Source organism: Pseudomonas sp. F9001 (assembly GCF_013385435.1).
Taxonomy (GTDB): domain Bacteria; phylum Pseudomonadota; class Gammaproteobacteria; order Pseudomonadales; family Pseudomonadaceae; genus Aquipseudomonas.
On the sequence record NZ_JACAPX010000005.1, the window covers coordinates 112877 to 170547 of the forward strand.

A 57671-nucleotide genomic window follows, 5' to 3' on the forward strand; every position below is an offset into this window, starting at 1 on the left:
GTCCCCATTGACCCTCGCCGAAGCCATCGCCTGGCCCGACCTGCCCGACACCTGCTTCGTCAGCGGTCGCTCCGCTACCAGTCAGGATGTGGACACCGGTTGTGCGGCGTTTCTGATCAATGTGAAGGGCAAGGCGGCAGGCACGCCAATCAAGCTGGATATCCCGCAGTACGCCATGCATGTCGACGAAGGCACCGGCAAGGAAACACCGGTGATCCTCATCCAGGCGGAAGAGAATGGCGATGTTAAAGCGGTAGGTTACAAGGAGCTTGGCACCGGCCAGTTGGGCGCGGCGCTGCTCAGGGAAGTTCGGCTTCTGGGTACGAAGAAGCCGATTTAAGCCATCGGAAAACGGTCAGCGAACCCAACCGCCGCCCTGCCAGTGATAGCCGTCGTTACGCTGCTCCCAATGCGGGTGAACATAACGATAACCTGGCCGTACCGGCTCCCAGTGGCCGTGAACCGCCACATAGCGCCCGCCTTCCCAACGCCAGTAGCCACGCGACCACAGGTAACCTGGCCGCCCTTCGGGCTCGACCTCGATGACCTGCACCGGCGGCGGTTGCGGCGCGACGACTTCTACATATTCACGCTGCACCGGTCGTCGATCATGCACGACCCGCTCCTCTACACACCCGGAAGCCGCGACGACCAAAGCCGCCAATGCCGCATAACGTAACAACATACAGAATCCTCGGGCGTAACCGCCCAGCGTTTATACCGGTAAAAAAAATGCCCCCTTGTTCCAGCCGCGCTCCTGCTTGGCCATAAGACTTTTTAACAGGTGCCAACTGTCAGCTTGCTGAACCCACGGGCAGACAGCAGGTAAAGAAAAACTGACCTTTTCAAGAGGCACAGACTGCGACCGGCTGTTTCAGTCGCACCAGAATCAGCCCGGCCACCACCACGGCGATCCCTGCATACGTCGACGCATGAATCTCATCGCCAAACATCAGTGCCGCCCACACCAGTGTCACGGGAGGCTCCAGGTACACCAATGTCGCCACATGGGTAGCCGTCATTACGCGCAACAACATCCACAGGCTCAGGTAAGCCACGAAGGTAGAGAACACCGTCAGCCAAACGATGGAAATCAATACGTCGGGGGTCCGCGGAATGCTCAGCGTATCGGTGTACAGCACCGCTGCAGCAAAGCCGATCAAGGTCAGCAACGACTGGATAAACAATGCCAGGCTCAGGTCGCCGGAGTCAGTGCGGGCCGCCCGCCGTTCGTACAGCGTGGCCACGGTCAGACCGAGTGCCGACACCAGGGGCAATGCATACATGACCCACCCGACTTCGGCCCCGCTGTTGCGGTATTGCCCGAAGATGACGATCGACACGCCGGCAAAACCGATCATCAACCCCAGCCACTGCCAGCCGCCGCTGCGTTCGGCGTGGCTACCCGATGACAGCGCCGCCGTCATCAACGGCTGCAGGGCCGCGATGATCGCCGCAATCCCCGGCGGCAAACCGTTCTGGATCGCCACGTAGACACAGGTCAAATAGAGAAACTGCGAGAGGAAACCCACCACCGCGTGATGGCGGATCTGTGCCCAGGAAACCTTCAGCAGCCGCACGTTCAAAAACAGCGCCAGGCACAACGACACCAGCAAGAAACGCCAGAACAGCACGTTGAACACGCCATCACTCCGGGTCGCCAGTTTCGCGCCGATAAACCCCGAACTCCACGACAGCACGAACACCGCCTGTAACAGCAACCGCCCCACGGTTGATCGCTTCATTGAGCCTCCGGTTCGCTTGATTGACCAAAAGGCTAAGTGCCGCGCATGATTCTGTATATTTGAATAATCTGCACCACTAATCCTTAAAAGTGGAATCATGGGCAAACAACTGAATATTGACCTGTTGCGCACTTTCCACGCGGTGGCGCGCTTCCAGCGATTCAACGAAGCGGCCAATCATGTGCACCGCAGTGCCTCGACGGTGACCACGCAGATCCAGAAGCTCGAAGACCAGGTCGGCCAACGCCTGTTCAGCCGCAGCAACCAGGGGGTTGAACTGACGATGTACGGCAAGAAACTCCTGGGCGAAACCACCGAATTCCTCAAGAGCCACGACCGCTTGCTGGCCTCCCTCACGCCGCAACGCATGCAGGGCAAGATTCGCCTGGGTTTGCCTGATTCCTACGCGCCAGACTTCATGCAGGAGTTCCTGCCCCGCCTGGTCGCCGACAACCCACTGCTGGAACTGGAGGTAGAGGCGCGCTCCAGTGGCGAACTGCTCACGCTGTTCGCCAGCAGGCAGTTGGACCTGGCCCTGATTGTCAGCGCCCAGCCGTTGGAACAAGGCGAGCGCCTGGGAGAAATCCAGCCGCTGTGGGTGGCCGCCGAACACTTCAGCTGCCCACCGCAGGCGCCACTGCCGATTGCCGTGCAACTGACAGGTTGCCCTTATCGCGCTGCAGCGATTCGAGCGCTGAAGGAGCACGGCACTTACTATCGGGTGCTGCTGGAAAGCGCGAGTTCGCCCGCTGTTGAAGCGTGTATCCGCAGTGGCATGGCGGTGGGGTTGGTGGAAGAAAGCCGCATGGGTAAGGGATTGACGCGCCAGATTGCTGGAGCTGAACTGCCGCCGCTGCCGCTGCATCACCTGTACCTGCTTGGCGACAGCAGCAACCTGTTGGCACTGCATCTGTATGAGCAGGTCAAGGCCGGCTTCAGCGTCTAGGGTGGTCCGAAACGCAACAGCACCGCATCGACAAATCGCCGCAGCTTGGCGGTGCGCTGGCGATTCGCGGTGTAGAGCAAATGCATCTGCCGACTTGGCGCCTCATAGTCCGGCAGCACTCGCACCAACTCACCGCTCTTGAGCGCCGAGCGCAAGAAATCCTCAGGCCCCAGCACAACCCCGAAACCATCCCGCGCGGCCGACATCAAGGCCCGGCTTTCATTCACGTGCAGGCGGCTGGCGACCTGGGCCTTGTGCAGGACGGCGCCTTGGTAGAACGACCATTCGCGATCAGCCGGACGTGACCAGTAGGCGTATCCCAGGCACTCGTGGTGTTCAAGGTCAGCGGGCGTCAGCGGCGTGCCGCGCTCGGCCAGGTATTTGGGTGCCGCACAGACCACCAGGCGGTAGGGCTGCAGCGGCCGGGCGGTGAGGCTGCTGTTCGCCAGCGGGCCGATACGGAACGCCACTTCGTAGCCCTCCTCCACCAGGTCGACAAACCGGTCGGTCAGGTGCAGGTCGATTTCCACCTCGGGGTTGTCGCGTAAAAATTCGGTCACCAGTGGCATCAGGCTGTAGGAGCCAAAAGTCACCGGGGCGCTGATCTTGAGCTTGCCCCGTGGTGTGTCATTCATGATCTGGGCGAGGGAGTCTGCGGCCTCTGCCTCTGTCAGGATATGTTTGCAGCGCTCGTAATACGCGCTTCCCAACTCCGTCAGGCTTTGCCGGCGTGTGGTGCGGTTGAGCAGGCGTGCGCCCAGCCGCCGCTCCAGCGCCGCCACATGCTTGGCTACCATCTGCGGCGACATTTCCAGGCGTTCCGCAGCACGGGCGTAGGACCCCTGCTCGGCAGCCATCACAAAGGCACTCATGCTTGAAAGGCGGTCCATCATTCACCACTCCCAGTAACAACACCAAGACCAGAACGGCCATTTATCCTCATCCAGTAGCCAATCATCATAACGTCTCTCTCAACTCAGGAGCACCGACATGAAAATTGGCATTATCGGAGCAGGCTTTATCGGACGCGCCGTTGCGCAGTTGGCGTTGGCGGCCGGCCATGAAGTGATGTTGAGCAACTCCCGCGGCCCGCAGTCGATGAGCAGCGTGCTGAGTGGCATTCGTGGGGTTCAAGTGGGTACTGCGCAAGACGCCGCGCAATTTGGCGAACTGGTCCTGCTGGCGATTCCGTTCGAACATTACCGCAGCGTGCCGGCGCAGTGGCTGGAGGGCAAAACCGTGATGGATGCCAACAACTACTACCCGAACCGCGACGGCCATATTCCCGTGCTCGACCGCTTTGAAACCACCACCAGTCGGTTGGTGGCCGAGCACCTGTCGCAATCAAATGTGGTGAAAGTGTTCAACGCTATCCTGGCGCCGGACCTGACCCAGGATGCTCGCAGCCGCGGCGCACCCGACCGGCGCGCGCTCCCGGTCGCGGCGGATGACCCGGCAGCCAAGGCGCAAGTCATCGCCCTGCTGGACGAGATCGGCTTCGACGCAGTAGATGCCGGTGGGCTGGATGAGAGCTGGCGGTTTGAACGCGCCAAGCCGGCCTACTGCATACCTCTGGATAAAGAGGGACTGAAGGCAGCGTTGGCAGCTGCAGAGCGGCAGGTCGAAGTACCCGCTCATTGGTGACACCTGCAAAAAAGCCCGCTGACCGTCACCGGTTCAGCGGGCTTTTTACGTTGCGCAGGCCCTGAATCAGGACAGCACCAACGTCTTACAGCGCGAGGTCAGAAGCTGGCTTGCTCGGCTCAGCCGCAGGCTTTGCAGCCTCGGTGGCTTTTGGAGCAGTCAGCTGCGGAATCGCAGGTGGAGGCGTCAGCTGCAGAATGTTGGCGGTGTAGGCCCATTCTTTAGCCACAGCTTCCGGGCTGTCGTTCAGCTTGGTGCCGTAGCTAGGCACGATCTGGTGCAGCTTTTCCTGCCAGGCCGGGGAAGCAACCTGTTCCTTGAACACTTTCTGCAGCACGGTCAGCATGATCGGAGCCGCGGTGGACGCGCCTGGCGATGCACCCAACAGGCCGGCGATGGTGTTGTCGGCGGAGCTGACCACTTCGGTACCGAGTTTCAGGACGCCGCCCTGCTCTTCGTCACGCTTGATGATCTGCACACGCTGACCGGCTTGCCACAGGCGCCAGTCTTCTTTCTTGGCGTTCGGGAAGTACTCTTGCAGCGCCTTGAAGCGGTCGTCATCCGACAGCATCAGTTGGCCGGCGAGGTACTCGACCAGTGGGTATTCGCGGATACCGACTTTGGTCATTGGCCAGATGTTGTGGGTGGTGGTGCTGGTCAGCAGGTCCAGGTACGAGCCTTCTTTCAGGAACTTGGTCGAGAAGGTGGCGAATGGGCCAAACAGGATCACGCGCTTGCCATCCAGCACGCGGGTGTCCAGGTGCGGAACCGACATCGGCGGTGCGCCAACGGAAGCTTTACCGTAGGCCTTGGCCAGGTGCTGCTCGGCAATCGTTGGGTTATCGGTGACCAGGAACGAACCACCAACAGGGAAACCCGCGTATTCCTTGGCTTCAGGAATGCCCGACTTCTGCAGCAGGTGCAGTGCACCGCCGCCCGCGCCGATGAACACGAACTTGGCGTCGGTTTCAGTCTTGGTGCCGTCTTTCAGGTTCTTGTAGCTGACACGCCAGGTGCCATCGGCGTTCTTGGTGATGTCCTGCACTTCGCTCGACAGTTTCAGGTCGAACTTCGGCGTAGTTTGCAGGTGAGCGACGAACTGGCGCGTGATCTCGCCGAAGTTCACGTCCGTACCGATCGGGGTCCAGGTGGCCGCGATTTTCTGGTTCGGGTCACGCCCTTCCATCATCAGCGGAACCCATTTGGCGATTTGCGCCGGGTCCTCGGAGTACTGCATGCCGGCGAACAGCGGGCTCGCCTGCAGCGCTTCGTAACGCTTCTTCAGGAACTTGATGTTGTCATCGCCCCACACGAAGCTCATGTGCGGAGTGGAGTTGATGAACGAACGCGGGTTCTTCAGGACGCCCTGCTGAACCTGCCAGGACCAGAACTGACGGGAGATCTGGAACGCTTCGTTGATCTCGACCGCTTTCGGGATCTCAACGTTGCCGTTCTTGTCTTCCGGGGTGTAGTTCAGCTCAGCCAAAGCCGAGTGACCGGTACCGGCGTTGTTCCAGCCGTTGGAGCTTTCTTCGGCCACGCCATCGAGGCGCTCGACCATCTCCATCGACCAGTCCGGTTGCAGCTCATTGAGCCACACACCCAGGGTTGCACTCATGATGCCGCCGCCGATCAGCAGCACATCGACTTTCTTTGCCTCTTCCGCGTGAACGGAAGTGATCCCCATCGACAAAGCCAGCCCCAGCAGGGCAGTGTTTACTTTTTTAAACATCAGTAGCACCTATGATAAAACGCCATCCGCCCCACTGCCCCTGATCATGGGCAACCCTCAATCACGCTGCGCCAGGCAACGCACCGCGGGGTGTGCACATTCATTCGGGGACCGCAGGGTGGGCACACAAGGCCGACGTATCGACCTCACTTTTATGTCCCTTCTGCGCTGACTTCTTATCATTATTGGCTTCAGCTACCTGGGCGCCAGCTAACCACCGGGACGTATACGGGTGTACGTACTCGATAGAGGCTAGACCAAGATGGCGCGCAGAATATCACGCTCGGCGCCTTATATGGACTCAGCGGTCGGGCGGCCATCAGTTCGCCAGTTTTTAAGATTCGTCTCATGTGCCTCTAAAACACAGCATTGCACTATGGATTGGCTTACCTGACGGGTAGGCAGACAACCTTCCTTCTCTTAAAAGAGGCACTGCAATGCTGAACAAACTGAGCCAACTCACCCTCGCCTGCGGCGCTTGCTGGTTGCTGGCCGGCACCGCTCAGGCGGCGGACGGGCAGATCGAATTCACCGGTTCCGTCACCGATAACGCCTGCACCATCACCACCGGCGACGTGAACAAGTCGGTGACTCTGGACCCGGTGCGCATCGCTGACTTCGCGCCCACCGTGGGTTCGGTGCTCACCGATAAAGCCAAGCCGTTTTCCATCAGCCTGGACAACTGCAGCACCGCGACCCGTAAAAACGTCGCGATCACCTTCAGCGGCCAGCAAGACGCCAGCGACCCGACATTACTGGGCCTGACCGGTGAAAACCAGGTGCGCGGCATCGCGATCCAGATCACCGACTCCCGTAACGGCAACAAACTGCCACTGAACACGCCGACCGCCGATTACGACCTGCGTGCACAGTCCAATACCTTCGACTTTACCGCTGCCTACGTGCGCACCGTCGCCGACACCACCACCGGTGAAGGCGACGACGCGGTGACCACCTCCGGCATCAGCACCGGTCAGGTGCACGCGCTGGCCAGCTTCGACGTTACCTACAAGTAATTGCTCGTCAACACCGTGGGCCAGGCGTTCGCGCGCCGGCCCGCGGGCTTCCGGAGGTCCCCCTGTCATGCGTTTGAAAGTCTATCTTCTGCTCGCCCTGCTGCCGTTCTGGCACAGCGCCGCCAACGCCGCCGTCACCGTCGGCGCCACGCGACTGATCTACGACGGCGCTTCCAACGAAGCCAACCTGAGCGTCAGCAACCGCGACGACACCTCGCCTTACCTCGTGCAGTCCTGGGTCAGCCACTTCGGCAGTGGCAACGAGGAAAGCGTCGATAACTTTATCGTCACGCCGCCGCTGTTCCGGCTGGATGCCGACAAGGAAAACATCCTGCGCATCATTTTTACCGGTGGCCCAGAAGTGCCCCAGGACCGCGAAAGCCTGTTCCTGATGAACGTCAAGGCAATCCCGGCCATGAGCGACGATCAAAAAGGCAAGAACGTGCTGCAGATCGCGCTCAAGACCACGATCAAACTGTTCTACCGCCCGGCCGGCCTCAAAGGTTCGCTCAAGGACGCGGTGGCGCAAGTGAACTGGAAGGCCCAAGCGGGTGCATTGGCCGTCAATAACGCCTCCAAGCTGCACGTGGTGGTCAGCGAACTGAAGCTCAACGGCCTGCCGATCACCCAGGCGCCGGATGTGCTGCGCCCAGGCGAAGCGCGTGAGCTGCCGATCCAGGCAAAGGCCGGCGATGAAGTGCAACTGAGCTACATCGATGATTACGGCAGCATCGTGACCGCCCCCGTCATCCGCATTCACTGATACCCACGCGACAACCCCGGAACGCCTTTTCAGGAACGACCATGCTCCGTTCATTCCCAGTCATGCGCCGTTGCGCGGTGAAGGCTTTCGGCTGCCCGCTCGTGGCCGCCGCCTTGCACCTGGCCCCCGCACACGCCGGCTACGAGTTCGATGCGTCGTTTCTCGAAATCGGCGGCGGGCAGAGTTCGGCCGCTGTGAAACAACAGGTCAGCGCCATGAGCGACGGCCAGTTGCCGGGGATTTACCGGGTGGATATCCAGCTCAACCAGCGCTCGATCGAACAGCGTGATGTGCGTTTCATCCGCGCCACCGGCCCCCAGGAACGCTCGAGCACCGGCCTGTTCCCCTGCCTGGATGTCGAGTTCTTCCGCGCCCAGGGCGTGGCCGACACGGCCCTGCAAAACCGCACCGACGCCGACCCCACCTGCATTGCGTTCGATCAGGGCCTGGCCGGCGTGAGCTACGACTACGACTTCAACCGCCAGATCCTGTCGATTGAAATCCCACAGGCCTACCTGGGCAGCATCCCTTTTGAAGTGCGCCGTCGGCAATGGAGTAACGGCGAACAGGTGGCCTTCACCAACTACAGCTTCACCGGCAGCACCGTGGAGTCCGATACCGGCCGCCGCCAGGACCAGTTCGGCAGCCTGAGGAGCGGCGTGAATGCCGGGGCCTGGCGCCTGCGCAATTTTTCGACCTGGCAAAAAGGCAGCACCACGCCCGGGCGCTGGGAGTCGCTGGAAACCTACGCCCAGCGCGACATGGGCAATATGATGGCGATCGCCACCCTGGGCGATTCCACCACCGAAGGCGACCTGTTTGACGCGATCCCCTATCGCGGGCTGGGCATCGCCTCTGATCTGGACATGCTGCCCGACCAGGCCCGCGAATTCGCCCCTGTGATTCGCGGCATTGCCAATGGCCGCTCGCGGGTGATCATCCGCCAGCGCGGCTATGTGATCCATGAGCAATGGGTGCCGTCGGGGCCGTTCGCCTTGACCGACCTGTACCCCACCGCCAGCAATGGCGACATCGAAGTCACCGTGGAAGGCCCGGACGGCCAGCGCCAGGTCTACACCCAGTCGTTCTCGTCGGTGCCCTACATGCTGCGCGAAGGCCAGCAAAGCTATTCGGTATTCGCCGGCCAATACCGCCCGGCGCAATCGTCCTTTGTGCAGCAAACCCCAACATTTATCCAGGCCTCCCTACGACGCGGTTTGAGCGGCAGCACCACGCTGTTTGGCGGCAGCCTGCTGAGTAATCAATACAACGCCGGCCTGCTGGGTTTTGCCCACGACTTTGCCGGCTTTGGCGCGATCTCGGTGGACGTGACCCACGCCCGCAGCGACGCCGTGGGCCGGGAGAAAACCACGTCCAGCGGCCAGTCGTTTCGCTTTCGCTATTCCAAGTCCCTGGCGGCCACCGACACCAACTTCAGCCTGATCGGCTACCGCTACTCCACCGGCGGCTACTACTCGTTCAACGAAGCGCTGAACAGCCGCAGCACCGAGCAAACCCTGGACACGTACCGCAGCGGCCACATGAAAAGCAACTTCACCGCCAACGTGTCGCAGCAATTGGGCGGCTACGGCGGGGTCTATGCCAACGTGTCGAAAACCGCCTACTGGGACAAGAGCAAGGCCGACACCTCGATCCAATTGGGATACAGCGCGAGCGTCGGGGACATTTCCTACTCCCTTGGGCTGGGCCTGAACAAAGGCGCCAACAGCGACGACCGCAGCCTGTCCCTGAGCATCAGCATGCCCCTGGGCGGCACGCGCAGCCAGCGCGTTACGGCCAACATGAACCAGAGTGCGCGGGGCTCGGCATCACGCACCGCGACCCTGAGCGGCAACGCGTTCGAGGAAGATACGCTGGCCTACAGCGCGGGTGTGTCGCAGCAAGTCAGCGGCGCGCAACGCCAGACCGGCGGCACCTTCGCCGCGCAATACGACGCGCCCAACGCGATTGTGCGCGGTGCCTATAACGAGACCACCGGCAGCCGCCAACTGGACATGGGCGTCGAAGGTTCGGTGGTGGCGTATGGCAGCAACCTGATGTTCAGCCAGCCATTGGGCGAAACCAATGTGATCGTCGCCACACCGGGCGCCGCCGACGTGGGCATCAGCAACAAGCGCGGTGTGCGCACCAACAGCAATGGCTACACCGTGGTGCCGCAGGCCCTGCCCTATCGCAAAAACCGCGTGTCGCTGGACACCCAGTCGATGCCGTCTGACGTCGACATCGCCGAGCCGGTGCAGGAAGTCACGCCAAACCGCGGCGCGTTTGTACTGGCCGACTTCGACACCCGGCGCGGCCAACGCATCCTGTTTCGCATCAGCGACCCCCTTGGCGAAGCAGCGCCGTTTGCCGCCCGCGCCGAATTGTTTGCCCCGGATGGCCGCGCCCTCGGCAACACCCTGGTGGCCGACAAAGGCCGCGCGTTCCTGACCGGCGTGCCGCCCGAGGCGCGGTTGTTGGTCAGCGTCGACGGCCAGCCGTGGTGCAGCCGTGAATTGAAGCTGGACGAAACATCGCCTGCCGACGGCGGCATCACCCAAATGAATATTCAATGTGAGCGCGCGGCCGGTGGGTCGGGTGCCAAGGATTCCTGACATGATCGTTAAAGCAACACATAAGGTGCGTGGACGGCTAATGCTTGCGCTGTTGTGCGCAGTATTGAGCTGCCTTTCACAACAGGCGCAAGCGTTGGTCGAAGGGAATCTCAACTGCACAGTGCCAGGCGTTCCGAGCGGCGGCTACACGTTTACACCGGGCCAGGCGATCAGGATCGTCTTCGAGGGCACGTGCACCGTTCGCCGCGCATTCCCCTATTCAGCCGGTTTAAATACGCGAATCAACTACATGAGCGGCCCGAATCAAGCCCCGTTGAGATGGTCCGACCCGTATAACAACATCTATTTATACGATCTGAATATCGGCCAATACAGCCGCAATTGCCTGGGAGGCTACTGCCGGCCTCTACCCCTTAATACTGTGGTGCCTTACCGCTACATTCTGGTGGGCACAGCACCCCAAACTGCAGGCACACGTTGGATAGGGGTGTTGCTGGGCGTTACCTCGGAAAACTGGCTGGGTTATGGCGAGTGGTTTCTTAACACAGGGTTTTCATACACCGTAGTCCCGCCTGCCTGCAGCCTGAGTTCACCCGGCAGCGTCAACCTGCGCTTCGGCTCTATCAGCAACAGCGACATCAATAACCAGATGCAGTCGACCACAGTGTCAATTAAATGCTCGGCGCAGATGCGAGCCAACGTCTACCTGCTTCCAAACCAGACGGTAGTCAGCCCTACTACCGGTGTGACGCGCACCTCGCTGGCAGGTTTGAACATGCAGGTGCTGTGGACCGACACCCTGAACCCGGTGAACTTCACTACCCCGCGCTTTATGCAGTTACGCGTGGGCAGCAATGACGTAAACCTGAGCTTCAAGCCACAACTGGCGGCCGGGCAATCACCGACGGGTGCGTTTCAGAGCCAATACACGCTGAACATCGACTATCAATGAGGGCCTTGCCATGAAAACTCCACTGCTCGCCCTGATACTGCTCAGCAGCACCGCTCACGCTGCCGACGTGGTGAATATCACCGTCAGCGGCACCCTCACCCGCCCACCGTGCGTATTGAGTACCGGCACAACCCTGACCGCCGCATTTGGCGACGTGCGTACTGATCAGGTGGCGACCACCGGCACTGTGGAAGTGCCGGTGCGCTTGAAGTGCTCGTCGGGTTCTTCGCTAAATGTCAGCTTCACGTCCAATAACGGCACCTACACCTCCACCGTGGCCAAGACCACGGCGGATAACCTCGGTGTGTCGTTGCTGTGGGCGGACAACACGGCGGCAAACCTCAATGGCACCGTCAAGAAATACACCAACCTCAGCGGCGACGTGGATATCAGCCTCAAGGCGCAACTGGTCGAACGCGGCACGCTGGCGCCGGGCGCGTTCACCTCGTCGATGGTCATGACCCTCAATTACCTATGAAAGCGCTCGCCTGGATGCTGCTGGCCGTAGCCAGCACCGCCCTTGCGCAAGCGGCGGAAGAAGCGCAGATCGACGTCAGCGGCAAGCTGACCGCACCGCCGTGCACCGCAAGGTTTCCGAGTACGCAACAGGTGGACCTGGGCAAGGTCAACCTCAACCAGTTGGCCGACGGCAGCACCGTCGCCACCGATGTGCCGCTGGTCTTCGACTGTCAGGCGGGCGCTCAGGTCGAGCTGAGTTTGTCGGCGGGCATGGCCCGGGCCCTCACCGTCAGCCCGGTGCTGCTCACCAATCTCCCATCCCTGGGGTTGCAGGTGCAATTGCGTGACAAGACCGACAAGCCGGGGATCGGCCTGGGCCAAACCGGCACCTGGCCGGTAGAAGACGAACCGTTGGCGCTGACCCTGCGCGTCAAGCCCGTGTCCCTGGGCGAGCTGCCCGAGGCGGGTAGCTACAAAGCCACCCTGTTGATGCAGATGACGTACCGCTGATTACTGAAACTGCCGGGCTTCGATGCAATAGGTCAGCAGCGCCTGGTCACTGTCCACCTCCAGCTTGCGCATGGCCGAAATCTTCTGCGCGCTGACGGTCTTGTTGCTGCGGCTCAACTGCCGCGCGATATCGCTCACGCTCATGCCCGTCACGAATAAACGCAGCACTTCCATCTCCCGTGGCGACAGGCTCTGGAAGCGCGCCTGCACCTGGGTCACATTGGCCAAGACCGAAGTCGCGGCGGGCTCCGGTGCGCGGTAACTGCGCTGGGCACTGATCGCGCCGAGGGCCTTTTCGATCTCGCCGTGCAGGTGGTTCTTCTGGATCACCCCGGCCACACCCAATTCCTGCAAGCGGGTGAGAATCAGGCTGTTGGAAATCATGGTCAGCACCAGCACCTGGGTCGCGGGAAAGTGACGCAGGATGTACTCGATCAGCTTCAACCCATCGCCATAGGTGTCGTCACCCGGCATGTTGAAATCGGTGATCAGGACTTGCGGCCGGTGCTTGCGCAACTGCTCGATCAGTTGACTGGAACTGACCGCCTCGCCCACCAGGCTGTAGCGTGAATCACGCTGCACAATTTCGCGCACGCCCACCAGTACGATCGGGTGGTCATCGGCGATCACAACGTTCATTTCTCGCATTCTTTATCTTCCTTGTAATGGGCTTTCATCAAGTTTGCGACTCTGCCAGCAAGCACTGCGCAACCGCTGTAAGCCGTGCGCACACGCCTCGAATCTGCGTGGTGGCGTATGTATCCAGCGGTGCGTCGTACAGGGTGTTCTCCCATGCCTGACAAGCGCTGGACAGTTCCCCGGCACGCACACTGGCCAGCGCGCCGTTGAGGCTGTGCAAACGCTCACGTACGAGGGTGGCATCGCCGGCCGTCAGGCCTTGTTCGATCTGCTGCACATCCACCAGCAACGTGTCGGCCATCAGTTGGCGCATGGCCGGGGAAAGCTCGATCCAGCCTTCGCGGTCCCGGACCACCTGCACCACCGGCAAGGCCGTGGCCCGCCGGCAGTGCGCCATTAACGCCTGGCGCAGCATGCTCAGGCTCAGCGGTTTGACCACCCACGCGTTCATGCCCACCGCCAGGCAACGCTCGCCCTCCTCGCGCAGGGCATTGGCGGTGACGCCGATGATCGGCACCTGGACGCCTTGTTCACGCAACGCGCGGGCCAGGTCGTAGCCGTTGAGGCGCGGCATATTGATGTCGGTGATCACCAGGTCGAACGGCTGCGAACCCCAGATTTGCAGCGCATGCTCGCCGTCACGCGCTACGGTGGGGTGGGCGCCAAGGGCCTCGAGCTGTTCTTGCAGCACGGCCTGGCTGACCGGGTTGTCTTCGGCGACCAGCACGCGCACGTTCAGGCACGGTGCGTCCAGGCACGGCGGCATCGGCGGTTGTTCCGCAGAGGGCAGGGTTTCCTGAAGCACCGGCAAGGTGATGAACAGCGAAAAACTGCTGCCCAACCCTGGCTCGCTGACCACGCGCATGCTGCCGCCCATCAACTCACTCAAGCGCGAGCAGATAGACAGGCCCAGGCCGGCGCCATTGCCGTCCTGGTCGCCCGCTACCTGATAAAACGGCTTGAACAACTGGCCCAGCGCCTTTTCCGGAATGCCCACGCCGGTGTCAGTGACCTGCCATTGCAGGGTCACTTTATCGTCAAGTAGTTGCTGCACCATCAGGCGCAAACGCACGCGCCCGGAGTCGGTAAACTTGATCGCGTTGCCCAGCAGGTTATGCAGGACCTGCCGGATGCGGCCAGCATCGCCAAGCAGTTGCGGCGGTAGCAGCGGGTCGATCTCGGCATCGATCTGCAAGCCTTTATTGCGCGCGGTCGCGCTGAACGCCAACACCGATTCCGCCACCAACTGGCCCGGGCTTAACGGCGCCGCTTCCACGGCCATTTGCCCGGATTCGATTTTCGATACATCCAGTACGTTGCTGATCAACTGGAACAGCACAGTGGACGAACCCTGGATAATTTCCAGGTAGTGGCGCTGGCGCTCGCTCATGTCGGTCAGGGCCATCAGTTCCAGGTTGCCGAGCACGCCGTACAGCGGGGTGCGGATTTCATGGCTCATGGTTGCCAGGAACACGGTTTTGGCCTCGTTGGCTTCGGTGGCTTCCTGGCGCGCCTGGGTCAGCAACTGGGCTTCGTCCACGTGTCGGGTGATGTCGTTGCAGCCGCAGAGGAACACGTCCTCACCTTCGTACCGCGCCGCCACCACCACGACCTGCAAGTACCGCCCCTCCACCGCTAGGCACATCTCGCCGGGGGTATCCGGGCCATCGTTGGCCTTGAGCACGTCGAGCAGCGGTGCGGTGCCCTGCAATTGCAGCGCGCGCTGGTTTTCCAGGAGTAACTGGTGATCGCTGCGGCGCACTACGCACAATCCCACCGGGGCGTTGTGCAGCATGATGCGGTTGAATGCCTCGCTCTCGAACAGACGCTCCTGCGCGCGTTGCGCCGGGCTGACGATGCGGGTCTTGTACCAATGGTTGATCCACCAGCCCAGCAGCACGGCCGCCAGAAACGTCAGGCCAAGGCCCAGCAGCGGCCATTTGGCGTAGCGCAGGAAATCCTGATAGCTGATGGCGTACAGGCCGGTCCAGTGCTCTCCACCCTCGCTGAGCATCTTGAAGCGCAAACCCTGGCTGTTGAAGCTCAGGCCCAGGGGCGCCATGTGTTCATCGCCGAGGCTGCCGAGCAACACGTCGCCCTGGGGCGAGATCAGGGTGAACTGGTTGTAGACCGACAGTTGCAGTACTCGCTCGATTTCGTCGACCTGCGAGGTGTCCACCACCGCCGCCAGCGTGAGCAGGCCCTGAGGCTGATTGGCCGGCAATACGGCGGCAGGCGCGTCGAGGCCGATCATCGCGACCACGCTGCGGCTGTTCTGGTACAACTGCGGCGGCGCACGCATCCAGCGCACGCGGCTGTCGGTCAGCAGGAGGCTTTGGCTCTGTTGCAGTTGCTGCAAGCGGCTCACCACGTCGCGGTACTGCTCGCGCAACAATGGCTGGTGCTGGCGCAAGCCGCCCACGCCGGGCACGGCCAGGCTAGCGACGGCATTGGGGGTGAACACGAACAGCTGCGGCGAGGCGTAAAACGAGCTGGCCCAGTAGCCGCCGTAGTAGTCAGTCAGTTGCACGCCAAACGCCAGTGCCCGGCGCGTGTCATCCGCCGAGAACGTCTCGGCGTGGGACAAGGTGAAGGGTAGCGACATCGCAAACCCCTTGGCCTGCAACACCACCTGCCCGCCTTCGTGCTGCAACTCCACCACCGAGGTCGACTGCACGGCCGGCAGCGGCGGCGCGTTGCTGCGGCTGTAGCCACTGGCCACGTTGCGCAGGAACGCCTCGTGCTCATGGATGATCTCCACCACGCGGGCGAAGTGGAACTCGACCTTTTCCTGTTCAGCGTCGAGCAACCGCGACACCGCCCAATAGCAACTGCTGGACAGCAACAAGGCGAGCCCCGTGAGCAATAACAGGGCTTTGTTCAAGCGTTGAGAGCTTTGCGCCAGCTTGTCCAGGCGCAGACTTGCATGTTTCATCGTCAGTACCGCAGAAGCCTGAATCAGGATATGGGGCCTATGCTTGATCCCGGCATTGGCCAATAACGCCCGGCTGACCGGGCGACCCTTCCTTCGGGCTTCTTGACTGTGTGACCCTGGCCACTCACATAAGTGCTGGCGCAGGGCCATCCTCGATTAACAGGGCGCTGAATTTTTCCGCCGCCACGGCATGGGAGATCAGGAAACCCTGCACCTGATCGCAGCGGATACGCCGCAACACCGCCAGCTCCGCCTGGGTCTCGGCGCCCTCGGCGATGGTGGTCAGCCCGAGTTTGCGGCCCAGCTCGACAATGCTTTGCAAGGCCGACGCCAGGCTTTCGTTCTCGGCACAGCCATGCACCAGTGACCGGTCGATCTTGACCTCGTTGAACGGCGTCGACACCAGGTTGAAGTAGGAACTGAACCCCTTGCCGAAGTCATCCTGCGCCAACCCAAAGCCCATCATGCGCAAGCGACATGCTCCAGCGTAGTAGTTACTGGGCAGCCGTGTGGTGGAGCTTTCCATCAATTCGAAGGTAATTTGCCGGGGTTCGGCGTCGCGGCTTTGCACCTGGGCAAGCAGGCGGTCGACCAGGTCGCTCTGGTCGAGCAAATGCGTGGGCAGGTTGATCGACACCGGCAGCCGGTAACCGAGTTGCGCCCACTGGGCCTGGGCGATGAGGGTTTGGCCGAGAATGCAGGTGAGCAAGCGGGTTTCCAGGTCAAGGCGCTCGATGTCGTCAAGAAACGCGCCGGGCATCAATAACCCTTCCACCGGGTGCACCCAGCGTGCCAGGGCTTCGGCGCCCACGATGCGCCCGTCATGCAGGGATTTTTTCGGCTGGAACCACGCCTGGATTTCACCATTGGCCAAGGCGCGCTCAAGGTTCTCCCGGGCATGGCTGACACCCCGGTGGCAACACGGCGTGCGCGCCTGCTCGGCGAGTTTGTCGAGGCAATCGCGCAGGGTGCGCACCTCGCGTTCGCGCACCGGCTTGGAGATTAGCCCGGCGACGGTCAGGCCGAGGTTCCCGGCCACCTGCCCGGCGCCCACCAGCATGCGCCGCGACGCCACGCTCATCAGCGCCAGCGCAGGCGGCGCGTGCATGCGGGCCAAGTGCTGGATCAGTTGCACACCGTCCATCCCCGGCATCATCAAGTCGCTGAGCAGCAGATCGTAGCGCTGTCGGGCCAGGCGTTGCAGCGCGGTGGCGCCATCCCAGACCACATCGACGTCAAACCCGCCGATGGCCTGGAAGACGTTGATCAAGTACTCATGCTGGAAAGGATGGTCTTCCACGATGAGTACGCGATAGGCGCTCAAAGCACCCTCCTCTGATAGCGATGCAGGCACTGGTAGAGGGCGCGCAGGGTGAACGGCTTGACCAGGCAATGATCCATGCCAGCGTTCAGGCAGCGCTCGGCTTCGTCGAGCATCGCGTTGGCGGTGGCCCCGATGATCGGCAGTGAGCAACCCAGGCGACGCAGTTGTTCGGTGAGTTCATAGCCGTTCATGCGTGGCATGTTGACGTCGGTGAGAATCATGTCGAACGCGGTATCACCCCACAATGACAGCGCTTCAATGCCGTCGCCGGCCAGCACCACGCTGCAGCCGAGCTCTTCCAACTGGTCGCGCAGGATCAACTGGTTGATCAGGTTGTCTTCGGCCACCAGCAGGCGCAGGTTGAGGCTGAACTCGGTGGGCTTCTCGCTGATCCTCGGCGACAACAACTCTTCGCTGCCCTGGGCGCGGCTGACCGCGCGGTTGAGCGCCTGCAGGTTGTTCAGGCCGATCTGCCAGGGATAAGCGCCATGCTCGTCGACCGCGGCCATCACCCGCGGCCCGGACCAATGCAGCAACTGGTCGGGCTCGGTCGGGCCGGGATACAGCTCGACCAATACCGCGCCGGGGTCGGCCTCGGCGGACTCCGGCGCACCGAGTTGCGCGCGCGCGCCCCAGCGACGCAACCAGCCGCCAACACTTTCCGCCAGCTCACGCACCGGCGACACCACATACACCCGCTCGCCGAGCAGCGGCTGCGCCCAGGGAGCCTGGTCGTCGTCGTTGACTTGCTCCAGCGGCAAGGTGAAGGAAAAGCTGCTGCCCAGGCCCGGTTCGCTGACCACCCGCAAGGTGCCGTTCATCAAGTGCATCAGGCGCTTGCAGATCGACAAGCCCAGGCCGCTGCCGGCGACCACATTCGCATTGCCGCTGACCTGGAAGAACGGCTCGAACAGGTACCGCTGGTCTTCCTCGGCGATGCCCTTGCCGGTGTCGACTATCTGCCACTGCAACATCGTGCGCTCGCCTTCACGGCTTTCCAGGCGCAGACGCAAGACAATCCGGCCGCTTTCGGTGAATTTCAGCGCGTTGTTCAGCAGGTTATTCAGGATCTGGCGGATGCGTGTGACATCCCCGCTCACGTGGTCGGGCAACTGCGGGTCGAGGCAGGCGAACAACTGCAGGCCCTTGCTTTGGGCGGCGCCTGCGTAGCCCTGGATCACTTCCTGCACCAACTCGATCGGTGAGAACGTGCTGAACTCTAGGGACAGTTGTCCCGCTTCGATTTTCGACACGTCCAGCACATCGCAGATCATTTGCAGCAAGTTCGCCGACGAGCCCTCGATGGCATTCAGGTAGCCACGCTGCTGGCTGTTAAGGTCGGTGCGCGCAAGCAATTCCAGGGTGCCCAGCACGCCATACAATGGCGTGCGGATTTCATGGCTCATGGTTGCCAGGAACAGGGTCTTGGCCTCATTCGCCGCGTCCGCCAGCGTGCGCGCCTGCTGCAGGGCCAACTCCACCTGCTTGCGTTCGGTGATGTCGCTGAAGGCGCAGATCAGCACCTCCTCACGCTGGTAACGGGTTGGCGCGAAACTCAGGTACAGGTGACGACCGTCGGCCATTTGCAGCTCGTCGGTGCTGCTTTGTTCCGACTCATCGAACGCGCGGCGAATCCAGCCGTGACACAGTTGCTGGCGCTCGTGGCCGTTGCCCAGCCATTGCCGGGACAGGGGGTTTTCCAGCACTACCTCGCCGTCGCTGCGGCGCAGCACGCACAAGGCCACTGGCGCGATGCGAATCACCGCACTGCTGAATGCCTCACTCTCCACCAGCGCTTCGATGCGATTGGCTGCCGGGATAATCAAACGCTGATCGATGCGCCGCACCAACCGCACCATCAACAAGCTGGCCGCTGCGCACAACAGCAGGCACAGCAGCAACGGCATGGCCAGGCTGGGCAACAGTGAACTCAGCTCCAGGCTGTAGACGATCTGCCACTGGGAGTAACCCAGGTGCTTGCGAATGGCCAAGCGATCCGGCAGCCAGCGGCTGCCTTCCCAACCAAAGCTGGCCGTGGCGTGATACTGGCGCAGCACCTGCGCAGCCGACGGTTGATGAGGCGTGCTGCTGAAAATCAGCTGCCCGGCGCCGTCAAGCAACATGAAGTCCCCGGCTTTTTCATGCTGCAGGGCGTTGATCAGGTCCGGGCCGTCCACCTCCAGCCCGAGCCAACCCGACGTGGGGCTACGGTCGTCGAGGCGGGTGAAGATGTATAGCGGTGAATCCAGGCGGCTCTGCTCAGTCAGCCACAACTCATCGCTGACCGAGACCTTGCCGGTGTCCACCGCCATCAACCGCTGCAATACCGGCTGCGGCACATTCTCCGGGGCCGCCCCAACGGTAAACAGGCGCTCCACCACCGGCTCGGCGCGCTGCGCGACGTAGATCAGGTTGACCTGGTTGACCTGCAGGTAATCAAGCAGGCGCCTAGTCAGCCAAAGGCTCCAGATATTGCCCGCCTCGCCCAAGGTGATGTGCAACTCTTCGGCCGGCACATTATTGAGGTTGCCCACGGGTGGCGTGACATGACGAACCGTCGACAGGCCGAGGCTTTTGAGCAGCGTCTGGCGGCTGACAAAAAAACTCTGCGCATCGGAAATCGCCTCATTCATATAACTGCGCCGTAGCGAAATTTCCTCATTCAACGCCGCACGCAAGTAGCTGTAGGCACCCACATACACGCCGAGCACCAATGCCAGGGCAAACAGCCGCAACAACTTGCGCGCGGCCTTGGGCGTCGAAAAAGAAGAGTCGAGTGGTTGCAGGAAATGTTTGAGCTTCATCGCCAAAAGAGTAAGCGTGGCGAGAGGGTAGTTGAATAAGACGGATCTCAAAGCCCCGCACTGCTTGCGCCGATGGAACTCTCGCGCAACGCGCTGTTCTAGACACCTTCGTCGCTGCTTGCGTAGCATCGGCGGCTGTCCTTCGTGCACTTCATCAAACAGAGTTACCCATGACTATCCAGCAAACACCCGGGCACGTGCTGCCCGCGCGCAGCGCCGCCAAAATGGAAGCGGCCATGGCCGTGGGCGCCTTTGCGATCGGCACCGGCGAATTCGCCATCATGGGGCTGATGCCCGACATCGCCCACAACCTCAACCTCAGCGAGCCGCAAGTGGGCCACGCCATCAGCGCCTACGCGCTGGGCGTGATGGTCGGCGCCCCGCTGCTGGCGATCCTCGGCGCCAAGTTGCTGCGTAAACACATGCTGCTATTGCTGATGGGCCTTTACGCCCTGGGCAACCTGGCCACGGCGTTTACCCCGACCTTCGGTTCGCTGGTGGCTTTCCGCTTTATCAGCGGCCTGCCCCACGGCGCCTACTTCGGCATCGCCGCCGTGGTCGCCTCCAGCATGGTGCCCAACGACAAACGTGCCGGCGCCGTCGCCCGCGTGATGATGGGCCTGACCCTGGCCATGCTGCTCGGCAACCCCATCGCGACCTTCCTCGGTCAACACTTTGGCTGGCGCTCGGCGTTCGCGCTGGTCAGTGCTATCGCCCTGTGCACCATCGCGCTGGTCTGGCAATTCGTACCGGATCGCCACGACGAACCCCGCAGCGACCCGCGCAAAGAACTGCGCGCCTTCACCAAACCGCAGGTGTGGATGGCGCTGTCCATTGGCGCTATTGGTTTTGCCGGGATGTTCTGCGTGTTCAGCTACCTGGCGCCGACCATGCTCGAAGTGACCAAAGTCTCGCCGCAGTGGATCCCATTCGGTCTGGCCGCGTTTGGCGTAGGCGGCATCATCGGCAACATCGCCGGCGGCAAGCTGTTTGATCGCCTGCAATTTCGCGCAGTGGGCTGGATTATGGTGTGGTCGATGGCCGTGCTGATCTTCTTCACCTTCGCCGCGAGTTCGCTGTGGGGCGTACTGCTGGGTATTGGCCTGGGCGGCACCATGATCGCCATGGCCGCGCCGCTGCAAATCCGCTTGATGGACATTGCGCATGAGGCACCGAGCCTGGCGGCGGCGTCCAACCACGCGGCGTTCAACCTGGCGAATGCGCTGGGTCCGTGGTTCGGTGGGATGGCGATTACGGCGGGGTATGGGTGGACCAGCACGGGCTACATTGGCGCGGCTACGGCGCTGGTTGGCTTGGGCATCTATTTGATCGCCCGACGTATGAAAGGCGGTCACTAAAGCCCTCCCACGATCCAATGTGGGAGCGGGCTTGCTCGCGAAAGCGGTGGGTCAGTCACTGAGTAAATGACTGCCCCACCCGCTCAGTCAGTCATCATGCATCAACCCCGAACCATACTCCCCGTAACTACTCCCCAGCGCGTTGCCGCCAAAATTCATCTTGGCGGCCTTGCTGGGGCTGTGGTCGCCAAAGGCTTGGCATCCCCCTGAATAACAAGGGTCGCTACTCAGGTCGCTACTCATGCCCGATGAACCCGACGAACAAGCGGCCAAGAGCAACGTGCCTGCGACCATCACGACTTTGACGAGGTTGGAGATCATTTTTTCAGTTCCCTTTGGGCTTATGGGCTGAGCGTAGGCCTCAATGCCGGTGAGAATTATGAAACTTTGCCGTAGGACAGGATCGGTTCAGGTTGATGTCGTTTTGGCGACGAATTATCCAGGCACATATTCTGATTGGCGATATCAACAGTTAGCCCCTACATATTAAAGCCGACCAGGCATCAATTCAGATGAACCTGCGGCCTACGTAGAGGGAAGCTCAAGTAATGGCTAAAGACGAAAAAACCAGTGAAAGCGTCGCTTCAAAAGCAGCCAAGCTGCTGTCGGATCCCACCACTCCGCCGGATGTGAAATCTGTGGCGGCTTCGGCGCTGACTCAGGCGCCCGACAAAAAGAAGAAATAAGCTGAAAACCGTGCCAGGGTGGCTGAAGCTCTGGCACTGACCACCACGGCACCAAGCCCATTCCTGTTAAACTGTCCGCCCTTCGCCTTATCCATCTCAGATCCTAATGTCCTCACCTATAGCACCAACGCCATCGTTCTCCCGTCGCTTCTCCGTTGCTCCGATGATGGATTGGAACATCTAAGCCTAAAGGCCTCATAAAACGGGCACTGCAGCTCCTTCTTCATCTATCTGTACCACTTTCGTACCAGCACTACTGCCACGCACCGACACCCTCCCCCTTCTTCGCTGGCTTTCGCAATTCCGAGAGCTGCCATTGCTATGCTTGATTTCTTTCAAAAGGAGTCGCAAACCATGGCAAGTGAGTACTCACTGACGGACGTGCTGGAACGGCTTTATCAGAATCAACTGGCCCTGGAAGCGGCTGTGATGGAGCTGACTCTTCGGCTGAGCAGCAAAACGCTTTAGAGGTGGGTGAGAATGTTCGGAGGGCACTTCACACGATTGGTGAAAACGCAGGCCATATCAAACAAGGCCTGGCCCGATAGAAAGGGTAGGATCCTACCTAAATGGAAGTTATCGACCAAAAACGCACAATCATATTGGTTAAGGGGCAGCACAATCACGGGTAATGGAATGAACCAAGACGACCAAAACCTCACTGGCGGTGGGAGTCGGAAAAAAGACAGGGTCATCTTTTCAGCCTGATAGCCTACTCCCACCGTTCAACTGATCAGCTAAGAACGGCTTTCACAGATACGAAGATAGGAATTACCGTAGCGGTAGCAGGCTGATTGGAGGAGTACTGCATGCGGGAATTTCCGGCGAAACTCGTACTGAGTTCTCGGAAGGAAATGCTGTGCGAAGGGACCGAGTAACGAGGACCAAAGACTTTCGAGTACTGGTCTACAACATCAGGAGTGCCATGCTTGCAATCATCCATATGACTGACGCCCTGCCTGTCGACAACATGAACTAGCCCACTCGGCTTAAGGTAGAGAGTGCCTAGCTCACCGCACCGAGCATGCAGCTTTTCCCGATACAGCCGCCCTTCCCCACCCTTGAACTCATCGAACGCGACATTGAGATTTGAAGCAACCCGTGCAGGCTCAGCACCGATCAGCCAGCACACGATGGCGTCGAATTGAATGGTTGCAAGTAGCTGATCGATACTCTTATCAAATATGTCCGCGTTGATAATGGCGCTTCCAGTTGGCAGAGCACCGTGTAACGCGCTGGCCGCTACATAGTCGACTGGGACCCCTGCATTCTTCAGGGTGTCTAAGGCCATTTGAGCCAGTTCGGCATTAGGCTCGATCACGATGAGTCGTCGGCCTTGTCTAGCCAACTCCAATGTACCGTTACCCGAACCGCACCCAATTTCCAGCACGATATCAGCATTTCCAAGCTGTCCCGCCATCCATTTGTAATCACCATGGCTTTCGAAACCAGCAGAGTTTACCTGCCATTCCTTTGCGTACTGCTCAGAGCTCATTGGAACGCCAAACTTCGATTTTGCAGTCATGTGTCGTACTCCTCCTTTGTGAATGCCATAAGACTCCCGGTCGATATTTCAGGCAACCTGATTGGATGATACTACCAAGCCATCACTCATAGCGAAGACCTTGACATGCGACTGAGTCATATTTGATTTTCTAGACGCCTCTGAGTCACCGCTTTGGGCTAATTTATGTCGCAAATGACCGACAGCTATGGACCGATTGGTAGCAGTCAGGAGCAGAATCAATAGCCTTATCGGTGATGGATTGGAATTACTGAACCAAAGAGCCTTTAAAAAAGAGGCCTACAGCCGATCCATCTTTAGCTCGTACCATTTATGTACCATTGGACTCCACTCGCCCCATATCTCCGACCTGACTAGCCGCCTTAGGCGTCAGGCAGATAACGGCCAAAAGCGGAGGTGTGTCTACGAGATCAGGCCAAATTCAGATTTCGACATAATTTCGACAAGTCAGCTAGAGAGTCTAAACCAAACGTTATAGCTCATACATGTAGAATGCATGAGTATTAGCAGAGCTAGTTATCGGAATCCTGAATATGCATGAACCAACCTATCAGAAGCTTACCTTCCACCACGTCGGGATCCCTATTACTGATGACCTCCCAGCGGACACCTATAATTCTGCTTTGAAAATTCACGCTACAGGATACTTTGACTCCCCGTATGCAATGAAATGGATGAAGTGTGATAAGGACAGCTCTCTGCCTGAAATAATTAGAAAACAACCTCATATTGGCTATGTGGTTGATGACCTGCAAAAAGCAATCTATGGCCGGCAAGTAATTTTAGAGCCAACAAGTCCCATATAGAGGAGGGTAACAGTTGCATTTGTCCTTGAAGGTCGTGATTTAATAGAGTTTTTGCAATTTTATAAACCTGAAGAAGAAGTATGGCCGCACTCTAACAAGTTCCTGCTTGAGTGTTTGTGAGGAGCGATTTTTAACAAACCGCACACTCATGAGTTTTTCGCCACAAACCGCGTATAACAATTGGTTCAAATCGCTCGTTTAGCACACTGGGCTCGCCCTCCCCTTGCTAATAGAAGACACACTGCTTATGCTTGGGGTCCAAAAAGGTATGGCCAACACAAAAAAACAAGGATTATTCTAAATGGCATTAGAAAGGGTTGAAATTCATGGCTATAGAGGATTCAAACACAAAGCTCATCTTGAGTTTGCAGTTCCTAATGGAAAACTAGGAAGTGGATTTACAATAATCACTGGACCAAATAATTCTGGTAAGTCTTCAATCTTAGAATGTCTCAAAGCGCGAAGCGGACATGAGTCGCCAAGCTTCACCTCAGGAACTAGAAACTCAGCGACAGATTTAGTTGAAATTAAATTCACGATCAACAAAAAAACAGAAACCATTAGATCTGTTGCCAAGGGCACTAGCGAGACTGTTAGAGAAAACGTAGATCTAGATACTAATTTTTTTATCCTGCCATCACGCCGTGCATTTGACCCTTATTTCAATAAAGGACAATGGACACGAAAGGAGCAATCTACTTACACCTCACTCGGCTATCAACGTCAATCGACCTTAAATGGTTTCTCCAATAGGCTTTTCAACATCCTTAAAGACCCTGCTGAATTCAACAAAATCCTTAGCGAAGTTCTTACATTCATTCCAACCTGGTCAATCGATCAAACAGACCAAGGCGCATTTTTTTTAAAATTCTATAATGAGGAAAACTCCCACTCCAGCGACGGAATGGGAGAAGGAATCGTTAGTATATTTGCTATCGCCGATGCACTGCACGACTCCAAGCCCGAAGACATAATTATAATCGACGAGCCAGAACTATCGTTACATCCAAGTCTTCAAAAAAGACTGGCTTCTCTACTTTACAAATACTCAAGAGACAGACAAATAATCATAGCAACACACTCTCCATATTTTATAGATCTTAAGGCTTTGTCCGATCATGGCTATTTGGCGAGAGTCACTACCGGCACAAACGGTACAACAATCAATCAAACAACACCAGAATCAAGACTAGCCCTTTCCAAACTGTCAGGCGACAACATATTCAACCCACATGTTTTTGGTCTCGATGCGAAAGAATTATTCTTCCAAGAGGACCAAATCATTCTTACCGAGGGCCAAGAAGATGTAATTTTATTTCCAAAAATAGCTGACCAGCTAGAGAAGAAAATTACCGGAAACTTCTTTGGCTGGGGAGCAGGCGGCGCAGGAAACATAAAATATATCTGCCGTATCTTGGAAGACCTAGGTTACAAAAAAGTTGCAGCAATCCTAGACGCTGACAAGCAACAGGATCGGATCGAACTAGAAAAAGAGTTCCCTAGCTATCTATTTGCATGCATAAATGCAAAAGACATCCGTACAAAACCTGCACGAGAAGCAACCGAAGAGGTAGAAGGACTACTAGATACAAAAAAAATAATCAAAAAAGAGCATGTTGCGTCCACCTCAAATCTTTTTGATGCATTGAATCAACATATGAGTCGCTAATCTTAATACGATGGAGGTGTGTGGGGAGTAGGAAAGTTCGTGACATTCTGTCCCGTATTGACTGTGCAGTAACTACCTCCAGGTCATCAGAATAGGGTTTCCTTTCCCCTTAGCGGTCTTCCCCGCCGATCGGCACACACTTACAGCTATTCTGCTGCTTCGCGGGCTTGCTCGTCCGCGTACTCCTGCAGCCAGTTTTGACCGTTATCCAAAGTGATAAAGGCCATGTGTTTTGCGGCCTCCAATGTGTCCTGAAAGCGTGGCCAAGAGGGACTGAAACCGTCTTTGTGCACGAGATTCACCCGCCACCGGCCCCGCGTTTGCGGCGACAAGGTGATGGTGAAATCTTCGATCTGAGTGGTGTGCGAACCGTCACCGAGTTTTGTCCAAACCACATCACGATAGGTACGCAGCAGACGCCGCTTAAAGCGCACGGATTGCTGCACCAGGGCAAGCAGTTCACCAGATGGTTTGATATGTCCCTCTAGAGCGCGGTTAATCCCTCTAAGGATCGTCGCGGGGGTGCGGTAGTCGCCTAGCGAGCGCATCCGATCCATCAATGCCGCAGGCGACCAGTCCAACTCAACCAGGGCCAGGTGCAGATCCTTGGATAGCTCTTCTGCCGAGCGTTCGAGGCCGGTAACTATTTCTTCGTTTTCGTCGTTCATGGCGATTCCCAGTCATCAGTTGAGTGACATATTGTCACCAAAAACAAGACAAAGCAATATTCTGTGAAACGCATTTATCCCAGGCCAGCATTGCACTATCGGGGGTTCAGGTAGCCATTGCACTTAGCTCCCGCCACGACATGATCCACACACCCTCCCAAGCAAACGCATCCCTAACGATCATCCGTCGACATAAGCATTCACGCGTGTGCACCTGCACGTAAGGCGTCCAAGGCTCAGAATTTTTTGGGCAAAAAAAAAGAGTAACATAAGTAATATTTGCCAAATCATGCGCTCAACCTATTGAATTAAAAGGTTTTATCAAAACAAGCAAAAGGTAATCTTTAAGTAATATTGAAGTAACCTGATTACTCTTTATAAATGTAATTCCTCCATTTTTAAAAACTCTTAAAAAACAATAGGTTGCCAATTAATTACCTTTTCAATTACTTTTTTGTTACTCCTTTTTGTAATACCGAACCCCACGGAATACGCGGCCTCCAGCCCATTCCCCAGACGTGGTTACTGAAATTACTCTTTTTGAAATCCCCCCCTCTACCTGCACAGTAACGCCTCCAGATCTTTCGAAGAAATACCCTCTCGGTGCAGGGCTCCGCAGGCTTTCAGCCCCCCCAAAACGCCAAGTAAGCGCCCAGCCCGAGCCGCCGGGAGTGGTCCGCAGGTGTGCAGAAAAAAGGACCCATTTAGCCCGCAGGCGAGGTGGGGGGACGACGGCGCGCGCCGGGTGATGAAGCACGTCACAGCCCTATGTAGCACGTCAACTCCCCGACATGTGGTACGCCAACTCCCCATTGATGCAACAGCGAGCCAGGGCGCCAAATGGCGTAGGCTTATGGGAAGCCCGCTGCCGCCCCCCCCCCCCCCCCCCCCTACAGCTCGTCGCCTCAAATCGCGTCACAGTCAAACGTCAATTACTGTATACCTATACAGTATTGGATTCGCACTCATGAACAATGACGACGACACCTTCGGATGGCTGGGCGTTCCTACCCCGTTGGAAATGTACCGACAGCACTGCCGCCTACTGGAGAACGAGATCCAGGAACTGAACGCGCAGCTACGCAAAGCGCGGGCGGATGTTTTCGGTATCAGCCATATGCTGTTGGACGCCCAAGCAAAGAACGCAGAGTTTGCTGGCTACCTTCGTCAGAAGGGTGGTGAAGCGGCTGAGATGCGGCAGCAGATCTCAAAGCTGACAACGTCATACAACTTGAGCACGCAAAAAGCAGATGTTTTGCAACAGATCATCAACGAAATGAGGCTTGGACCGATCACGATTGTCTAAGATCAAACCGAGAGAGGGCCTTGGCCATGTGCGGAAGACTGTCGCAGTACAGAGGAATCCACGACTTTGTTGCGGCACTGAGCATGTCCAATGCCTTGGCAAACTCGGTGGGTGATCAGCCGATCGAGCGATACAACGTAGCCCCAACCACCCAAGTGGCATTACTGCACCTGCTGGGTGACCTGCTGCACGCCGATGCGGTTCGGTGGGGATGGAGGCCGCACTGGGCGAAAGGCCGTGCCGCGCCCATCAATGCACGTGTCGAGAAAGTCGCCCACGGGCCGTTCTTCCGGGCGATCTGGCCGCACCGGGCGATCACGCCTATCAACAACTGGTTCGAGTGGGTAGATGAAGGTGGGCCAAAGAAACAGCCTTATCTGGTCCGTAGGCGGGACGGCGCGCCTATCTTGTGCGCGGCCATCGGCCAACTACCTGACGCCGTTGCAGGCCCAGGCGAGCATGACGGCTTTGTGATCATCACCGCTGACAGTGCCGGCGGCATGGTGGACATTCACGACAGGAGGCCCGTGGTTCTGGCGCCTGACCTTGCCCGGGAATGGCTTGATCCGGCAACGCCAAAAGAGCGTGCCGAGCAGATGGTGTTGCACCAGGGCGAGCCGGCCGAGGCCTTCGAATGGTTCAAGGTCAGCACCGCCGTGGGCAACGCGAGAAACAAGGAAGCAAGTTTGATTCAGCCAGTAACGTAGAATCGCCCTTCCAATGCTGCTAGCTCCCAGTTCATGATCGCCAATTCTCCGCTGACTTCGGCCTTGCCCTTACGCTAATTCGTCGTGCTGTAGCGAATCTCCACGATCTCAGAGTCGGAACCACCTCTCGAAAACGCACCAAGCCGGTGCAAATATATATGGGCTTGTGCTTCTTGTAGGCAGTTTGCACAGGTGATAGCGTTCGCTGACTCGCGCGGGCGCAGTGATACGTTGTGTCACTCCCTCTACTAGCCTGAAGTTGAACGCCTTGGCTAGAAAACTCATAAATCATCTAAAGGAAGTAGAAAATGATCCAAGAAGCGATTTATCCTGGGGGGTCAAGGAAACGCGTCAGCAAGGCTGGGGACAACGTTAGAGCTGGAAATGCAAACAAAGAAGACCTAGACACTATCGAAGAGTGGCGAGCAGCACATCGTGGAGTATTGAACACCTTTCAAGCTATTTTGCGCACTCGGACTAAATTTACAGAAATCATTGTTGCTCAACGCCACAAGCGGAAAAATACAATCTTCGACAAATTAAGTCGCCTTCCAGGAATGAAACTAGCTCGAATGGATGACGTTGCAGGATGCCGTCTTATTTTTCAGAGCATCGAAGATCTTTACGCATTCCGCGAAAAATTTCATAAAGCTCGTTTCAAACATAAACGCAGAAACGACGAAAACAAATATCACTACATAAACTACCCAAAAGATACTGGCTACAGAGGTATTCATGATGTTTATGAATACGATGTAAATTCGTTGGCCGGTCAGAACCTTGCGGGTCTATATATTGAGATCCAATATAGGACACTAGTACAACATGCATGGGCAACCGCCATTGAGGTAATAGGTTTCATCACCGAGAGCCAACCAAAATTCAAACAAGGCGACAGGCGCTACGAGCATGCGATGGCGCTCGCTAGCGAAATACTTGCTCGCGCGCATGAAAGTCTAAAGGGGCCTTTTCCTAACCTCACCGACCGCGATCTACTTGAAGAGTTTCTAACTTTAGATAAAGAGCTATCACTACTACAAACGCTACGCGGCCTTAATGAAGCCAAAGGAGAAATTTCCGACAAGCGCAATACAATTCTGATTTTTTCTGAAACAGGGGAATTGGAAGTAAAAAGTTATCGGGATGCACCAGATGCGTTGCGAGCCCTTTTTGAGTTGGAAAAACAGATGCCCAACAAAGATATTGTATTGGTAAGAGCAGACTCAAGCGAAGAAGTTAGGTTGGCATTTCGAAACTACTTCTCAGATGCTCGTGAATTCATCAGGCTATTGGACGATGCATGTGACAAGCTTGGTGGGCATCAAGGTGATCGGCTTGCAGAATATGCGGGGTTGCTAGGTAAATTTGAAGGGGCGGATTAATAATTCGCCAGGGTTTAAGGGGAGAGTTAAACCTCCCCACCAATCTCGTAAGGTTTGAAAGATATTACTTCCTCCCCAAGCCAGTCATTTAGCTGCGCCATACGCGCTGAATCGGCTCCAGCTCATTGGCCGCATAGATCTGCGCCGCCTCCCTGATCGATCCAAACCCACCCGCGTTCCGCGGCATAATACCCATCAACTGCGGCGGAATGCGCAAGCTGGCCAGCACGTCGTCGCGGGTCTGGTTTTTGATCGAATTGAATTCGTCCTTCGCCGTCACTTCGCTGACCGGGATGATCTGCAACCCGTCCTTTTTGCCGTTCGGCGAGTACACGAACAGGTTGCGGAAGTTACCCGGCCCCTTGGAATCCTTCAGCGCCTTGCGCAGTGAATCGACGTCCGCTTCGTTCTGCGCGGCATCGGTCATGTAGAGAATGAAGCCAGCATGGCTGCCGTTCTCGTAATACTTACGGCGAAATAACGTGGCCGATTCATTCAGCAACGCCGACTGCAAGGCGCTGATCCACTCGGGTAGGCGCCGCCGCTGCATGGCCTGAAAGTGCGCCAGCACCTTTCCCAACTCGTCCAAAGTCGGCCGGCGGTCACGCTCACGGCTTTTGAGGTTATAGCCCAACTTGCGCAGCACCCGGCGGGCGCCCCCCATGGCTAGCGGGTCGACCTGGTAGACCCAGGCATCTTTGGCGATCGCCAGAACAGCGCCGAGGTGCGCCAGGTCGTTGCCAGCGGTTTGTGGCTGAACCCCGCCACCCTCTCCGCTCATTCGCCAGAGGGCGAAGTCGACGAGGCATTGGGTTGTGATGTCGGTATCGTTGAGCTTGCCGATATCCATCTTGCCAATGGCCTCAAGCGTGGCCTTCTTGGTTTTGCCCAACGGCCGGGCCTTTTCCACTTCCAGCAGGTACTGGTCGATCATATCTTTGACGGTGACGCCTTTCCGGCTCGCCCGCTCGATCGCTCCAGGCTGATCCAGCTCCGATTCACGCTTGCGCACCCACGCCTGGGCAGCCTGTTTTCGGGCGAAGGTCTGGCTCTCTTGGTAGACTTGCACTCCGTCGCGTTTGATGCGGATTTGAGCCGTGTAGCTCACAGTCCCATCCGCCAGTTTTCTTGCCCTGATAGTCGCCATATCGAAAGTGGTACGCGTCAGTTTTGAAGTGGTACATCGTACCACCGAGCCTTCAAAAACGCCTGAAAACGCCCTAAAACACGCCAAGAACACGTTGAGTAAAATGCTAGATAAACAGAGCTTTAGCCCAGCAGAATCAAGCCCCGCACTGTTTCGGCGCTTTAGCGTTGCACCCATGATGGATTGGACTGACAGACACTGCCGTTTCTTCCTGCGCCTACTGTCCAAAAACGCCCTCCTCTACACCGAGATGGTCACCACCGGCGCAATCCTCCACGGCGACCATAAACGCTTCCTGCGCCACAACGAGGCCGAGCATCCACTCGCCTTGCAGTTGGGCGGTAGCGTCCCCGCTGACCTGGCCGCCTGCGCCCGCATGGCCCAGGACGCCGGTTACGACGAGGTGAACCTCAACGTCGGCTGCCCCAGCGACCGGGTGCAAAACAACATGATCGGCGCGATCCTGATGGCCCACCCGGCCTTGGTGGCGGATTGCGTTAAGGCGATGCAGGACGCGGTCTCGATCCCGGTAACGGTAAAGCACCGCATCGGCATCAACGGCCGGGACAGTTACGCCGAGCTGTGCGATTTCGTTGGCCAGGTGAAGGACGCGGGCTGCACCAGTTTTACCGTGCATGCGCGAATCGCCATTCTGGAAGGGCTGTCACCGAAGGAAAATCGGGACATCCCACCCTTGCGCTACGACGTTGCCGCCCAGTTGAAGCAGGATTTCCCTGAACTGGAGATCATCCTCAACGGCGGCATCAAGACCCTCGAACAGTGCCAGGAGCATTTGCAGACCTTCGACGGCGTGATGCTGGGCCGCGAGGCTTATCACAATCCGTATCTGCTGGCCGAGGTGGATCAGCAGCTGTTTGGCAGCACTGCACCTGTTATCTCCCGCGCCGAGGCGCTGGCGCAGTTGCGTCCTTATATAGCCGAACACTTGGCGACAGGTGGCTCGATGCACCACATCACCCGCCACGTACTGGGGCTGGGGACGGGTTTCCCGGGGGCGCGGAAGTTTCGGCAGTTGTTGTCGGTGGATATTCATAAGGCCAGTGATCCGCTGGCGTTGCTGGATAAGGCTGGGGAGTTGCTGGAGGGACGGTGATTTGGGTGTCAGTGGGTTTATTGGGTGGCTGACACGACGCCTTCGCGAGCAAGCCCGCTCCCACATTTGGATGGGGGGATGTCAGGAAGATGGGGCAAGGCTGCTCCCACCCTTTGATCGGGTGGTCATCGGGCAGTTGGGTTGAACCTGCTGACTGTTTTGGCCTCCTATTGAGCATTGGCCGGTGATTCAAACGGCTGTTTTCAGGTTGTTGCCCTCGCAAACGATCGAATGCATTTGCGCCCTTGAGCGGCTGTCAGCGCTCGGGTAATGTCATCAGACCCACAGGACAGAGCACGCCCATGACTTCCAAGCTGGAACAACTCAAGCAATTCACCACTGTAGTAGCCGATACCGGCGATTTTTCTACCCTCGCCAAGCTCAAGCCACAAGACGCCACTACCAACCCTTCCCTGCTGCTCAAGGCCGCGTCGATCCCAGGCTATGCCAAGCTGCTGGATGAGGCTGTTGCCGACTGCAACGGCGATGTAGGCCTGGCCAGCGACCGTTTTGCGGTAGCCGTCGGCCAGGAAATCCTGAAAGTGGTGCCCGGCCGCATTTCCACCGAGGTGGATGCCCGCTTGTCGTTCGATACCGACGCGGTACTCAAGCGCGCCCATCGCCTGATCGACCTGTACGACAAGGCCGGCATTGGCCGTGACCGCGTGCTGATCAAGATCGCTTCCACCTGGGAAGGCATCCGCGCCGCCGAGCAGCTGGAAAAGGAAGGCATCCAGACCAACCTGACGCTGCTGTTCTCCTTCGCCCAGGCCGTGGCTTGCGCCGAAGCAGGCGTGTTCCTGATTTCGCCGTTCGTGGGCCGTATCTACGACTGGTACAAGAAGGCCAACGGCAACGACTACACCGGCTCCGAAGATCCGGGCGTGCAGTCGGTGACGCGCATCTACAACTACTACAAGGCCAATGGCTACAAGACCGTGGTGATGGGTGCGAGCTTCCGTAACCTGAGCCAGATCGAAGAGTTGGCTGGTTGCGACCGCCTGACCATCAGCCCGGACCTGCTGGAAAAACTCGCAGCCGACAACGGCAAGCTGGAACGCAAATTGTCGCCAGGCCATGCGGGCGAAGCTCGTGTGCACTTGACCGAAGCGCAGTTCCGTTGGGAATCCAACGAAGATGCAATGGCCACCGAGAAACTGGCCGAGGGCATTCGTCAGTTCGCCCGCGACCAGGAAAAACTCGAAGCGCTGTTGACCGCCAAGCTCTAAAAACGGCGGCGACAAAAAGGGCGGCACCTGTGAGGGTGCCGCCCTTTTTTTGTATTAGCCGATTTCGAGCCGAACTCAGTAAAAAATGTGGTAGGGAGTTTGCTCCCGAATACAGGGCGTCAGTCGCTACATTCACTACTGACCCGCCGCTTTCGGGAGCAAGCCCCCCCCCACACTTTGACAGTGTTTCAGCTGGAAATTAGTGCCGCTCCAGCGCATTCACCAGGTCGTGGAACGCCTCGCGGTTGGAGTCGTTCAAGCCCATCAGGATCTTGTGGGCTTCCAGTACCTTGACCCGTACCACTTCCTCGGACTGGTCCTGGGACGGCAGGTCGGTCAGGCATTCCGGGCACGGGATCGGGCGGTCAACGATGTTGAACACTTGATCGAAGCCCATGGACTGCAACAGACGGGTGATGTCTTCGTGGGTGGTGACGACGGTCGGCAGCAGTCCGACCTTCTGCCGAGACAGAATGGACAACTTGGCCAACAGCCCAAGGGTGGTGCTATCGATGCTGCGGGTTTCGGTCAGATCGATCACGATCGCCGAGAAATTCAAGGCTGTGAAGATCCGCTCAATCGTCGCATCCAGCGCCGAACACAAGGTCAGGCGCACTTCACCGACAAACTTCAGGACAAAAGTCCCGTCTTGCTCGGCGAATTGGATTCTTCCGGTACTCATCAAAGATTCCTGCTCAACACCAATAGGGCGATATCATCCGGCATCTCCCCTAGCGTGGCCAATCCAAAAACCTGCCGCAGGCCATCCAGGCTGCCGCCCGCCGACCTGACCCGTTGGGGCAAGGCGGCTTCTTTCTCTTTGAGTGTAGGCTCTGGCAAAAGGTCCAGGATACCGTCGGACATCAGCGTCAGGCTGAACGTCGGCGGCAATTCCAGGATGTGGTCTTCGTAGGTGGCTTCATTGAACAAGCCAACCGGCAAACCACGCCCTTCCAGGTAGCGCACACTGTCTGGAGTGTATAAAACCGGCAATGGCAGGTGACCGCCAATGCTGTAGGTCAAAAGACCTGTTTCTTCATCAATCACGCCGCCGACCATCGTCACGTGCTTGCCCAGCTTGCAGCTGATCAGGCCCCGGTTGATGTGGCCCAGCACTTGCGAAGGGGTGAACTCCGGCAAGGTGCCATTGCGCTTGGATTCGAACAATAGCCGTGTAGTCATGAACTTCAACAACACGGTCACGAATGCAGAGGAGGCGCCGTGGCCGGAAACGTCGGCCAGGTAGAACGCGACACGCCGCTCATCAACGCGGAAGTAGTCGACGAAATCACCCGACAGGTACAGCGACGGGATGATCTGGTGGGCAAACTTGAACTCGTCAATGCTCCACGGGCTCACCGGCAGCATGTTCATCTGCACCTGGCGACCGGCGTTCTGGTCTTCCTGGAGCAGGTTCAGGCTGGCTTCGAGTTCGCGGTTGGCGGTTTCGAGCTTTTCACGGTAACGCTGGTTTTCCAGCAGCAGCCGTGCACGATCCAGGGCACGACGCACCGAGTGCTCCAGCACAGCCAGGTCTTCCAGGGGCTTGATCAGGTAGTCGGCAGCGCCGAGGCGCAAGGCCTCGACGGCATCGTTCATCACGCCGGCACCGGACACGACAATCACCGGCGTCTGCGGGGCGATGTCGGTCACCTGGCGGATCAGCTCAAGGCCGCCCACCTGGGGCATGCGCAGGTCGCAGATCACAAGGTCGGGCTTGTCGCGCTCGAATACCTGGAGACCCTGGAGGCCGTTGCTGGCCTGCAGGACGCTGAAGCCACTGTCTTCCAAATAGGCCGCAAGACTCGCGCGCACTACTTCGTCGTCATCGATTATCAGCAGCGTGGCACTGGTTTTCTGCATGTGGGCAAACGGCGCCAGAATTAGGTTGGCGTAGGCAGCTCGACAATGGCCGGGCTTACTACTGGATTCGCTTTCTAGCCTCTCTGTCCTACAAAACGCCGAGTTATTGCCGACGCACAAAGGTAAAGCAGAGGTGCCCTTCTAAGGCGCAGACGGTACTCCCATCCGCCAGGGGTTTCAAGCTCACGGCGATGGTCGCCGGGCGTCTTTACATCGCAAATCACCAGTAGTTATAAGAACGCATAAAACCGCGACTTAAAGTAAGCACGTAACCCACGGATAAACCTCGAATGCCGCCCACAAAAAAGGCGACCCGAGGGCCGCCTTCTTCTTTCAAGCCTGGGGCTTAAAAGTCGTCTACAACCTTGCCATCCTTGACCTTGAACTCGCGATTCTGCAAGTAGGCGTTGCGGATGAAGGTGTATTTGTCGCCGCTGATCAGCTTCTCGGAGGACAGCAGGCTGGCACGCGTGTCGACGATATTCAGGCCGAAGGTGCTGTTGCGCCAGCCGATATCGTTCATGTAGCGGTACGGCTGGGTGTAGCTGTCCACGTATTTGGACGGCGCGTCACGCAGGGTGCTTGGGCCCAGCAGTGGCAGCATCACGTAAGGACCGCTGTCGACGCCCCAGTAGCCGAGAGTCTGGCCGAAGTCTTCGTCGTTGCGTTGCAGCCCCATTTTGGTGCCGACATCAACGAAACCCAGCACGCCGAACGTGGTGTTCATCAGCAAGCGGGCAGTGTCGACGCCTGCAGCGTGGGGCTTGAGTTGCAGCACGTCGTTGGCAAAGTTGCCGACGTCGCCGATGTTGCGGAAGAAGTTGTGGATCCCGTCCTGCACGAACTGCGGGGTCACGAACTGATAGCCTTGAGCCAATGGCTTGAGGGCATAGGTATCAACGGTATCGTTGAAGGTGAAGATCGGGCGGTTGACGCTTTCCCATGGATCATCTTCCGAGGCCGCCTGGGCTACGAAAGGAACCAGCAAAATACTCGCACATACGGACAGCTGAGCTAGACATTGGCTCCAGCGCATAGCTTGAACTCCTTGAATGGTCTGTCATGGGCGCTATGCCCTGAATGAGGCCGTCAGTATATGACGGAAGTGTCAGATTAGGCAGCCTTGCAGAAATGTCATTCAGCAAATGCACAAAATTCCTACAATTGCTGCGGGTGTAACTTGCTTGTCACCCAAGTCCGGTAGCGTCACTGCTATTTCAGGGACGTCGAAATGCCACACGCCGAGATTGTTAGTGCCAGCACCCCGTCCTTGACGGCCGTACTGTTCGGGCTTAGTGGCTGCCTGGTGGACTTTGGTTCCCAGGCCCGCGCCGATTCCGCGCCTTCCAGCGATACCCATGCCACTGTCGGCGCGCTGAAGATCCTGCGCAGCCTCGAAGAACAGCGTGTCCCTTGTGCATGGCTGGACGAGTTGCCGGCGTCGGTTTCCACACCGCTGGCCGCCGGGCTACCCCGCTGGATCAAGGCTGCCAAGCCCTCCTCCACCCGCTGGCCGGCGCCTCACGCCTGCTGGCAGGCCCTGATGGAACTGAATATCGAACGCCTGGAAGGCTGCGTCCTGGTCAGCGGCGAGCCACGCCTGCTGCAATCGGGGCTCAATGCCGGGCTGTGGACCATCGGCCTGGCGTCCTGTGGCTCACTGTGCGGGCTTTCGCCGCAGCAATGGCAAGCACTCAGCGAGAAGGAACGCGAGCATAAGCGCGCCAAAGCCACTGTCGCGCTCTATGGCCTGGGCGTGCATTCGGTGATTGACCACCTGGGCGAACTGCAGACCTGCCTGGCCGACATCAGTCTGCGCCAGCTTAAGGGCGAGAAGCCCTGATCGAGATCATGCACAGTCGGCGCCAGTGGATTAATCTACAGGTCAGCCCATAGACCTTTCCCGGCGTGCCGCGGTCTATGCCAGTGCCTATCGATAAAAGGAAGAACGCCATGCCTGCCCGCGAACAACTGCAAGAACAGGTCAAAATTTTGCGCGAGCAATTGGATCAGAATCCAGAAATGCCCCTCGAACAGCGCGAAGAGCTGCGAGATTTGATTGCTGAACTGGAAGTTCAGGAGCCACTGGAAGGTGCCATTCAGGACCCAAGTATCGCCGACGGTGTGAACCTGGCGGTAGAACGCTTCGAAATCGACCACCCGGGTATTGCCGGGACCTTGCGCAGCATTGTGGTGACACTGGGTAACATCGGGATTTAATAGCCCGACACCTAACAAATGTGGGAGCGGGCTTGCTCGCGAATGCGGTCCGTCAGCTGATACATATGCTGGCTGATACACCGCTTTCGCGAGCAAGCCCGCTCCCACATTTATTTTGGGTGAAAGCTACTGTCGAGCCAGGCGCAGGTTCTGGAACTGCAGATCTTCCGTACTGCGGTACGGGTTGATATCGAGCCCGCCACGCCGCACATAGCGCGCATACACCGTCAGTTTCTGCGGCTTGAGCAAGCGCTGCAGGTCGAGAAAGATCCGCTCCACGCACTGTTCATGGAAGTCCGAGTGCTGGCGGAAGCTCACCAGGTATTCCAGCAGGCTGGCATGATCCAGCGCCGCGCCGCGGTACTCCACCGCCACACTGCCCCAGTCAGGCTGGCTGGTCACCGGGCAGTTGGACTTGAGCAGATGGCTGTGGACGCTCTCCTCCACCACGCGCGAATCGTCGCAACGCAGCAGTTCCGGGCGCGGGTGCTCGTAGTTGCTGACGGTAATGTCCAGGTCATCAATGCACACACCCGGCAACGCGACCACGCCTTCGGCTTCAACCTCGCCCAGGCTGCGGATGCGCACGCCAACCGGCTTGCCGGCCGCCGCACTCAGGTCGGTGCGCAACGTCGCTTCAAGGCTTTGCACATCGGCAAACGCGGTTTGGTTCAGCGAGTTGAGGTACAACTTGAACGACTTCGACTCGATGATGTTCGGCGAGTCGGCCGGGATACTGAATTCACCGATGGCCACCACGGGTTTGCCGGATGGCAGCAGCCAGGACAGTTCGAAGCAGTTCCAGAAATCCACGCCTTTATACGGCAGGGTCTCGGCACTCAGGCCCAGCTCGGCCCACTTGGCGGCGCGAGGAATCGGGAACAGCAACGACGGGGTGTAGGTGGAGATGTATTCACTGGACTTGCCCAGCGGCGAATGTTCGGCTGCGGGATGCATGGCGGAAACCTGGCTAAATAAACGCCGCCATTCTACCCGCCTTTGCCCGTCAATGGCTTACTGGCTGACGGTCAGCTTGCCGACCATGCCCGCCTGGTAATGCCCCGGAATGTTGCAGGCAAACTCCAAGCCGGTGGCCTTGGTGAAGGTCCAGGTCAGCTCGGCGGTCTTGCCTGGCTCTACCAACACGCTGTTGGGGTCGTCGTGCTTCATGCCTGCCATAATATCACCATGCCCCATCGCACTGTGGTCCATTTTGCCCATGCCGGTGGCCGTCAGCATGCCGCTGGCCTGCATCTTGAGCATTTCTTGCTGATGCGCGGCGTGCATCGCAGCGTCGCCAATATTGAACTCGTGGAGCAACTGGCCTTTGTTGACCAGCACAAAGCGCACGGTCTCACCGGCTTTTACATCGATGGCCTTGGGCGAAAAGGAAATGTCCTGCAGCACCACTTCCACCGTGCGCGTGGCCTTGGCGGCGGGCGCAGCCTCACCGAAGGCGAAGGTTTCAGCCGGGGATGCCAGCACCGGAAGACTCATCGCCATCAGGCAGCCCGCCAACAACCAGGATTTACGTAAAAACATGCTCACACTCCAAAGGTTCGGAATCAGTCTGTGGGACACTTTACGAACGCGCCGCTGCCAGCCAGCTGACGGCCAGATTACAACTTTGTCAGCTTGAGCCTGCCGCCGGACCTGCGCTGTATAAAGTCTGTGTTCCCGTAAAACCATGAGCCGCCCATGAAACTGCTGATCGTCGAAGACCAACCGAAAACCGGCCACTACCTGCGCCAGGGCCTGGCCGAGGCCGGGTTCAACACCGAACTGGTGGCCGACGGCGCCAGCGGCCAGCACCTGGCGCTGACCGGTGACTATGACCTGTTGATCCTCGATGTGATGCTGCCAGGTCGCGATGGCTGGCAGATCCTCCAGGCCGTACGCAACGCCGGGCTCGACATGCCGGTACTGTTCCTTACCGCGCGGGACGCCGTGGAAGACCGGGTGCATGGCCTGGAACTGGGCGCCGACGATTACCTGGTCAAGCCCTTCGCCTTCTCCGAACTGCTGGCCCGGGTGCGTAGCCTGTTGCGCCGTGGCAGCAGCCCACCCCAGGAAACCAGCCTGCAACTGGCCGACCTGCGCATGGACCTGATCCGCCGCCGGGTAGAGCGCGACGGCCAGCGCATCGACCTGACGGCCAAGGAGTTTTCCCTGCTGGAACTGCTGCTGCGCCGCCAGGGCGAAGTACTGCCCAAGTCGCTGATTGCCTCTCAGGTGTGGGACATGAACTTCGACAGCGACACCAACATCATCGAAGTCGCGATCCGCCGCCTGCGCCTGAAGGTCGACGATAACTTTCCCAACAAGCTGATCCATACGGTACGCGGCATGGGCTACGTGCTTGAGGAGCGGTTCAGTTGATGAAACGGATTTCCCTGGCCAGCCGCCTGGCACTGCTGTTTGCTGGCTGTACCGCCGTGGTTTCATTGCTGGCCGGCGTGCTGTTCAACCATGCCAGCGAGGCGCACTTTATCGAGCTGGACCAGCAGTTGCTCGACGGCAAGCTGATAGCGCTGCGCAGTACCTTGCAGGATGCGGACACGCCCGAGCTATTCGCCTTGCGGGAAGTGAAGCTGCGCGACGAACTCAATCGCCAGCCTGACCTGGCCTTGCGCATCACCGCAGGCGACCGGCTCTGGTTCGACGGCGCCCCGGGCATCGCCCTGCCGCAGGAGCCTGGCCTGCACAGTTTGCAGAATGCCGGGACCGATTACCGCGTGTATAACGTGCCCCTGGTACCTGGCAATCGCGAATCGCCACAACTGACGCTGATGCTCGACATCACCCATCACCAACACTTCCTGCAACGCATGCAGCATCTGATCTGGCTGACCGTCGGCCTTTCCGCCCTGGCCACCGCCCTGCTCGGCGCCTGGGCCGCCCGCAGCGGGTTGCGACCGCTGAGGCGCATGAGCGAAGTCGCCAGCGGCGTCTCTGCCCACTCCCTGACCCAACGCCTGCCCCAGGAACAAATGCCCGCCGAACTGGCGGAACTCGCCCAGTCCTTCAACGCGATGCTTGGCCGCCTGGACGATGCCTTCCAGCGCCTTTCGGCGTTTTCTGCCGACATCGCCCATGAACTGCGCACGCCACTGTCGAATTTGCTGACACAGACCCAAGTCATCCTCACGCAGCCACGGGCGCTGGAGGACTACCGCGAAGCCCTGCACAGCAACCTGGAAGAACTGCAATGGATGGCGCAGTTGGTCAACGACATGCTGTACCTGGCCAAGGCGGACCATGGGCTGCTGGTGCCCAAGCGCGAAACCCTGGTGCTGGCGGACGAGGTGGAGGCATTGCTGGAGTTTTTCGCGCCGCTGGCGGAGGACGTCCAGGTGCGGCTGGTTCGGGAAGGCAGCGCCAGCACTTCAGGTGACCGCAGCATGGTGCGCCGGGCGATTTCCAACCTGCTGGATAACGCGTTGCGGTTCACCCCGCCGGGTGGCGAAGTCAGCGTGCGGATTGTCGAGGGGATGCAAGGCGTGACGCTGAGTGTGGAAAACACCGGGGAAGGCATTCCCGAGGCATTGTTGCCACGGTTGTTTGACCGCTTTTACCGGGCAGATCCGGCGCGTCATGAAGGGAGCAGCGAGCATGCGGGGCTGGGTTTGGCGATTACCCAGTCGATTGTGCGGGCCCATGGGGGGCGGATTTTCTGTGAGTCGGGGGCGGGATGGGCGAGGTTTGTGATGGAGTTGCCGCAGGGGTATTGATGCAAGCTGTAGCGGCCCTTTCGCGAGCAAGCCCGCTCCCACATTTTGACCGGGTGCATTCAGGAAGAACGCGGTCAAAATGTGGGAGCGGGCTTGCTCGCGAAGGCGCTCTTAAGAATTACGAATACCTGAGGGCATGCGCCGGCTCAATCTTCGCCGCGCGATACGCCGGATAGATGGTCGCCAAAAAGCTCAACACAAACCCCGCCGAGCAAATCAGCAACACATCCCCACCCTGCAACTGCGAAGGCAGGTTGCTGACGAAATACACGTCCGAACTGAAGATATGCTGCCCGGTCACCCGTTCCAGCCAACCCACCAGTTCACTGACGTTCAGCGCCGCAATCACGCCGAGGATGCCACCGATCAAGGTACCGACGATCCCGATCACCGTCCCCTGCACCATGAAGATCGCCATGATCTGCCGCGGCGTGGCGCCAATGGTGCGCAGGATCGCAATGTCGGCGCCCTTGTCGTTCACCACCATGATCAAGGTCGCGATGATGTTGAACGCTGCCACGGCAACGATCATCAGCAACAGCAGGCCGATCATGGTTTTTTCCATCTTCATCGCACTGAACAGGCTGCCCTGGGTGTGGGTCCAGTCGTCGGCCTTGTAGTCGGCACCGAGGCTGGCGGCGATATCCGCCGATACCTTGGGTGCGGCATACAAGTCTTTCACCGCCAGGCGCACGCTTTGCACCTGGTTCGGCTCCCAATGCTGTATCTCGGCGGCGTCGGCCATGTGGATCAGGGCCATGGAGCCATCCAGCTCCGCGCCCACCTTGAACACACCCACCACGTTCAAACGCTGCATACGCGGGGTGATGCCACCGGGCGCACTGCTGATTTCCGGCACGATCAGGGTCAGCTTGTCGCCGACGTTCAGGCGGAAACGCCGGGCGGTGATTTCGCCGATCACCACACCGAACTCGCCCGGTTTCAGGTCTTCCAGATGGCCCTGGACAATATGTTGGGCCACGATCGACACCTTGCCTTCCTGGGCCGGATCAACGCCACTGATCTCGATCGGCTGCATCGCGCCCTTGTAGGAGAGCATGCCGTCCATCTGTGTGAACGGTACGGCAGCGGTGACTTCCGGATTCTTCATCGCGGCATCTGCCACCGGCTGCCAGTCGCTGATGGGCTTCACGCCAACGATGGTCGCGTGGGGCACCATGCCGAGGATGCGTGAGCTCATTTCCCGCTGGAAACCGTTCATTACCGACAACACCACGATCATCGCCAGCACGCCGAGGGCGAGGCCGATCATCGAGGTCATCGAGATAAACGAAACAAAACGGTTGCGGCGCTTGGCGCGGGTATAGCGCGTGCCGATGAAAATCGATAACGGTCTGAACATTCGCGGGCACCGTTGAAAAAATAGAAAACCCGGCGCCGGGCGCCGGGCTTGAAACAGGTCAGATGGCGACCAGATGACCTTCCTGCAGGTGCAACACACGGTCCATCTGGCGGGCCATGCTCATGTCATGGGTCACCACCAGGAACGCGGTGCGCATCTGGGTGCTCAACTCCAGCATCAAGTCCTTGATGCCCTGGGCGGTGTGGGAGTCGAGGTTGCCGGTCGGCTCGTCGAGCATCACCAGGCCCGGGTTGTTGACCAGGGCACGGGCAATCGCCACACGCTGGCGCTCGCCGCCGGACAATTCAGCCGGCTTGTGCTCCAGGCGATGGCCCAGGCCGACGCGCTCCAGCAACGCCTGGGCACGCTGGCGTGCTTCCGGGATCGCGGTCTTGCCGATCAACAGCGGCATGCAGACGTTTTCCAGGGCGGTGAACTCGGGCAGCAAGTGGTGGAACTGGTACACAAAACCCAGCGAACGGTTGCGCAACTGGCCACGGGCCTTCTCGCCCAGGGCCGACAACTCTTCGCCGGCCAGCCAGACGCTGCCCTGGGACGGCGTATCAAGGCCGCCCAACAGGTTGAGCAAGGTACTTTTACCGGAACCGGAACTGCCGACGATCGCCACGCGTTCGCCCGGGTGCAGTTCCAGCTGCAGGTTGGACAGCACCACCACGGACTCCGGGCCTTCCTCGTAGGATTTGCCCAGGTTGCGGCAGCTCAGGATTGCTTTTTCACTCATGCCCGATTCACTCATAACGTAAAGCCTGCGCCGGCTGGGTACGTGCCGCGCGCCAGGCTGGATACAGGGTGGCAAGGAAACTCAGGACCAACGCGGCGCCGCCGACCATCAATACGTCCTGGCTCTGCACCTGGGACGGCAAGTAGTCGATGAAGTAGACGTCGGAGTTCAAGAATTTGTGGCCGATCAACACTTCCAGCCCGGCGATAGCAGCGCTGACGTTCAGCGCGGCGAGAATCCCCACCACGGTGCCGATCAAGGTGCCGACGACGCCGATCACCGTGCCCTGGACCATGAAGATCGCCATGATCTGCCCCGGCGTGGCGCCAAGGGTGCGCAGGATCGCGATGTCGCCCTTCTTGTCGTTCACCACCATCACCAGCGTGGAGATGATGTTGAAGGCGGCGACGGCGACGATCAGCAGCAACAGCAAGCCGATCATGGCTTTTTCCATGCGGATGGCCTGGTACAGGTTGCCGTGGGTACGGGTCCAGTCGCGGGCGTAGTACTGGTTTTCACCCAGGTGCTGGGCGATTTCCCACGAGGTACGCGGCGCGTCGAACAGGTCGTTGAATTTCAGGCGCAAGCCCTGGACCTGGTCCGGCTTCCAGCGATGCAGGCGGGCCAGGTCGGTCAGGTTGGTCAGGCCCAAGTAGCCGTCGATCTCACCGGCGCCGACATGGAAGATGCCGACCACGGTAAAGCGCTTCATGCGCGGGAACATGCCCGCCGGAGTCACGGTGACTTCCGGCGCGACGAAGGTCAGCTTGTCGCCGATGCCCACGCCGAGCTTGGCCGCCGCCTTGTCACCGATAGCGATGCCAAAGCTGCCGGGCGACAAGTCGTCCAGTTTGCCCTGTTGCATGAAGTTATCGATGATCGAGACATTGCGTTCCTGCGCCGGGTCGATGGCATTGAGCAGGACTTTCTGCACCTTGCCGTCGTTGGTCAACAGGCCCTGCATCTGGGTGAAGGGCGCAACCGCCAGCACTTTGGGGTTCTGCTTGACCTTCGCGGCCAGGCTTTGCCAGTCGCTGATGGGCTCACCCGACTCGATGGTCGCGTGGGGCACCATGCCCAGCACGCGGGTGCGCATCTCATGATCGAAGCCGTTCATCACCGACAGCACCACGATCATCACGACAACGCCAAGGGCGAGCCCGATCATCGAGGTCAGGGAAATGAACGACACAAAATGATTGCGACGTTTTGCACGGGTATAACGCGTGCCAATAAATACGAAGAGAGGTCTGAACATGTCGGGGCTTGTTCGGAGGAAAAGAAGACGTCCTTGTGGCGGGGTCAGGTAAGCAGCTTTACACTCAGACCATCACCGCTGCCTTGGGTTCGCCATGTCGACATTAGATGAAGAAGATCGCCGCGAATACTACCGTATCGAGGACATGATCGCACTGGAAATTACCCCACTGTCGGGCCCGGAAGTGCTGAGCAAGGAAGTGTTGCTGGATGATTCGCCGCTGTTCAATCTGCTCAGCGAGTTGCACCTGAGTGAATTTGAATCCCAGCACTTGCTGCGCCAGATCGGCGAGCGGGACCGCACCCTGGCCGCCTTCCTCAAAGTGCAGAACAAACGCATGGATTTGCTCAGCCAGATCATGGCGCAAAGCCTGCTGGGCGAGATCGGTACGCCGCAGCCCGTGGTCATTTCCGAAGGCGGCATCGAATTTCTGAACCCCACCGCGATCCAGCCCGACAGCCACCTGGCGGTCAAGCTGGTGCTGATGCCGCAAGCCCTCGGGCTGTTGCTGCGAGCCAAGGTTACCCATTGCGATGCCAAGACCGGTGGCTTTGAAATCGGCACGGAATTCGAAGCCATGACCGATGCCCAACGCCAGTTGCTGGCACGCTATATCCTGCAGAAACAGGCCCAGGAACGGCGCCTGGCGCGGGAAAAAAGCGACGAATCCGACACCTGAATACGATCATTGAATGGCGCGTCGCGTCATCCATCCAGCCAGGAACCCTGGCGTAAAGGAGCAACTGTGACCCTGATTTATGGCCATCGCGGTGCCAAAGGCGAAGCACCGGAAAACACCCTGACCAGCTTCCAGGAATGCCTCAAGCACGGCGTGCGCCGCTGCGAACTGGATTTGCACCTGTCCATGGACGGCGAGCTGATGGTCATCCACGACCCGACGCTCAAGCGCACCACCGACCGGCGCGGCAAGGTCGTCGAATATTCAGCCGCCGACCTGGTCAAGATGGACGCGCGCAAAGGCGGCCCGGGCTGGGTCAACCCTTGCCCGATCCCGCGCCTGGAAGAGCTGTTCGAACAGTGCGACTTCGACCACTGGCAACTGGAAGTCAAAAGCGCATCGCGCACCCGCGCGGCAACCACCGTGCTGGCGATCCGTGAAATGGCTCAGCGTTTCGGGCTGATGGACAAGGTCACCGTGACCTCAAGCTCGCGGGAAGTGTTGAAAGCGGCGCTGGACCTCACCCCGGACCTGTCCCGCGGGCTGGTAGCCGAATACGCCTGGCTCGACCCGTTGAAGGTCGCGGCCAACTATGGCTGTGAGATTCTGGCGTTGAACTGGACGTTGTGCACCCCTGAGCGTCTGGAAAAAGCCCAGCGCCAGGGTTTGCACGTGTCCGTATGGACCGTCAACGAACCCGCGCTGATGCGCAGGCTCGCCGACTTCGGCGTAGATAGCCTGATTACAGACTTTCCCGGTTTGGCCACTGCCACCCTCGGGAATTACTGAAATCGGTCTCCCCGGCCGGCTCAGGCCACCGGCCGGAGCCGCTCAAAAAAGCCGGTTGAGGCCGTCGTAGGCCGCTACCCGATAGGCTTCAGCCATGGTCGGGTAGTTGAACGTGGTGTTGACGAAATACTTGAGGGTATTCAGCTCACCCGGCTGGTTCATGATCGCCTGGCCGATGTGCACGATCTCCGACGCCTGATAGCCGAAGCAATGCACGCCCAGCACTTCCAGAGTCTCGCGGTGGAACAGGATCTTCAGCATGCCCTGGGGCTCACCGGCGATCTGCGCACGCGCCATGCTCTTGAAGAACGCCTTGCCGACTTCATAAGGCACCTTGGCCTTGGTCAGTTCGTGCTCGTTCTTGCCGATCGAGCTGATCTCGGGAATCGTGTAGATCCCGGTCGGCACGTCGTTGACGTAGCGCCAGCTGCCGTTGTCGACAATGCTGCCAGCGGCCGAGCGGCCCTGGTCATGGGCGGCACTGGCCAGGCTTGGCCAGCCGATCACGTCACCGGCACCGTAGATGTTCGGTACGCAGGTGCGGTAGTTCTCGTCGACTTCGATCTGGCCACGGCTGTTGACCTTCACACCGATGTTTTCCATGCCCAGCTTGTCGGTGTTGCCGGTACGGCCGTTGCACCACAGCAAGGCGTCGGCCTTGATCTTCTTGCCGGATTTCAGGTGCAGGATCACACCGTTGTCCAGGCCTTCGACCCGCTCGTACTCTTCGTTGTGGCGCACGGTGATGTTGTTGTTGCTGAAGTGGTAACTCAACGCCTGGGAAATTTCCGAGTCGAGGAAGCTCAGCAACTGGTCGCGGTTATCCACCAGCTCGACCAATACACCCAGGCCGCTGAAGATCGAGGCGTATTCACAGCCGATCACGCCGGCGCCGTAGATGATCAGTTTGCGCGGGGTGTGGCCCAGGCTGAGGATGGTGTCGCTATCGTAGATACGCGGGTGGTGGAAATCGATATCCGCCGGGCGATACGGACGCGAGCCGGTGGCGATGATGATGTGCTTGGCTACCAGCTTCTCGACCACGCCGTTGGCGCAGACCACTTCGACGGTTTGCTCGTCGGCGAAGCTGCCGGTGCCGAAGAACAGGTCGACGCGGTTACGGGCATAGAAGCCGGTACGCGAGGCAACCTGTTTGGAAATGACTTTTTCAGCGCTCTTGAGCACGTCCGGGAACGAGAACCAGCGCGGCTCACCAATGGCCCGGAACATCGGGTTGGTGTTGAACTGCATGATCTGGCGCACCGAGTGACGCAAGGCCTTGGACGGGATGGTACCCAGGTGGGTGCAGTTACCGCCGACCTGGCGACGGCTATCGACCATCGCCACCTTGCGCCCTGCTTTGGCGGCGTTCATCGCCGCACCTTCTCCAGCTGGGCCGGAACCCAGTACCACCACGTCGTAGTTGTAGACAGCCATGCGTACTCCTCAGAACAGGCCAGGGCGCACGGTTGGACGCCTGGCTAAATCATGCCGCGGCCAGCGGTCATGAAGGATCAATGTGGCTCAAGTGTGTGAGCCGGGGCACAGTCTATAGAACGCTCAACGTCGCGCACATTAACCCTTGGTCGCGTCGTAGGCCAGTTTTGCCTTTACTACACGGCGCTCGTTATTGAATTAACCTGTAGGCAAGCACCTTTTCAGGACTGGCCATTATGAAGCATGTCGTCATTTGTTTATTGCTGATGTTTTCGGTCCCGGTTCTGGCGAATGAGGCTGATCGCCTCAAACAAGCCGATTTTCCGCCGAAATCTCATCAACTGGTGCTGAAAAACCAGGCCGTCCTGACCTACCTGTGGGCAGACGTCTATGCGGCGGCATTGTTCGCCCCGGCTGACCTGAGCGCCAAACAAGCCCTGGATCAGCAAAAAGACCTGCGCCTGGAGCTGTATTACTTTCGCGATATCGACCGCAACGATGTGATCAAGGCCGCCACCGCCACCCTCGAACGTCAGCAAACACCCGCCACCCTCGCCCGCCTGAAACCTGAACTGGATCAATTGCACAAAAGCTTCCGCAACATCCGCAGCGGCGACCGTTATGCGCTGGACTTCCAGCCTCAGCGCGGCCTGAAACTGGAAATCAACGGCACGGTGGTGTTCAGCAGTCGCAATGACGAACTGGCCAAGGCTTACCTGGGAATCTGGCTGGCACCAAAAGGCTTGTCCGACAGCCTGCGAAACACCCTCCTCAACTGATCGCAAAAACCCTGTGGGAGCGGGCTTGCTCGCGAATGCGGTGTATCAGTGACTCATAAGCTGACTGACACACCGTTTTCGCGAGCAAGCCCGCTCCCACATTGGATTTTCATTACCGGGAGGCCTGCGGCAATTTGCCAGCTTGCTATCGGTTTTTTGTTGCCTGTGGTGGCTTATACACATATCGTTACAAAACTGTTCAGCGCCAGCCTCGTGCCAGAGCTTCAACAGCAAGGACGGTTGCGACCAGGGATTACTAATAAGATAGCCAAAATGAGTGCATGACATGTCCACTACAACGGGCAAGGGCAAGGCGATCTTTCGCGTTGTCAGCGGTAACTTCCTTGAGATGTTCGACTTCATGGTCTATGGCTTCTACGCCACGGCCATTGCCAAGACATTTTTCCCCACCGACAGCGCGTTCGCGTCCCTGATGCTGTCCCTGGCGACCTTTGGTGCCGGGTTCCTGATGCGTCCTCTGGGCGCGATTTTCCTCGGTGCCTACATCGACCGTCACGGCCGTAAAAAAGGCCTGGTGATCACCCTGGCGATGATGGCCGCCGGTACCATCCTGATTGCCTGCGTTCCCGGGTATGCCACCCTGGGCGTCGCGGCGCCGTTGCTGGTGCTGTTCGGCCGCCTGCTGCAAGGCTTCTCCGCCGGTGTCGAACTGGGCGGCGTGTCGGTGTACCTGGCGGAAATCGCCACTGCGGGCCGTAAAGGCTTCTTCGTCAGCTGGCAGTCCGCCAGCCAGCAAGCCGCCGTGGTATTCGCCGGCCTGCTGGGCGTAGGCCTGAACCACTGGCTCAGCCCGGAAGAAATGGGTGACTGGGGCTGGCGCGTGCCGTTCCTGATCGGCTGCCTGATCGTGCCGGTGATCTTCGTGATTCGTCGCTCTCTGGAAGAAACCCCGGAATTCCAGGCACGTAAACACCGCCCTACCCTGCAGGAAATCGTCCGTTCGATCGGCCAGAACTTCGGCATCGTGATCGCCGGCATGGCGCTGGTGGTGATGACCACCGTGTCGTTCTACCTGATCACCGCCTACACCCCGACCTTCGGCAAGGCCGAATTGCACCTGTCGGACTTCGACGCGTTGCTGGTAACCGTGTGCGTCGGCATCTCCAACTTCATCTGGCTGCCGGTGATGGGTGCGGTGTCCGACAAGATCGGGCGTAAACCGCTGCTGCTGGGGGCGACTATTCTGGCGATCCTCACCGCTTATCCAGCGCTGTCCTGGCTGGTGGCCAACCCGAGTTTCAGCCATCTGCTGATCGTGCTGCTCTGGCTGTCGTTCCTGTATGGCTCGTACAACGGCGCAATGGTTGTAGCGCTGACCGAGATCATGCCGGTAGAAGTGCGCACCACCGGTTTCTCCCTGGCCTACAGCCTGGCGACGGCGACCTTTGGTGGCTTTACTCCGGCGGCGTGTACCTACCTGATCCACGTGCTGGACAACAAGGCCGCACCGGGCATCTGGCTCAGCGGCGCGGCGGTGCTGGGCTTGATCGCCACATTGATTCTGTTCAAGGGCAACCGGCATGAACTGCGTACCGCGCAGGCTTCGATAGTCGGCGGCGCTTGATGGATCGCTATCGCAGGCAAGCCAGCTCCCACATTTTGATTTGTGAATACATTCAAATGTGGGAGCTGGCTTGCCTGCGATGAGGCCGGTACAAGCAACGCAAAAACAACAGACATAAAAAAGCCCCGAACCAGTCGGGGCTTTTTCATTTACCGCTGATGCTTAGCGCGGGAATGCTGGCGGGTTAACCCCGGCCATGTCTTCCATCACACGAACCACCTGGCAGCTGTAACCGAATTCGTTGTCGTACCAGACGTACAGAACAACGCGGTTGTCTTGAGTGATGGTCGCTTCAGCGTCCACCACACCGGCGTGGCGCGAGCCCACGAAGTCGGTGGAAACCACTTCCTGCGAATTGACGAAGTCGATTTGCTTGTGCAGATCGGAGTGCAGCGCCATGTAGCGCAGGTACTCGTTCATCTCTTCACGGGTGGCGGCTTTCTCAAGGTTCAGGTTGAGAATGGCCATCGACACGTTCGGCGTCGGAACACGGATCGCGTTACCGGTCAGCTTGCCGGCCAGCTCAGGCAGGGCCTTGGCAGCAGCGGTGGCAGCACCGGTCTCGGTGATCACCATGTTCAGCGCGGCGCTACGGCCACGGCGATCGCCCTTGTGGAAGTTGTCGATCAGGTTCTGGTCGTTGGTGTACGAGTGAACCGTTTCAACGTGACCGTTAACGATACCGAACTTGTCATTCACAGCCTTCAGCACCGGCACGATGGCGTTGGTGGTGCAGGAAGCGGCGGACACGATCTTGTCGTCAGCGGTGATTTCACCGTGGTTGATGCCGTGCACGATGTTCTTCAGCTTGCCCTTGCCAGGCGCAGTCAGGACAACGCGGTCGATACCCGGGCACGCCAGGTGCTGGCCCAGGCCCTCGGCATCACGCCACACACCGGTGTTGTCCACCAGCAGTGCGTCCTTGATGCCGTACTGGGTGTAATCCACCTCAGACGGGTTCTTCGCGTAGATCACCTGGATCAGGTTACCGTTGGCGGTGATGGTGTTGTTTTCTTCGTCGATGACGATGGTGCCGTTGAACGGACCGTGGACCGAGTCACGACGCAGCAGGCTGGCGCGCTTGGTCAGGTCGTTTTCAGCACCTTTACGCACCACGATGGCACGCAGGCGCAGGCCGTCGCCGCCACCGGTTTTTTCGATCAGGATGCGCGCCAGCAGGCGGCCGATACGACCGAAGCCGTACAGCACAACGTCGGTGCCTTTGCGGGCAGCAGCGTTTTGCTGGCCAACCACGTCGGCCATTTCTTCACGCACGAACTGCTCGGCGGTACGGCCAGCGCCTTCTTTGCGGAATTTGTAGGCCAGCTTGCCCAGGTCTACCGAGGCCGCGCCGAGCTTGAGCTCGCTCATGGCTTTGAGCAGGGGGAATGTTTCGTGGACGGAGAGTTCGCTATCGTCGGCAGAACGATGGCGAGCAAAGCGATGAGCCTTGAGAATCGCGATGACTGATTGGTTGATCAGGCTGCGGCCATAGATCGAGCTCACCACGTTGTTATTGCGGTATAGCTGACCGATAAGCGGAATCATCGCTTCAGCGAGTGCTTCACGGTCGATCCATTCACCAAGACACTGGTCGGGCTTCTGAGTCACGGGAACCTTCCACATGTAGGGGCAGAAAAAAGGGGCTACATTATGCCGCCCGACCGCCCTCGGAGCAATGCGCGGCCCGCAACAAAACCCCTTGCAAAAAAATATCGCCCCTCTGCAGCCCAGTAAATACGCGGCTTCCAGCGCACCCCCTGTTGGACCAATGTGACAAAGTGTCCGTAACCCTCCGAAACATACACCGATTTCGGCACTACATAATGAGTCAAAAGGCACCTTTGTTTGTCTTAGCCACTACATTTCCTACAAACCGTAATAGGCTCAGTCAGCAACTGACAGGCGGCACTCCGGGCCGTTACAATTACCGACTTTGTCGCAACGCTTGGAGCTCAACCTTCCGTGCCCGTTCTGCGTCTACCGCTTCTCCCTGCCGCGGCAGGTAAACAGCACTGGGGCAATCTGCCCGGTGCCGCCCTGAGCCTGGCCATCGCCGAGGCTGCCAGCGCTGCCAAGCGCTTTACCCTGCTGCTCACCGCCGACAGCCAAAGTGCCGAGCGGCTGGAACAGGAGCTGAGTTTCTTCGCCCCCGATTTGCCGGTACTGCATTTCCCGGACTGGGAAACCCTGCCCTACGATCTGTTCTCGCCGCACCAGGACATCATTTCCCAGCGCATCGCCAGCCTGTACCGCTTGCCGGAACTGGCCCACGGCGTGCTGGTGGTGCCGATCACCACGGCCCTGCATCGCCTGGCGCCGACCAAGTTCCTGCTGGGCAGCAGCCTGGTGCTGGATATCGGCCAGAAGCTCGACGTGGAGCAAATGCGCACCCGACTTGAGGCCAGTGGCTATCGCTGCGTCGACACGGTGTACGAGCACGGCGAGTTCGCGGTACGTGGCGCGCTGATCGACCTGTTCCCGATGGGCAGCAAACTGCCTTACCGGATCGACCTGTTCGACGACGAAATCGAAACCCTGCGTACCTTCGATCCGGAAAACCAGCGTTCCATCGACAAGGTCGACTCGGTCAAGCTGCTGCCGGCCCGGGAATTCCCGCTGCAAAAAGACGCGGTCACGCGCTTCAAGGCACGTTTCCGCGAGCGCTTTGACGTGGACTTCCGCCGCTGCCCGATTTTCCAGGACTTGAGCAGCGGGATTACTCCCGCGGGTATCGAGTACTACCTGCCGTTGTTCTTCGACGAAACCTCCACCCTCTTCGATTACCTGCCCCAGGACACCCAAGTGTTCTCGCTGCCGGGCATCGAACAGGCGGCGGAGAACTTCTGGAATGACGTGCGCAACCGCTATGAAGAACGCCGCGTCGACCCGTCCCGTCCTTTATTGCCACCGGCCGAACTGTTCCTGCCGGTGGAAGACTGCTTCGCCCGCCTGAAAAACTGGCCGCGGGTAGTCGCCAGCCAACAGGACGTGGACGCCGGCGCCGGCCGCGAGCGCTTCCCGGCACAAGCACTGCCGAACCTGGCGATTGAAGCCAAGGCCAACCAGCCGCTGGAAGCATTGTCGAATTTCCTCGGTGACTTCCCCGGCCGCGTGCTGTTTACCGCCGAGTCCGCCGGGCGCCGCGAGGTGCTGCTGGAGTTGCTGGAACGCCTGAAGCTGCGGCCGAAAACCGTCGATAGCTGGCCGGACTTTGTCGCGAGCAAGGACCGCCTGGCGATCACCATCGCACCGCTGGACGAAGGGCTGCTGCTGGACGACCCGGCCCTGGCACTGATTGCCGAGAGCCCGCTGTTCGGTCAGCGGGTGATGCAGCGCCGCCGCCGGGAAAAGCGCGCCGATGCCAACAACGATGCGGTGATCAAGAACCTCACCGAGCTGCGCGAAGGCGCGCCGGTGGTGCATATCGACCACGGCGTGGGCCGTTACCTGGGCCTGCAGACCCTGGAGATCGACAACCAGGTGGCCGAATTCCTCACCATGGAATACGCCGAGGGCGCCAAGCTCTACGTGCCCGTGGCCAACCTGCACCTGATCGCCCGCTACACCGGCAGCGACGACGCCCTCGCGCCGTTGCACCGCCTGGGCTCCGAGACCTGGCAGAAAGCCAAGCGCAAGGCCGCCGAACAGGTACGCGATGTGGCCGCCGAGTTGCTCGACATCTATGCCCGCCGCGCCGCCCGCGAAGGTTATGCGTTTGCCGACCCAAAAGCCGACTACGCCACCTTCAGCGCCGGCTTCGCCTTCGAAGAAACCCCGGACCAGCAAACCACCATCGACGCCGTGCGCGCCGACATGCTGGCGCCCAAGCCGATGGACCGCCTGGTGTGCGGCGACGTGGGCTTCGGCAAGACCGAAGTGGCAATGCGCGCAGCGTTTATTGCGGTGCACGGCGGCCGCCAAGTGGCGATCCTCGTCCCCACCACCCTGCTCGCCCAGCAGCACTACAACAGCTTTCGCGACCGCTTTGCCGACTGGCCGGTGACTGTGGAGGTGATGAGCCGCTTCAAATCGGCCAAGGAAGTGAATGCGGCCATCGCCGACCTGGCGGAAGGCAAGATCGACATTGTCATCGGCACTCACAAGCTGCTGTCGGATGACGTGAAGATCAAGAACCTCGGGCTGGTGATCATCGACGAAGAGCACCGCTTCGGGGTTCGCCAGAAAGAACAGCTCAAGGCCCTGCGCAGTGAAGTCGACATCCTGACGCTCACCGCCACGCCGATTCCGCGCACGCTGAACATGGCGGTGTCGGGCATGCGCGACCTCTCGATCATCGCCACGCCGCCGGCGCGCCGGTTGTCGGTGCGCACCTTCGTCATGGAGCAGAACAAAAGCACGGTCAAGGAAGCCCTGCTGCGTGAGTTGCTGCGCGGCGGCCAGGTGTACTACCTGCACAACGATGTAAAAACCATCGAGAAATGCGCCGCCGACCTCGCCGAACTGGTGCCGGAAGCACGGATCGCCATCGGCCACGGGCAGATGCGCGAGCGCGAACTCGAACAGGTGATGAGCGACTTCTATCACAAGCGCTTCAACGTGCTGATCGCCTCGACCATCATCGAGACCGGCATCGACGTGCCGAGCGCCAACACCATCATCATCGAGCGCGCCGACAAGTTCGGCCTGGCGCAGCTGCACCAGCTGCGCGGCCGGGTCGGGCGCAGTCACCACCAGGCGTATGCCTATCTGCTGACACCGCCGCGCCAGCAGATCACTTCCGACGCCGAGAAGCGCCTGGAAGCGATCGCCAACACCCAGGACCTCGGCGCCGGCTTTGTGCTGGCCACCAACGACCTGGAAATCCGCGGCGCCGGCGAACTGCTGGGCGACGGCCAGAGCGGGCAGATCCAGGCCGTCGGCTTCACCCTGTATATGGAAATGCTCGAGCGCGCGGTGAAGTCCATCCGCAAGGGCGAACAACCGAACCTCGACCAACCGCTGGGTGGCGGCCCGGAGATCAACCTGCGCCTGCCGGCGCTGATCCCCGAAGACTACCTGCCGGATGTGCATGCGCGACTGATCCTGTACAAGCGCATCGCCTCGGCCACCGACGAAGAAGGTCTCAAGGACCTTCAAGTGGAGATGATCGACCGCTTCGGCCTGTTGCCGGAGCCGACCAAGAACCTGGTGCGCCTGACCCTGCTCAAATTGCAGGCTGAGCAACTGGGCATCAAGAAGGTCGACGCCGGGCCGCAAGGCGGGCGTATCGAGTTCGAAGCACAGACGCCGGTGGACCCACTGGTGCTGATCAAGCTGATTCAGGGCCAGCCCAATCGCTACAAGTTCGAAGGGGCTACGCTGTTCAAATTCATGGTGCCGATGGAACGCGCCGAAGAACGCTTTAATACACTGGAGGCGCTGTTTGAGCGCCTCATCCCGAAATCTGCTTGAAGGACGCCCCAATGCGCCTGTTCCGCATTTTGAGCTTGTTGTTGGTGGTCGTTGCGCCTTCGGCGTTCGCCGACAGCCCGTACCTGGTGGAGATGATCCTGGTGCGCCAGAACGCCGAGCCGGTGATCAACAGCCGTGCGGCGCCGGAAAACTGGGACGCCGGCGCACCACGCCTGGGGACTGACAAAATGAGCCCGCCACGACTGGGCAATATTGTCGAGAAGCTGCAAGCCAGCAGCGACTACACCGTATTGCTGCACAAGTCCTGGGAACAGAATCTCGGTGAGCAACCGGTGAAGCTGGCCATCAGCGATGGCCAGGAACAGTTCGGCCAGTTCCCCATCGAAGGCACCCTGAACCTGCAGCTTGGGCGCTTTACCGATATCGACGCGGACTTCTGGGTTAACCAGTTCGACGCCAACGGCAGCGTCATCGCCAGCGAACACCTCAGCCAGCAAGACGTGCGCACCAAGAACAACCAGCTCAACTACCTGGACGGCGGCCACCTCGCCCTGCTGATCAAGATCACTTCGCTGACCGCCAAGCCGCCCAGCGCTCCACCGCCCGATGTCCAGGACTGATCCAGCACCATGCCCCTGACGTCGTCGTTGACCAAACCCCTGGCCCCTTCGTGGGCCAATCGCTTTAAAGAGCAAAGCCTCGAGCGTGGCCGACGCTACGCCCTGGAAAACCGCGTGCGTATCGTCGAGTCCGGCGACAGCACCATCATTGCCAGCTGCGAAGGCTCGGGTGGCAATGTCTACCGCCAGACCATCTCCCTGCGCGAATCCGCCAAGGGCACGCTGATCCTGGTGGACAGCCGCTGCACCTGCCCCGTGCACACCAACTGCAAACACATCGCCGCCGTGCTGCTCAAGGTCCAGGAAACCCTGGCCTACCCGGCGGCGGCCCAGGATGCCGAGTTGCTGGAGAAGCTCCAGGCGGTGCTGGATAACCGCGTGGTGTTGCCGCAAGTGGTGATGGAAGACGTGCAACCGGTGCCGCGCCTGTGGCTGGCGAGTATCGAGTTCAGTGCCTTCGAGCCGCGCAACGGCAAGATGCAGCGTTATATCCAGCATCGCGCAGCGTTGTCCTTCAACTATTTGGGCAACTACGTCAGCGGCCAGAAGAACGCCGACATTATCGTGCGCCAGGAACAACAGAGCCTGCGGATCAAGCGCCACCCCGAGGTGGAGCAGCAGTTTCGCGAACAGCTGCGCCTGCTGGGCTTCAAGATCGCCACCCGCCAGAGCAAGGCCCTGCCGGAAAGCGCCGGCGAGCTGTTCGAGATGGTCAATGACAGCGCGTGGCTGAACTTCACCCTGAATGCCTCGCCGAACCTGCGCGCCCAGGGTTGGGAACTACAGATCGATGAGGATTTCGGTTTTGACCTGAGCGCCGTCGACGACTGGTACGCCAGCGTCGACGAAGTGCCGGAGCGTGACTGGTTCGACTTGGAGCTGGGGATCATCGTCAACGGCGAACGCCTGAGCTTGCTGCCGATCCTGTTGAACCTGATGCGCTCCCACACCGAGATTCTCAACCCGGAAAAACTCGCCCGGCGCCGCGATGACGAACTGATCCTGGTGAACATTCCCGGCCTGCCCAACGGCCACGGCCCGCTTCAAGTGGCGCTGCCTTATGGCCGGCTGAAACCGGTGCTGGCGACCCTGGGCGAGTTCTACCTGCAAGAGCCCGGCACCACCGCGCTGCGCCTGGCCAAGGCCGACGCGATTCGCCTGAACCCGCTGGAAGACCTGCCGCTGCAATGGGAAGGCGGCGAAAAGATCCGCAACTTCGCCCAGCGCCTGCGGGACATCAAGGATTTCAGCTGCGAAGCGCCGGAAGGCTTGAACGCAACGTTGCGCCCTTATCAACTGGAAGGCCTGAGCTGGATGCAGTCGCTGCGCCAACTCGACGTCGGCGGGATTCTCGCGGATGACATGGGCCTGGGCAAAACCCTGCAAACCCTGGCGCATATTCTCAGCGAGAAAATCGCCGGACGCCTGGACCGCCCGTGCATGGTGGTGATGCCCACCAGCCTGATCCCGAACTGGCTCGACGAAGCGGCGCACTTCACGCCGCAGCTCAAAGTCATGGCGTTGTACGGCGCGGGGCGCAAGAAACATTTCCCTCAGTTGCAGGACTACGACCTGCTGCTGACCACC

The 57671-nt window shown here is 59.2% G+C and carries 50 protein-coding genes and 2 pseudogenes (2 of these 52 running past the window's edge); 30 read left to right on the forward strand and 22 right to left on the reverse strand.

Annotation, left to right across the window (positions count from 1 at the left end; all coding sequences use genetic code 11):
• Positions 1–340 carry the 3' portion of a hypothetical protein gene (locus HX818_RS03495; protein ID WP_032899669.1) on the forward strand. The gene continues 35 nt to the left of window position 1, outside the view, so 340 of the gene's 375 nt are visible here — the last part of the coding sequence; its start codon lies off the left edge, out of view; the stop codon is at positions 338–340.
• A 15-nt stretch (positions 341–355) separates the two neighbouring features.
• Here the strand turns inward: HX818_RS03495 and HX818_RS03500 are convergent, their stop codons facing one another.
• Positions 356–685 carry a YXWGXW repeat-containing protein gene (locus HX818_RS03500; RefSeq protein WP_023659079.1) on the reverse strand — a complete coding sequence of 110 codons (330 nt, stop codon included), beginning with the start codon at positions 683–685 and terminating at the stop codon, positions 356–358.
• Between the two features lie 160 nt (positions 686–845).
• On the reverse strand, positions 846–1745 hold the full coding sequence (locus HX818_RS03505; RefSeq protein ID WP_177019505.1) for a DMT family transporter: 900 nt from the start codon (positions 1743–1745) through the stop codon (positions 846–848).
• Between the two features lie 97 nt (positions 1746–1842).
• Here HX818_RS03505 and HX818_RS03510 point away from each other — a divergent pair, with 97 nt between their 5' ends.
• The gene (locus HX818_RS03510) at positions 1843–2691 is read left to right on the forward strand and encodes a LysR substrate-binding domain-containing protein (RefSeq protein ID WP_177019506.1); all 849 of its coding nucleotides are present in this window, start codon (positions 1843–1845) and stop codon (positions 2689–2691) included.
• Here HX818_RS03510 and HX818_RS03515 read toward each other — a convergent pair.
• A complete protein-coding gene (locus tag HX818_RS03515) occupies positions 2688–3584 on the reverse strand; it encodes a LysR family transcriptional regulator (RefSeq protein WP_177019507.1) in 897 nt (298 codons plus the stop codon). The genes HX818_RS03510 and HX818_RS03515 overlap by 4 nt on opposite strands.
• A 97-nt stretch (positions 3585–3681) precedes the next feature.
• Between HX818_RS03515 and HX818_RS03520 the strand changes: the two genes are divergently transcribed.
• The gene (locus HX818_RS03520; RefSeq protein WP_008437644.1) at positions 3682–4335 is read left to right on the forward strand and encodes an NADPH-dependent F420 reductase; all 654 of its coding nucleotides are present in this window, start codon (positions 3682–3684) and stop codon (positions 4333–4335) included.
• A gap of 85 nt (positions 4336–4420) precedes the next feature.
• Here the strand turns inward: HX818_RS03520 and mqo are convergent, their stop codons facing one another.
• A complete protein-coding gene (gene mqo, locus HX818_RS03525; protein WP_003218888.1) occupies positions 4421–6067 on the reverse strand; it encodes a malate dehydrogenase (quinone) in 1647 nt (548 codons plus the stop codon).
• Between the two features lie 437 nt (positions 6068–6504).
• On the opposite strand from mqo, the gene HX818_RS03530 reads away from it, so the two are divergent.
• The 6 genes from HX818_RS03530 (at position 6505) to HX818_RS03555 (ending at position 12343) form a co-directional block, all read left to right on the forward strand.
• Positions 6505–7083: a fimbrial protein gene (locus HX818_RS03530; RefSeq protein ID WP_003218890.1), complete on the forward strand. Its 579-nt coding sequence runs from the start codon at positions 6505–6507 to the stop codon at positions 7081–7083.
• Positions 7084–7150: 67 nt separating this feature from the next.
• Entirely contained in the window at positions 7151–7846 is a 696-nt protein-coding gene (locus tag HX818_RS03535) for a molecular chaperone (RefSeq protein ID WP_177019508.1), read from the forward strand.
• Positions 7847–7887: 41 nt separating this feature from the next.
• A complete protein-coding gene (locus HX818_RS03540; RefSeq protein WP_177019509.1) occupies positions 7888–10461 on the forward strand; it encodes a fimbria/pilus outer membrane usher protein in 2574 nt (857 codons plus the stop codon).
• Position 10462: 1 nt separating this feature from the next.
• Complete coding sequence (locus HX818_RS03545) at positions 10463–11374, forward strand: fimbrial protein (protein ID WP_256346282.1); 912 nt, start codon at positions 10463–10465, stop codon at positions 11372–11374.
• A gap of 10 nt (positions 11375–11384) precedes the next feature.
• The gene (locus tag HX818_RS03550; RefSeq protein ID WP_177019510.1) at positions 11385–11852 is read left to right on the forward strand and encodes a fimbrial protein; all 468 of its coding nucleotides are present in this window, start codon (positions 11385–11387) and stop codon (positions 11850–11852) included.
• Positions 11849–12343 carry a fimbrial protein gene (locus HX818_RS03555; protein WP_003218900.1) on the forward strand — a complete coding sequence of 165 codons (495 nt, stop codon included), beginning with the start codon at positions 11849–11851 and terminating at the stop codon, positions 12341–12343. The genes HX818_RS03550 and HX818_RS03555 overlap by 4 nt, the downstream gene beginning before the upstream one ends.
• Here the strand turns inward: HX818_RS03555 and HX818_RS03560 are convergent, their stop codons facing one another.
• From HX818_RS03560 to HX818_RS03575, 4 genes are all read right to left on the reverse strand, one after another.
• Positions 12344–12991, reverse strand: coding sequence for a response regulator (locus HX818_RS03560; protein ID WP_017477281.1), 648 nt, complete (start codon positions 12989–12991; stop codon positions 12344–12346).
• 28 nt (positions 12992–13019) lie between these two features.
• Entirely contained in the window at positions 13020–15917 is a 2898-nt protein-coding gene (locus tag HX818_RS03565; protein WP_177019511.1) for an ATP-binding protein, read from the reverse strand.
• 124 nt (positions 15918–16041) lie between these two features.
• Positions 16042–17241 carry an EAL domain-containing protein gene (locus HX818_RS03570; protein WP_003218906.1) on the reverse strand — a complete coding sequence of 400 codons (1200 nt, stop codon included), beginning with the start codon at positions 17239–17241 and terminating at the stop codon, positions 16042–16044.
• Positions 17238–20045 carry an ATP-binding protein gene (locus tag HX818_RS03575; RefSeq protein WP_008437634.1) on the reverse strand — a complete coding sequence of 936 codons (2808 nt, stop codon included), beginning with the start codon at positions 20043–20045 and terminating at the stop codon, positions 17238–17240. The genes HX818_RS03570 and HX818_RS03575 overlap by 4 nt, the downstream gene beginning before the upstream one ends.
• Before the next feature lie 170 nt (positions 20046–20215).
• Here HX818_RS03575 and HX818_RS03580 point away from each other — a divergent pair, with 170 nt between their 5' ends.
• The gene (locus HX818_RS03580) at positions 20216–21403 is read left to right on the forward strand and encodes an MFS transporter (protein ID WP_177019512.1); all 1188 of its coding nucleotides are present in this window, start codon (positions 20216–20218) and stop codon (positions 21401–21403) included.
• Between the two features lie 87 nt (positions 21404–21490).
• Here the strand turns inward: HX818_RS03580 and HX818_RS03585 are convergent, their stop codons facing one another.
• Positions 21491–21724: a hypothetical protein gene (locus HX818_RS03585; RefSeq protein WP_003218911.1), complete on the reverse strand. Its 234-nt coding sequence runs from the start codon at positions 21722–21724 to the stop codon at positions 21491–21493.
• A 227-nt stretch (positions 21725–21951) separates the two neighbouring features.
• On the opposite strand from HX818_RS03585, the gene HX818_RS03590 reads away from it, so the two are divergent.
• Together HX818_RS03590 and HX818_RS03595 are read left to right on the forward strand one after the other, a co-directional pair.
• Positions 21952–22089 carry a hypothetical protein gene (locus tag HX818_RS03590; protein WP_177019513.1) on the forward strand — a complete coding sequence of 46 codons (138 nt, stop codon included), beginning with the start codon at positions 21952–21954 and terminating at the stop codon, positions 22087–22089.
• Between the two features lie 354 nt (positions 22090–22443).
• Positions 22444–22637: pseudogene (locus tag HX818_RS03595) on the forward strand (hypothetical protein).
• Between the two features lie 185 nt (positions 22638–22822).
• Here HX818_RS03595 and HX818_RS03600 read toward each other — a convergent pair.
• Positions 22823–23614, reverse strand: coding sequence for a class I SAM-dependent methyltransferase (locus tag HX818_RS03600; RefSeq protein ID WP_177019514.1), 792 nt, complete (start codon positions 23612–23614; stop codon positions 22823–22825).
• 533 nt (positions 23615–24147) lie between these two features.
• Between HX818_RS03600 and HX818_RS03605 the strand changes: the two genes are divergently transcribed.
• Both HX818_RS03605 and HX818_RS03610 read left to right on the forward strand, forming a co-directional pair.
• Positions 24148–24420, forward strand: coding sequence for a hypothetical protein (locus HX818_RS03605; protein ID WP_218173725.1), 273 nt, complete (start codon positions 24148–24150; stop codon positions 24418–24420).
• 301 nt (positions 24421–24721) lie between these two features.
• Entirely contained in the window at positions 24722–26089 is a 1368-nt protein-coding gene (locus HX818_RS03610) for an ATP-dependent endonuclease (RefSeq protein ID WP_177019515.1), read from the forward strand.
• 146 nt (positions 26090–26235) lie between these two features.
• Here the strand turns inward: HX818_RS03610 and HX818_RS03615 are convergent, their stop codons facing one another.
• A complete protein-coding gene (locus HX818_RS03615) occupies positions 26236–26757 on the reverse strand; it encodes a hypothetical protein (protein WP_177019516.1) in 522 nt (173 codons plus the stop codon).
• Positions 26758–27724: 967 nt separating this feature from the next.
• Here HX818_RS03615 and HX818_RS03620 point away from each other — a divergent pair.
• The 3 genes from HX818_RS03620 to HX818_RS03630 all read left to right on the forward strand — a co-directional run bounded on the left by HX818_RS03620 (position 27725) and on the right by HX818_RS03630 (position 30152).
• Positions 27725–28063: a hypothetical protein gene (locus HX818_RS03620; protein ID WP_177019517.1), complete on the forward strand. Its 339-nt coding sequence runs from the start codon at positions 27725–27727 to the stop codon at positions 28061–28063.
• A gap of 26 nt (positions 28064–28089) precedes the next feature.
• Positions 28090–28770 (forward strand): SOS response-associated peptidase, encoded by a 681-nt coding sequence (locus HX818_RS03625; protein WP_177019518.1) that lies wholly within the window; start codon positions 28090–28092, stop codon positions 28768–28770.
• A gap of 308 nt (positions 28771–29078) precedes the next feature.
• Positions 29079–30152, forward strand: a complete 1074-nt coding sequence (locus tag HX818_RS03630) for a RelA/SpoT domain-containing protein (RefSeq protein ID WP_256346283.1) — start codon at positions 29079–29081, stop codon at positions 30150–30152.
• 26 nt (positions 30153–30178) lie between these two features.
• Here the strand turns inward: HX818_RS03630 and HX818_RS31145 are convergent.
• A pseudogene (locus HX818_RS31145) lies at positions 30179–31299 on the reverse strand (phage portal protein).
• A gap of 103 nt (positions 31300–31402) precedes the next feature.
• Here HX818_RS31145 and dusA point away from each other — a divergent pair.
• Positions 31403–32413, forward strand: a complete 1011-nt coding sequence (gene dusA / locus HX818_RS03645; RefSeq protein WP_177019519.1) for a tRNA dihydrouridine(20/20a) synthase DusA — start codon at positions 31403–31405, stop codon at positions 32411–32413.
• A 302-nt stretch (positions 32414–32715) separates the two neighbouring features.
• Positions 32716–33642 carry a transaldolase gene (gene tal, locus HX818_RS03650; RefSeq protein ID WP_008437618.1) on the forward strand — a complete coding sequence of 309 codons (927 nt, stop codon included), beginning with the start codon at positions 32716–32718 and terminating at the stop codon, positions 33640–33642.
• Positions 33643–33841: 199 nt separating this feature from the next.
• Here tal and rssC read toward each other — a convergent pair whose 3' ends face one another.
• From rssC to HX818_RS03665, 3 genes are all read right to left on the reverse strand, one after another.
• On the reverse strand, positions 33842–34324 hold the full coding sequence (gene rssC, locus HX818_RS03655; protein WP_003218919.1) for an anti-sigma factor antagonist RssC: 483 nt from the start codon (positions 34322–34324) through the stop codon (positions 33842–33844).
• Positions 34324–35505: a two-component system response regulator RssB gene (gene rssB, locus HX818_RS03660; protein WP_003218921.1), complete on the reverse strand. Its 1182-nt coding sequence runs from the start codon at positions 35503–35505 to the stop codon at positions 34324–34326. Before rssB ends, rssC begins: the two co-directional genes overlap by 1 nt.
• 346 nt (positions 35506–35851) lie before the next feature.
• Complete coding sequence (locus tag HX818_RS03665) at positions 35852–36541, reverse strand: VacJ family lipoprotein (protein WP_008437615.1); 690 nt, start codon at positions 36539–36541, stop codon at positions 35852–35854.
• Positions 36542–36736: 195 nt separating this feature from the next.
• Here HX818_RS03665 and HX818_RS03670 point away from each other — a divergent pair, with 195 nt between their 5' ends.
• Together HX818_RS03670 and HX818_RS03675 are read left to right on the forward strand one after the other, a co-directional pair.
• Positions 36737–37348: a hypothetical protein gene (locus HX818_RS03670; RefSeq protein ID WP_003218927.1), complete on the forward strand. Its 612-nt coding sequence runs from the start codon at positions 36737–36739 to the stop codon at positions 37346–37348.
• A 110-nt stretch (positions 37349–37458) separates the two neighbouring features.
• Positions 37459–37725, forward strand: a complete 267-nt coding sequence (locus HX818_RS03675; RefSeq protein WP_177019520.1) for a DUF4404 family protein — start codon at positions 37459–37461, stop codon at positions 37723–37725.
• Between the two features lie 126 nt (positions 37726–37851).
• Here HX818_RS03675 and queF read toward each other — a convergent pair whose 3' ends face one another.
• A complete protein-coding gene (queF, locus tag HX818_RS03680) occupies positions 37852–38682 on the reverse strand; it encodes an NADPH-dependent 7-cyano-7-deazaguanine reductase QueF (protein ID WP_102368396.1) in 831 nt (276 codons plus the stop codon).
• A 57-nt stretch (positions 38683–38739) separates the two neighbouring features.
• A complete protein-coding gene (locus tag HX818_RS03685) occupies positions 38740–39267 on the reverse strand; it encodes a plastocyanin/azurin family copper-binding protein (RefSeq protein WP_177019521.1) in 528 nt (175 codons plus the stop codon).
• 156 nt (positions 39268–39423) lie between these two features.
• Between HX818_RS03685 and HX818_RS03690 the strand changes: the two genes are divergently transcribed.
• Both HX818_RS03690 and HX818_RS03695 read left to right on the forward strand, forming a co-directional pair.
• A complete protein-coding gene (locus HX818_RS03690; RefSeq protein WP_177019522.1) occupies positions 39424–40104 on the forward strand; it encodes a heavy metal response regulator transcription factor in 681 nt (226 codons plus the stop codon).
• Entirely contained in the window at positions 40104–41456 is a 1353-nt protein-coding gene (locus HX818_RS03695) for a heavy metal sensor histidine kinase (protein WP_177019523.1), read from the forward strand. The genes HX818_RS03690 and HX818_RS03695 overlap by 1 nt, the downstream gene beginning before the upstream one ends.
• Positions 41457–41574: 118 nt before the next feature.
• Here HX818_RS03695 and HX818_RS03700 read toward each other — a convergent pair whose 3' ends face one another.
• Genes HX818_RS03700 through HX818_RS03710 form a run of 3 tightly spaced genes read right to left on the reverse strand, consistent with a single transcriptional unit; the run spans position 41575 to position 44819 of the window.
• Complete coding sequence (locus tag HX818_RS03700) at positions 41575–42819, reverse strand: lipoprotein-releasing ABC transporter permease subunit (protein WP_003218940.1); 1245 nt, start codon at positions 42817–42819, stop codon at positions 41575–41577.
• Positions 42820–42877: 58 nt separating this feature from the next.
• Entirely contained in the window at positions 42878–43561 is a 684-nt protein-coding gene (gene lolD, locus HX818_RS03705) for a lipoprotein-releasing ABC transporter ATP-binding protein LolD (RefSeq protein WP_003218941.1), read from the reverse strand.
• 7 nt (positions 43562–43568) lie between these two features.
• Positions 43569–44819: a lipoprotein-releasing ABC transporter permease subunit gene (locus HX818_RS03710; protein ID WP_003218943.1), complete on the reverse strand. Its 1251-nt coding sequence runs from the start codon at positions 44817–44819 to the stop codon at positions 43569–43571.
• A 94-nt stretch (positions 44820–44913) separates the two neighbouring features.
• Here HX818_RS03710 and HX818_RS03715 point away from each other — a divergent pair, with 94 nt between their 5' ends.
• Together HX818_RS03715 and HX818_RS03720 are read left to right on the forward strand one after the other, a co-directional pair.
• Positions 44914–45498 carry a PilZ domain-containing protein gene (locus HX818_RS03715; RefSeq protein ID WP_177019524.1) on the forward strand — a complete coding sequence of 195 codons (585 nt, stop codon included), beginning with the start codon at positions 44914–44916 and terminating at the stop codon, positions 45496–45498.
• Between the two features lie 66 nt (positions 45499–45564).
• The gene (locus tag HX818_RS03720; RefSeq protein ID WP_003218946.1) at positions 45565–46287 is read left to right on the forward strand and encodes a glycerophosphodiester phosphodiesterase family protein; all 723 of its coding nucleotides are present in this window, start codon (positions 45565–45567) and stop codon (positions 46285–46287) included.
• A gap of 42 nt (positions 46288–46329) precedes the next feature.
• Here HX818_RS03720 and sthA read toward each other — a convergent pair whose 3' ends face one another.
• Positions 46330–47724, reverse strand: coding sequence for a Si-specific NAD(P)(+) transhydrogenase (sthA, locus tag HX818_RS03725; protein ID WP_003218947.1), 1395 nt, complete (start codon positions 47722–47724; stop codon positions 46330–46332).
• 236 nt (positions 47725–47960) lie between these two features.
• Between sthA and HX818_RS03730 the strand changes: the two genes are divergently transcribed.
• Positions 47961–48503 carry a chalcone isomerase family protein gene (locus HX818_RS03730; RefSeq protein ID WP_177019525.1) on the forward strand — a complete coding sequence of 181 codons (543 nt, stop codon included), beginning with the start codon at positions 47961–47963 and terminating at the stop codon, positions 48501–48503.
• A gap of 286 nt (positions 48504–48789) precedes the next feature.
• Entirely contained in the window at positions 48790–50088 is a 1299-nt protein-coding gene (locus HX818_RS03735) for an MFS transporter (protein WP_177008117.1), read from the forward strand.
• A gap of 162 nt (positions 50089–50250) precedes the next feature.
• Here the strand turns inward: HX818_RS03735 and HX818_RS03740 are convergent, their stop codons facing one another.
• Positions 50251–51714, reverse strand: coding sequence for a glyceraldehyde-3-phosphate dehydrogenase (locus tag HX818_RS03740; protein ID WP_023659083.1), 1464 nt, complete (start codon positions 51712–51714; stop codon positions 50251–50253).
• Between the two features lie 339 nt (positions 51715–52053).
• On the opposite strand from HX818_RS03740, the gene mfd reads away from it, so the two are divergent.
• The 3 genes in view from mfd to HX818_RS03755 are tightly spaced (at most 11 nt apart) and all read left to right on the forward strand, a layout consistent with a single transcriptional unit that may run on beyond the window.
• Entirely contained in the window at positions 52054–55503 is a 3450-nt protein-coding gene (gene mfd / locus HX818_RS03745) for a transcription-repair coupling factor (protein ID WP_177019526.1), read from the forward strand.
• An 11-nt stretch (positions 55504–55514) separates the two neighbouring features.
• A complete protein-coding gene (locus HX818_RS03750; RefSeq protein WP_003218957.1) occupies positions 55515–56084 on the forward strand; it encodes a CsiV family protein in 570 nt (189 codons plus the stop codon).
• Between the two features lie 9 nt (positions 56085–56093).
• A protein-coding gene (locus tag HX818_RS03755) for a DEAD/DEAH box helicase (protein ID WP_008437598.1) crosses the window boundary here: on the forward strand, positions 56094–57671 show its 5' portion. It continues 1113 nt past the right edge of the window; 1578 of the gene's 2691 nt are visible here — the first part of the coding sequence; the start codon lies at positions 56094–56096; its stop codon lies beyond the right edge, outside the window.

What these genes read in the sequence shown, in the direction of transcription:
- tal (WP_008437618.1), top strand. Translation starts at nt 32,716, where the DNA reads ATGACTTCCAAGCTGGAACAACTCAAGCAATTCACCACTGTAGTAGCC.
- HX818_RS03510 (WP_177019506.1), top strand. Translation starts at nt 1,843, where the DNA reads ATGGGCAAACAACTGAATATTGACCTGTTGCGCACTTTCCACGCGGTG.
- HX818_RS03610 (WP_177019515.1), top strand. Translation starts at nt 24,722, where the DNA reads ATGGCATTAGAAAGGGTTGAAATTCATGGCTATAGAGGATTCAAACAC.
- HX818_RS03530 (WP_003218890.1), top strand. Translation starts at nt 6,505, where the DNA reads ATGCTGAACAAACTGAGCCAACTCACCCTCGCCTGCGGCGCTTGCTGG.
- rssC (WP_003218919.1), bottom strand. Translation starts at nt 34,324, where the DNA reads ATGAGTACCGGAAGAATCCAATTCGCCGAGCAAGACGGGACTTTTGTC.
- HX818_RS03670 (WP_003218927.1), top strand. Translation starts at nt 36,737, where the DNA reads ATGCCACACGCCGAGATTGTTAGTGCCAGCACCCCGTCCTTGACGGCC.
- HX818_RS03700 (WP_003218940.1), bottom strand. Translation starts at nt 42,819, where the DNA reads ATGTTCAGACCGTTATCGATTTTCATCGGCACGCGCTATACCCGCGCC.
- HX818_RS03550 (WP_177019510.1), top strand. Translation starts at nt 11,385, where the DNA reads ATGAAAACTCCACTGCTCGCCCTGATACTGCTCAGCAGCACCGCTCAC.
- HX818_RS03750 (WP_003218957.1), top strand. Translation starts at nt 55,515, where the DNA reads ATGCGCCTGTTCCGCATTTTGAGCTTGTTGTTGGTGGTCGTTGCGCCT.
- HX818_RS03685 (WP_177019521.1), bottom strand. Translation starts at nt 39,267, where the DNA reads ATGTTTTTACGTAAATCCTGGTTGTTGGCGGGCTGCCTGATGGCGATG.
- HX818_RS03555 (WP_003218900.1), top strand. Translation starts at nt 11,849, where the DNA reads ATGAAAGCGCTCGCCTGGATGCTGCTGGCCGTAGCCAGCACCGCCCTT.
- HX818_RS03545 (WP_256346282.1), top strand. Translation starts at nt 10,463, where the DNA reads ATGATCGTTAAAGCAACACATAAGGTGCGTGGACGGCTAATGCTTGCG.
- HX818_RS03520 (WP_008437644.1), top strand. Translation starts at nt 3,682, where the DNA reads ATGAAAATTGGCATTATCGGAGCAGGCTTTATCGGACGCGCCGTTGCG.
- HX818_RS03560 (WP_017477281.1), bottom strand. Translation starts at nt 12,991, where the DNA reads ATGCGAGAAATGAACGTTGTGATCGCCGATGACCACCCGATCGTACTG.
- HX818_RS03535 (WP_177019508.1), top strand. Translation starts at nt 7,151, where the DNA reads ATGCGTTTGAAAGTCTATCTTCTGCTCGCCCTGCTGCCGTTCTGGCAC.
- HX818_RS03605 (WP_218173725.1), top strand. Translation starts at nt 24,148, where the DNA reads ATGCATGAACCAACCTATCAGAAGCTTACCTTCCACCACGTCGGGATC.
- HX818_RS03665 (WP_008437615.1), bottom strand. Translation starts at nt 36,541, where the DNA reads ATGCGCTGGAGCCAATGTCTAGCTCAGCTGTCCGTATGTGCGAGTATT.
- HX818_RS03515 (WP_177019507.1), bottom strand. Translation starts at nt 3,584, where the DNA reads ATGATGGACCGCCTTTCAAGCATGAGTGCCTTTGTGATGGCTGCCGAG.
- dusA (WP_177019519.1), top strand. Translation starts at nt 31,403, where the DNA reads ATGCTAGATAAACAGAGCTTTAGCCCAGCAGAATCAAGCCCCGCACTG.
- sthA (WP_003218947.1), bottom strand. Translation starts at nt 47,724, where the DNA reads ATGGCTGTCTACAACTACGACGTGGTGGTACTGGGTTCCGGCCCAGCT.
- rssB (WP_003218921.1), bottom strand. Translation starts at nt 35,505, where the DNA reads ATGCAGAAAACCAGTGCCACGCTGCTGATAATCGATGACGACGAAGTA.
- HX818_RS03500 (WP_023659079.1), bottom strand. Translation starts at nt 685, where the DNA reads ATGTTGTTACGTTATGCGGCATTGGCGGCTTTGGTCGTCGCGGCTTCC.
- HX818_RS03540 (WP_177019509.1), top strand. Translation starts at nt 7,888, where the DNA reads ATGCTCCGTTCATTCCCAGTCATGCGCCGTTGCGCGGTGAAGGCTTTC.
- lolD (WP_003218941.1), bottom strand. Translation starts at nt 43,561, where the DNA reads ATGAGTGAAAAAGCAATCCTGAGCTGCCGCAACCTGGGCAAATCCTAC.
- HX818_RS03590 (WP_177019513.1), top strand. Translation starts at nt 21,952, where the DNA reads ATGGCTAAAGACGAAAAAACCAGTGAAAGCGTCGCTTCAAAAGCAGCC.
- HX818_RS03710 (WP_003218943.1), bottom strand. Translation starts at nt 44,819, where the DNA reads ATGTTCAGACCTCTCTTCGTATTTATTGGCACGCGTTATACCCGTGCA.
- HX818_RS03585 (WP_003218911.1), bottom strand. Translation starts at nt 21,724, where the DNA reads ATGATCTCCAACCTCGTCAAAGTCGTGATGGTCGCAGGCACGTTGCTC.
- mqo (WP_003218888.1), bottom strand. Translation starts at nt 6,067, where the DNA reads ATGTTTAAAAAAGTAAACACTGCCCTGCTGGGGCTGGCTTTGTCGATG.
- HX818_RS03580 (WP_177019512.1), top strand. Translation starts at nt 20,216, where the DNA reads ATGACTATCCAGCAAACACCCGGGCACGTGCTGCCCGCGCGCAGCGCC.
- HX818_RS03695 (WP_177019523.1), top strand. Translation starts at nt 40,104, where the DNA reads ATGAAACGGATTTCCCTGGCCAGCCGCCTGGCACTGCTGTTTGCTGGC.
- HX818_RS03735 (WP_177008117.1), top strand. Translation starts at nt 48,790, where the DNA reads ATGTCCACTACAACGGGCAAGGGCAAGGCGATCTTTCGCGTTGTCAGC.
- HX818_RS03625 (WP_177019518.1), top strand. Translation starts at nt 28,090, where the DNA reads ATGTGCGGAAGACTGTCGCAGTACAGAGGAATCCACGACTTTGTTGCG.
- HX818_RS03690 (WP_177019522.1), top strand. Translation starts at nt 39,424, where the DNA reads ATGAAACTGCTGATCGTCGAAGACCAACCGAAAACCGGCCACTACCTG.
- HX818_RS03715 (WP_177019524.1), top strand. Translation starts at nt 44,914, where the DNA reads ATGTCGACATTAGATGAAGAAGATCGCCGCGAATACTACCGTATCGAG.
- HX818_RS03740 (WP_023659083.1), bottom strand. Translation starts at nt 51,714, where the DNA reads ATGTGGAAGGTTCCCGTGACTCAGAAGCCCGACCAGTGTCTTGGTGAA.
- HX818_RS03730 (WP_177019525.1), top strand. Translation starts at nt 47,961, where the DNA reads ATGAAGCATGTCGTCATTTGTTTATTGCTGATGTTTTCGGTCCCGGTT.
- HX818_RS03615 (WP_177019516.1), bottom strand. Translation starts at nt 26,757, where the DNA reads ATGAACGACGAAAACGAAGAAATAGTTACCGGCCTCGAACGCTCGGCA.
- HX818_RS03565 (WP_177019511.1), bottom strand. Translation starts at nt 15,917, where the DNA reads ATGAAACATGCAAGTCTGCGCCTGGACAAGCTGGCGCAAAGCTCTCAA.
- HX818_RS03505 (WP_177019505.1), bottom strand. Translation starts at nt 1,745, where the DNA reads ATGAAGCGATCAACCGTGGGGCGGTTGCTGTTACAGGCGGTGTTCGTG.
- HX818_RS03620 (WP_177019517.1), top strand. Translation starts at nt 27,725, where the DNA reads ATGAACAATGACGACGACACCTTCGGATGGCTGGGCGTTCCTACCCCG.
- HX818_RS03630 (WP_256346283.1), top strand. Translation starts at nt 29,079, where the DNA reads ATGATCCAAGAAGCGATTTATCCTGGGGGGTCAAGGAAACGCGTCAGC.
- HX818_RS03675 (WP_177019520.1), top strand. Translation starts at nt 37,459, where the DNA reads ATGCCTGCCCGCGAACAACTGCAAGAACAGGTCAAAATTTTGCGCGAG.
- queF (WP_102368396.1), bottom strand. Translation starts at nt 38,682, where the DNA reads ATGCATCCCGCAGCCGAACATTCGCCGCTGGGCAAGTCCAGTGAATAC.
- HX818_RS03575 (WP_008437634.1), bottom strand. Translation starts at nt 20,045, where the DNA reads ATGAAGCTCAAACATTTCCTGCAACCACTCGACTCTTCTTTTTCGACG.
- HX818_RS03600 (WP_177019514.1), bottom strand. Translation starts at nt 23,614, where the DNA reads ATGACTGCAAAATCGAAGTTTGGCGTTCCAATGAGCTCTGAGCAGTAC.